The organism is Streptomyces sp. NPDC005784 (assembly GCF_042871525.1).
GTDB lineage: Bacteria > Actinomycetota > Actinomycetes > Streptomycetales > Streptomycetaceae > Streptomyces.
Genome location: NZ_JBIAIQ010000003.1, coordinates 228,862 through 284,808, shown reverse-complemented (window position 1 = coordinate 284,808; position 55,947 = coordinate 228,862). Strand labels below are relative to the sequence as shown.

At 71.5% G+C, this 55,947-nt stretch carries 49 protein-coding genes (1 of these 49 only partly in view); 23 read left to right on the top strand and 26 right to left on the bottom strand.

Going from position 1 to position 55,947, the window contains the following annotated elements; all coding sequences use genetic code 11:
• Positions 1-183 precede the first annotated feature (183 nt).
• From ACFYR3_RS06715 to ACFYR3_RS06690, 6 genes are all read left to right on the top strand, one after another.
• The gene (locus ACFYR3_RS06715) at positions 184-1,530 is read left to right on the top strand and encodes a PLP-dependent aminotransferase family protein (protein WP_389281820.1); all 1,347 of its coding nucleotides are present in this window, start codon (positions 184-186) and stop codon (positions 1,528-1,530) included.
• Between the two features lie 842 nt (positions 1,531-2,372).
• Positions 2,373-3,221: a LuxR C-terminal-related transcriptional regulator gene (locus tag ACFYR3_RS06710; protein WP_389282027.1), complete on the top strand. Its 849-nt coding sequence runs from the start codon at positions 2,373-2,375 to the stop codon at positions 3,219-3,221.
• A 450-nt stretch (positions 3,222-3,671) separates the two neighbouring features.
• Positions 3,672-5,495, top strand: coding sequence for a gamma-glutamyltransferase (locus ACFYR3_RS06705; protein ID WP_355840231.1), 1,824 nt, complete (start codon positions 3,672-3,674; stop codon positions 5,493-5,495).
• A gap of 814 nt (positions 5,496-6,309) precedes the next feature.
• Positions 6,310-7,176 carry an inositol monophosphatase family protein gene (locus ACFYR3_RS06700; protein ID WP_355840232.1) on the top strand — a complete coding sequence of 289 codons (867 nt, stop codon included), beginning with the start codon at positions 6,310-6,312 and terminating at the stop codon, positions 7,174-7,176.
• A 165-nt stretch (positions 7,177-7,341) separates the two neighbouring features.
• Entirely contained in the window at positions 7,342-8,751 is a 1,410-nt protein-coding gene (locus tag ACFYR3_RS06695) for an NAD(P)/FAD-dependent oxidoreductase (protein WP_355840233.1), read from the top strand.
• Positions 8,748-9,260, top strand: coding sequence for an O-acetyl-ADP-ribose deacetylase (locus tag ACFYR3_RS06690; protein WP_389281817.1), 513 nt, complete (start codon positions 8,748-8,750; stop codon positions 9,258-9,260). The genes ACFYR3_RS06695 and ACFYR3_RS06690 overlap by 4 nt, the downstream gene beginning before the upstream one ends.
• Before the next feature lie 302 nt (positions 9,261-9,562).
• Here the strand turns inward: ACFYR3_RS06690 and ACFYR3_RS06685 are convergent, their stop codons facing one another.
• From ACFYR3_RS06685 to ACFYR3_RS06675, 3 genes are read right to left on the bottom strand one after another with little or no spacing between them, the layout of a single operon-like run.
• A complete protein-coding gene (locus ACFYR3_RS06685; protein ID WP_389281815.1) occupies positions 9,563-10,513 on the bottom strand; it encodes an endonuclease/exonuclease/phosphatase family protein in 951 nt (316 codons plus the stop codon).
• A gap of 46 nt (positions 10,514-10,559) precedes the next feature.
• Positions 10,560-11,459, bottom strand: coding sequence for a M48 family metalloprotease (locus ACFYR3_RS06680; protein WP_355840236.1), 900 nt, complete (start codon positions 11,457-11,459; stop codon positions 10,560-10,562).
• On the bottom strand, positions 11,456-11,839 hold the full coding sequence (locus ACFYR3_RS06675) for a BlaI/MecI/CopY family transcriptional regulator (protein ID WP_355840237.1): 384 nt from the start codon (positions 11,837-11,839) through the stop codon (positions 11,456-11,458). Before ACFYR3_RS06675 ends, ACFYR3_RS06680 begins: the two co-directional genes overlap by 4 nt.
• 228 nt (positions 11,840-12,067) lie before the next feature.
• Between ACFYR3_RS06675 and ACFYR3_RS06670 the strand changes: the two genes are divergently transcribed.
• The 3 genes from ACFYR3_RS06670 to ACFYR3_RS06660 all read left to right on the top strand — a co-directional run bounded on the left by ACFYR3_RS06670 (position 12,068) and on the right by ACFYR3_RS06660 (position 15,818).
• Positions 12,068-13,573: a hypothetical protein gene (locus ACFYR3_RS06670; protein ID WP_389281812.1), complete on the top strand. Its 1,506-nt coding sequence runs from the start codon at positions 12,068-12,070 to the stop codon at positions 13,571-13,573.
• Between the two features lie 350 nt (positions 13,574-13,923).
• Complete coding sequence (locus ACFYR3_RS06665; protein ID WP_389281810.1) at positions 13,924-14,886, top strand: lysylphosphatidylglycerol synthase domain-containing protein; 963 nt, start codon at positions 13,924-13,926, stop codon at positions 14,884-14,886.
• Between the two features lie 86 nt (positions 14,887-14,972).
• Complete coding sequence (locus ACFYR3_RS06660; protein ID WP_355840239.1) at positions 14,973-15,818, top strand: hypothetical protein; 846 nt, start codon at positions 14,973-14,975, stop codon at positions 15,816-15,818.
• Between the two features lie 78 nt (positions 15,819-15,896).
• Here the strand turns inward: ACFYR3_RS06660 and ACFYR3_RS06655 are convergent, their stop codons facing one another.
• The 4 genes from ACFYR3_RS06655 to ACFYR3_RS06640 all read right to left on the bottom strand — a co-directional run bounded on the left by ACFYR3_RS06655 (position 15,897) and on the right by ACFYR3_RS06640 (position 19,289).
• On the bottom strand, positions 15,897-17,261 hold the full coding sequence (locus tag ACFYR3_RS06655) for a HAMP domain-containing sensor histidine kinase (RefSeq protein WP_355840240.1): 1,365 nt from the start codon (positions 17,259-17,261) through the stop codon (positions 15,897-15,899).
• 64 nt (positions 17,262-17,325) lie between these two features.
• Complete coding sequence (locus tag ACFYR3_RS06650) at positions 17,326-17,988, bottom strand: response regulator transcription factor (RefSeq protein WP_355840241.1); 663 nt, start codon at positions 17,986-17,988, stop codon at positions 17,326-17,328.
• A 9-nt stretch (positions 17,989-17,997) separates the two neighbouring features.
• A complete protein-coding gene (locus tag ACFYR3_RS06645) occupies positions 17,998-18,621 on the bottom strand; it encodes a phosphatase PAP2 family protein (protein ID WP_355840242.1) in 624 nt (207 codons plus the stop codon).
• Positions 18,618-19,289 (bottom strand): DedA family protein, encoded by a 672-nt coding sequence (locus ACFYR3_RS06640; RefSeq protein ID WP_355840243.1) that lies wholly within the window; start codon positions 19,287-19,289, stop codon positions 18,618-18,620. Before ACFYR3_RS06640 ends, ACFYR3_RS06645 begins: the two co-directional genes overlap by 4 nt.
• A 117-nt stretch (positions 19,290-19,406) precedes the next feature.
• Here ACFYR3_RS06640 and ACFYR3_RS06635 point away from each other — a divergent pair, with 117 nt between their 5' ends.
• The 4 genes from ACFYR3_RS06635 (at position 19,407) to ACFYR3_RS06620 (ending at position 23,053) form a co-directional block, all read left to right on the top strand.
• Positions 19,407-19,802 carry a BlaI/MecI/CopY family transcriptional regulator gene (locus tag ACFYR3_RS06635; protein WP_355840244.1) on the top strand — a complete coding sequence of 132 codons (396 nt, stop codon included), beginning with the start codon at positions 19,407-19,409 and terminating at the stop codon, positions 19,800-19,802.
• Positions 19,799-20,728 carry a M48 family metalloprotease gene (locus ACFYR3_RS06630; RefSeq protein ID WP_355840245.1) on the top strand — a complete coding sequence of 310 codons (930 nt, stop codon included), beginning with the start codon at positions 19,799-19,801 and terminating at the stop codon, positions 20,726-20,728. The genes ACFYR3_RS06635 and ACFYR3_RS06630 overlap by 4 nt, the downstream gene beginning before the upstream one ends.
• 247 nt (positions 20,729-20,975) lie before the next feature.
• Positions 20,976-22,571 carry an AlkA N-terminal domain-containing protein gene (locus ACFYR3_RS06625; RefSeq protein WP_355840246.1) on the top strand — a complete coding sequence of 532 codons (1,596 nt, stop codon included), beginning with the start codon at positions 20,976-20,978 and terminating at the stop codon, positions 22,569-22,571.
• Positions 22,568-23,053: a methylated-DNA--[protein]-cysteine S-methyltransferase gene (locus tag ACFYR3_RS06620; protein ID WP_355840247.1), complete on the top strand. Its 486-nt coding sequence runs from the start codon at positions 22,568-22,570 to the stop codon at positions 23,051-23,053. The genes ACFYR3_RS06625 and ACFYR3_RS06620 overlap by 4 nt, the downstream gene beginning before the upstream one ends.
• Before the next feature lie 9 nt (positions 23,054-23,062).
• On the opposite strand, the gene ACFYR3_RS06615 is transcribed toward ACFYR3_RS06620, so the two are convergent.
• Positions 23,063-23,800, bottom strand: a complete 738-nt coding sequence (locus tag ACFYR3_RS06615; protein ID WP_356786263.1) for a Sir2 family NAD-dependent protein deacetylase — start codon at positions 23,798-23,800, stop codon at positions 23,063-23,065.
• A gap of 580 nt (positions 23,801-24,380) precedes the next feature.
• Positions 24,381-25,526: an MFS transporter gene (locus ACFYR3_RS06610; protein ID WP_355840352.1), complete on the bottom strand. Its 1,146-nt coding sequence runs from the start codon at positions 25,524-25,526 to the stop codon at positions 24,381-24,383.
• A 466-nt stretch (positions 25,527-25,992) separates the two neighbouring features.
• On the opposite strand from ACFYR3_RS06610, the gene ACFYR3_RS06605 reads away from it, so the two are divergent.
• Complete coding sequence (locus tag ACFYR3_RS06605) at positions 25,993-27,297, top strand: chloride channel protein (RefSeq protein ID WP_355840263.1); 1,305 nt, start codon at positions 25,993-25,995, stop codon at positions 27,295-27,297.
• Here ACFYR3_RS06605 and ACFYR3_RS06600 read toward each other — a convergent pair.
• The 4 genes from ACFYR3_RS06600 to ACFYR3_RS06585 all read right to left on the bottom strand — a co-directional run bounded on the left by ACFYR3_RS06600 (position 27,248) and on the right by ACFYR3_RS06585 (position 33,125).
• Positions 27,248-29,065 carry a glycoside hydrolase family 15 protein gene (locus ACFYR3_RS06600; protein ID WP_389281805.1) on the bottom strand — a complete coding sequence of 606 codons (1,818 nt, stop codon included), beginning with the start codon at positions 29,063-29,065 and terminating at the stop codon, positions 27,248-27,250. The genes ACFYR3_RS06605 and ACFYR3_RS06600 overlap by 50 nt on opposite strands.
• Before the next feature lie 22 nt (positions 29,066-29,087).
• The gene (locus tag ACFYR3_RS06595; protein ID WP_355840265.1) at positions 29,088-30,506 is read right to left on the bottom strand and encodes a DUF2252 domain-containing protein; all 1,419 of its coding nucleotides are present in this window, start codon (positions 30,504-30,506) and stop codon (positions 29,088-29,090) included.
• On the bottom strand, positions 30,503-32,131 hold the full coding sequence (locus ACFYR3_RS06590) for a GMC family oxidoreductase (RefSeq protein ID WP_355840266.1): 1,629 nt from the start codon (positions 32,129-32,131) through the stop codon (positions 30,503-30,505). The genes ACFYR3_RS06595 and ACFYR3_RS06590 overlap by 4 nt, the downstream gene beginning before the upstream one ends.
• Positions 32,132-32,231: 100 nt before the next feature.
• Positions 32,232-33,125 carry a YhjD/YihY/BrkB family envelope integrity protein gene (locus ACFYR3_RS06585; protein WP_355840267.1) on the bottom strand — a complete coding sequence of 298 codons (894 nt, stop codon included), beginning with the start codon at positions 33,123-33,125 and terminating at the stop codon, positions 32,232-32,234.
• A 237-nt stretch (positions 33,126-33,362) separates the two neighbouring features.
• Here ACFYR3_RS06585 and ACFYR3_RS06580 point away from each other — a divergent pair, with 237 nt between their 5' ends.
• The gene (locus ACFYR3_RS06580) at positions 33,363-34,007 is read left to right on the top strand and encodes a GAP family protein (protein WP_355840268.1); all 645 of its coding nucleotides are present in this window, start codon (positions 33,363-33,365) and stop codon (positions 34,005-34,007) included.
• Between the two features lie 165 nt (positions 34,008-34,172).
• Complete coding sequence (locus tag ACFYR3_RS06575; RefSeq protein WP_355840353.1) at positions 34,173-34,592, top strand: DUF6325 family protein; 420 nt, start codon at positions 34,173-34,175, stop codon at positions 34,590-34,592.
• Positions 34,593-34,921: 329 nt separating this feature from the next.
• Here ACFYR3_RS06575 and ACFYR3_RS06570 read toward each other — a convergent pair whose 3' ends face one another.
• Positions 34,922-35,350 (bottom strand): hypothetical protein, encoded by a 429-nt coding sequence (locus ACFYR3_RS06570; RefSeq protein ID WP_355840269.1) that lies wholly within the window; start codon positions 35,348-35,350, stop codon positions 34,922-34,924.
• 251 nt (positions 35,351-35,601) lie between these two features.
• On the opposite strand from ACFYR3_RS06570, the gene ACFYR3_RS06565 reads away from it, so the two are divergent.
• Positions 35,602-35,877: an SHOCT domain-containing protein gene (locus tag ACFYR3_RS06565; RefSeq protein WP_355840270.1), complete on the top strand. Its 276-nt coding sequence runs from the start codon at positions 35,602-35,604 to the stop codon at positions 35,875-35,877.
• Positions 35,878-36,062: 185 nt separating this feature from the next.
• Here the strand turns inward: ACFYR3_RS06565 and ACFYR3_RS06560 are convergent, their stop codons facing one another.
• On the bottom strand, positions 36,063-36,554 hold the full coding sequence (locus ACFYR3_RS06560) for an NUDIX hydrolase (protein WP_355840271.1): 492 nt from the start codon (positions 36,552-36,554) through the stop codon (positions 36,063-36,065).
• 303 nt (positions 36,555-36,857) lie between these two features.
• On the bottom strand, positions 36,858-37,937 hold the full coding sequence (locus tag ACFYR3_RS06555; protein WP_389281801.1) for an ADP-ribosylglycohydrolase family protein: 1,080 nt from the start codon (positions 37,935-37,937) through the stop codon (positions 36,858-36,860).
• Between the two features lie 280 nt (positions 37,938-38,217).
• Between ACFYR3_RS06555 and ACFYR3_RS06550 the strand changes: the two genes are divergently transcribed.
• Positions 38,218-39,369, top strand: a complete 1,152-nt coding sequence (locus ACFYR3_RS06550; protein ID WP_389281799.1) for a glycerate kinase — start codon at positions 38,218-38,220, stop codon at positions 39,367-39,369.
• Between the two features lie 126 nt (positions 39,370-39,495).
• On the opposite strand, the gene ACFYR3_RS06545 is transcribed toward ACFYR3_RS06550, so the two are convergent.
• Positions 39,496-40,749 carry a helix-turn-helix domain-containing protein gene (locus ACFYR3_RS06545; RefSeq protein ID WP_355840274.1) on the bottom strand — a complete coding sequence of 418 codons (1,254 nt, stop codon included), beginning with the start codon at positions 40,747-40,749 and terminating at the stop codon, positions 39,496-39,498.
• A gap of 180 nt (positions 40,750-40,929) precedes the next feature.
• Here ACFYR3_RS06545 and ACFYR3_RS06540 point away from each other — a divergent pair, with 180 nt between their 5' ends.
• From ACFYR3_RS06540 to ACFYR3_RS06520, 5 genes are read left to right on the top strand one after another with little or no spacing between them, the layout of a single operon-like run.
• Positions 40,930-41,736 carry an ABC transporter ATP-binding protein gene (locus tag ACFYR3_RS06540; protein WP_389281797.1) on the top strand — a complete coding sequence of 269 codons (807 nt, stop codon included), beginning with the start codon at positions 40,930-40,932 and terminating at the stop codon, positions 41,734-41,736.
• 7 nt (positions 41,737-41,743) lie between these two features.
• The gene (locus ACFYR3_RS06535; RefSeq protein ID WP_389281795.1) at positions 41,744-42,607 is read left to right on the top strand and encodes an ABC transporter ATP-binding protein; all 864 of its coding nucleotides are present in this window, start codon (positions 41,744-41,746) and stop codon (positions 42,605-42,607) included.
• On the top strand, positions 42,604-43,494 hold the full coding sequence (locus ACFYR3_RS06530; protein WP_355840276.1) for a branched-chain amino acid ABC transporter permease: 891 nt from the start codon (positions 42,604-42,606) through the stop codon (positions 43,492-43,494). Before ACFYR3_RS06535 ends, ACFYR3_RS06530 begins: the two co-directional genes overlap by 4 nt.
• A complete protein-coding gene (locus tag ACFYR3_RS06525; RefSeq protein WP_389281793.1) occupies positions 43,487-44,620 on the top strand; it encodes a branched-chain amino acid ABC transporter permease in 1,134 nt (377 codons plus the stop codon). The genes ACFYR3_RS06530 and ACFYR3_RS06525 overlap by 8 nt, the downstream gene beginning before the upstream one ends.
• On the top strand, positions 44,617-45,879 hold the full coding sequence (locus ACFYR3_RS06520; RefSeq protein ID WP_355840277.1) for an ABC transporter substrate-binding protein: 1,263 nt from the start codon (positions 44,617-44,619) through the stop codon (positions 45,877-45,879). Before ACFYR3_RS06525 ends, ACFYR3_RS06520 begins: the two co-directional genes overlap by 4 nt.
• Positions 45,880-45,969: 90 nt before the next feature.
• Here the strand turns inward: ACFYR3_RS06520 and pssA are convergent, their stop codons facing one another.
• From pssA to ACFYR3_RS06475, 9 genes are all read right to left on the bottom strand, one after another.
• Positions 45,970-46,788, bottom strand: coding sequence for a CDP-diacylglycerol--serine O-phosphatidyltransferase (gene pssA, locus ACFYR3_RS06515; RefSeq protein WP_355840356.1), 819 nt, complete (start codon positions 46,786-46,788; stop codon positions 45,970-45,972).
• 22 nt (positions 46,789-46,810) lie between these two features.
• Entirely contained in the window at positions 46,811-47,458 is a 648-nt protein-coding gene (locus ACFYR3_RS06510; protein ID WP_355840278.1) for a phosphatidylserine decarboxylase, read from the bottom strand.
• Between the two features lie 170 nt (positions 47,459-47,628).
• A complete protein-coding gene (locus tag ACFYR3_RS06505; protein ID WP_389281791.1) occupies positions 47,629-48,834 on the bottom strand; it encodes an acyl-CoA dehydrogenase family protein in 1,206 nt (401 codons plus the stop codon).
• 2 nt (positions 48,835-48,836) lie between these two features.
• Complete coding sequence (locus ACFYR3_RS06500) at positions 48,837-49,364, bottom strand: MaoC family dehydratase (RefSeq protein ID WP_261705053.1); 528 nt, start codon at positions 49,362-49,364, stop codon at positions 48,837-48,839.
• A 5-nt stretch (positions 49,365-49,369) separates the two neighbouring features.
• Complete coding sequence (locus ACFYR3_RS06495) at positions 49,370-50,335, bottom strand: CoA ester lyase (protein ID WP_356781998.1); 966 nt, start codon at positions 50,333-50,335, stop codon at positions 49,370-49,372.
• Positions 50,332-52,380 (bottom strand): protein meaA, encoded by a 2,049-nt coding sequence (locus ACFYR3_RS06490; protein WP_355840281.1) that lies wholly within the window; start codon positions 52,378-52,380, stop codon positions 50,332-50,334. Before ACFYR3_RS06490 ends, ACFYR3_RS06495 begins: the two co-directional genes overlap by 4 nt.
• A gap of 9 nt (positions 52,381-52,389) precedes the next feature.
• Complete coding sequence (gene ccrA, locus ACFYR3_RS06485; protein WP_355840282.1) at positions 52,390-53,727, bottom strand: crotonyl-CoA carboxylase/reductase; 1,338 nt, start codon at positions 53,725-53,727, stop codon at positions 52,390-52,392.
• A 428-nt stretch (positions 53,728-54,155) separates the two neighbouring features.
• A complete protein-coding gene (locus ACFYR3_RS06480; protein WP_266763821.1) occupies positions 54,156-54,968 on the bottom strand; it encodes a TetR family transcriptional regulator in 813 nt (270 codons plus the stop codon).
• A gap of 136 nt (positions 54,969-55,104) precedes the next feature.
• A protein-coding gene (locus ACFYR3_RS06475; protein ID WP_355840284.1) for a 3-hydroxyacyl-CoA dehydrogenase family protein crosses the window boundary here: on the bottom strand, positions 55,105-55,947 show its end. 963 nt of this gene lie beyond the right edge of the window; the window shows 843 of its 1,806 coding nt (coding positions 964-1,806); the start codon falls outside the window, past its right edge; the stop codon is at positions 55,105-55,107.

Here is a 55,947-nt window from a genome sequence, read left to right as displayed (position 1 = left end):
AGCGGAGTCCGGCCGAGTGGTGACCGGGATCTCGTGGTCATGTTCACTGCGTCCAGCAATCCTTTCCGGGCTCGACGTAATGCCCGGAGCTTATGGCAGTGCAATAGCTCGATGCAATATCTATATTGCTCTCAGTGCAATGTTGTGATTGGATTGGGGTCATCCGACGAGGGAGAGCGCGCCGTGAAGGACTACCGGAGTGTCGCCGACGCCGTGGCCGAGGAGATCAGAGCCGACACCCTTAGGCCGGGTGACCAGCTCCCCCCGCAGCGCGAGTTCGCGCGGCAGCACGGCATCGCCAACTCCACGGCCACGCGCGTGTATCAGGAACTCGCCCGCCGAGGTCTCACGGTCGGTGAGGTCGGCCGGGGCACCTTCGTCCGGGCGGTGTCGGCGGCGTCCGGGGCGCCTGTCCTCGCGCTCACCGAACCCGCCCGCAGCCGGATCGATCTGGAGCTCAACTACCCGGTCGTACCGGGCCAGAGCGCGCTCCTTGCCGAAGGGCTCGGCGGGCTCCTGCGACCCGACGCGCTCGGCCACGCCCTGCGCCCGGTCGGCGCGTCCGGCCTCCCGGCCGTCCAGGAGTCCGCCGCCGACATCCTCGCCCGCGGCGGCTGGCGCCCCGCCCCCTCGCGGATCCTGTTCGCGGGTAACGGGCGGCAGGCCATCTCGGCCGTCATCACCGCGCTGGTGCCGCCCGGCGCGCGACTCGGCGTCGAAGAGCTGACGTACCCGGTCGTCAAGGCCGTCGCCGCCCGGCTCGGCATCACCCTCGTGCCCCTGGCCATGGACGGCGCCGGCCTGATCCCGGAGGCTGTCGAGGAGGCGCACGCCGACGCGCCGCTGCACGCCGTCTACGTACAGCCCAGGCTGCACAACCCGCTCTCGCTCACCATGCCCACCCAGCGCGTCGAGCGGCTGGCCGAGGTGCTGCTGCGGCTCGGGATCCCCGCGATCGAGGACGCCGTCTGGGCCTTCCTGCGCGACGAACTACCACCGCTCGCCGCCTACGCCCCCGAGCTGACCGTGCTGATCGACAGTCTGAGCAAGCGCATCGCGCCCGGACTGACACTCGGCTTCGTGGTGGCGCCCGCCGGTCTGGCGAGCGAGATCGCGGCCACTCTGCGGGCGGGCGGCTGGACCCCCATGCGGTTCGCCCTGGAGGCCGCCCATCGTTGGCAGCAGGACGGCATCGTGAAGAAGCTGGTCGAGGCCAAGCAGCGGGAAGCGACCGTACGGCAGGAGATCGCGGCCCGGCACCTCGCCGGTTTCGCCGTGCAGAGCGATGCGCACTCCTACCACTGCTGGTGGCAGTTGCCCCGCCCGTGGCGCGCGGACACGTTCGTGGCCGCCGCGGCGCGGCATGGCATCGGGGTCGTGCCTGCTGCCGCGTTCACCATCGGCGGCAACCACGCCCCCAACGCCATCCGCCTGGGCCTCGCCTCGCCCCAGCCGGAGGTCCTGTCCCAGGCGCTCGGCACGCTGGTCGAACTCACCCGGTCGGCGCCGGAGGACCTCGTCACCGACTGAGGCACGGGCGGCCGAATACGGCGCTGTACCCGTCGCGGACCTTGTGGGTCGCGCAGGCCGGACAGTCGGGCCGGCATGCCGGGGAAACCGTCCAGCGGCCGTGCCGGCGGGAGTGTCCACCGGCAGTCACAAATCCTTCGTCACCGACGACTTGGGGTACCGGGTCCATAACGGTGGCTTCGAACCGACCGCGAGAACGACGTCCCTGCCTCCCCGGGACGGCTGCACATTGAAATTTTTTACTCCGCGGTGATTCTGCCGATGTAATTGCGGGGGAAAACCTGATCCCTCGAAAGAATGGCAGACATCCTCCCGCGCGGCGCCCACGCGACGCGGGAAAGCCGGGTTGGCGAAATTCCGTTTAAGTGGCCGAAGTCGACCCCAGGCCGAGTCGTTGCACGCGGACGCGGTGGTCGCTACAAGGGCGTTGCAGATGCGGCCGTACCGAACGGTCTGGGACATCTTCGATACCTCGCCAGTGTGAGTAGTTGCACGTTTAGCAATATCTCGCCGGGTGGGCGGCAATGATCATCAGCGGCCCTGAGTCAGGCCGAAACGCCTGGCAGGAGCTGTTCGACCGCTCGTCCCGCCTACGTGATCCATCTTGCTGACATGTGGTTGCGTACGCGAGGCCGAACGGCGTCGAGATCACGCAACGCAGCAACACGAGGGGGGAGCATATGTGCTTAGAAAAGGGCATTGAGGAAAAGGGTAACCGCGGTCCTTCGTCCGTCGTATGCTTTTGCACCGACGGCCTGGAGCGTTATCGCGAAGCTCTCAATGAGGGCATGATATCGGGTGAGGTACCCGAGTGCCTGATCTCATACGGGCTACTGCGCCCGATGGCGGGCGTGGCAGGATTCTTCATCCCCATCCCCCCGAGGGTCGCCGAGGCGGAACTCTCCCGCTCGGTGGTACGAGAGATTGAACATCAGGAGAAAACCCTGGCGACGCTGCGCTCGTCCTTCGTGGTCGCAGACAGCCTCTACCACAAGGCGCAGCGCGACACGAGAGCCCCCATCGAATCCCTGCGCGGCGCGGACGTGATCAGCCAGTCGCTGCGCCTGGCCGTCGAGGCGTGCGAGGAGGAACTCCTCACGGCACAGCCCGGCGGCGGCCGCTCCCCGGCCCTCCTGGCCGAGGCGCTGCCCCGCGACCTGGCCCTGGTCCGTCGTGGTGTGGGCCAGCGCACCCTGTACCAGCACAGCGTCCGCTCCCACCAACCGACCCTCGCCTATATAGAGCGCGTGACGGCGGAGGGCGCCGAAGTCCGCACCCTGGACGAGATATTCGAGCGCGTCATCATCTGCGACCGCGCGGTCGCCTTCATCCCCGGCCTGCCGGAACGCAAGACAGCCGCCTTCGCTGTCCGCCACCCCGGTGCCGTCGCCTTTCTGGTCAAGCTCTTCGACCACATGTGGGAACGGGCCCGCGCGGTTTCCATCGTTCCCGAACAGCACCGCCCGGCCCTGATGAACGACTCGGTCCGCGCCACCATGCTCCGCATGGTCGTCACCGGCCACACCGACGAGACCATCGCCGCCCGCCTCGGCGTGAGTTCCCGCACGGTCTCCGGCCACATCAAGAAGGTCTCCGACCTCCTCGGCAGCCGCAGCCGAGCCGAACTCGGCTACCTCATCTCCCAACGCCGCCTGCTCGAACAGGAGGAGCCGATCGGTTCTGGGCACTGATGGCCCTGCGACCCGGACCGGACGGATTCATCCCGTTGCCCTCCAGCGGCGTGCTGGGCGTCGAGGGAGCGAACAGTGGACTCCGCGGCCGGTGCGCCGGGCATTTTCGTGTGCGTCCGGTGATGAATCCGGGATCGACGCCCATCCACGAGTGGAGCCGGCGCCCCAGGACCTGTCTGACAATTCCCGCCGGGCCCGCGGCGCCCGGCAGCGCACTCCCCAAGCTCTTCGAGCAGGGGGACCCCACGCCGCGTTGTCGGGCACGCCCAAGTACGCCCAGTGCGAGGGCGACCCTCCGCCTTGCGATGCACGGCACCGGACGCCGCGGCCTGATCCGACGCGAATTGTCAGACAGGCCCTGGCGGAGGAGATGGCCTCGCGCTCATTCTCCCCACGACCCGCTTTGATGTTCGATGGGCCGACCGACGCACGCAATCACCGGGGTGACTGATGCTTTTCACGACTCGTCCGACGCTGCAAGGTTCCTTCGGCATGGTGTCCTCCACGCACTGGCTCGCCTCGCAGTCCGCGATGGCCGTCCTGGAGGACGGCGGCAACGCCTACGACGCCGCGGTCGCGGCCGGATTCGTCCTCCACGTCGTCGAACCCCACCTCAACGGACCCGCGGGCGAGGTCCCGATCATCCTCGCCCCCGCGGACGGTGCCGTGCGGGTGCTGTGCGGACAGGGCGTCGCACCCGCCGGAGCGACGATCACCCACTACAGGGGACTCGGTCTGGATCTCGTACCCGGTACCGGCCCGCTCGCCGCCGCCGTGCCGGGCGCGTTCGACGCATGGATGCTGCTGCTGCGCGACCACGGCACCAAGCCGCTCGCCGACGTCCTGAAGTACGCCATCGGATACGCCGAGGACGGGCACGCGCCCGTGGAGCGCGTCGGCGAGACGGTGGACGCCGTACGGGTGCTGTTCGAGACGGAGTGGACCTCGTCGGCCCAGGTCTATCTGGCGGACGGCAAGTCACCGCGCCCCGGCGAGCTGTTCCGCAATCCGGCTCTCGCCGCGACCTGGCGGCGGCTCCTCGACGAGGTCGCCGGCGCGGGGGACCGGGAGGCCGAGATCGACGCGGCACGGGAGGTGTGGCGCTCCGGGTTCATCGCCGAGGCCCTGGTCCGGCAGGCCCGGCGGCCCACCATGGACACCAGCGGCGAGCGCCACACCGGCACCCTGACGGCCGCCGACCTGGCCGGCTGGTCCGCGACCTACGAGGCCCCGGCGACGTACGACTGGCGGGGCTGGACCCTGTGCAAGGCGGGCCCCTGGAGCCAGGGCCCCGTCCTCCTCCAGCAACTGGCGCTGCTCCCGCCCGAACTGCCCCGCTACGGCTCCGCCGACTATGTCCACCTGCTCGTCGAGGGCTGCAAGCTCGCCATGGCCGACCGGGAGGCCTGGTACGGCGACGCGGCCGAGGTGCCGCTCGACGAACTGCTGTCGGAGCCCTACAACGCCGCCCGGCGGGCGCTCGTAGGGGACAAGGCCTCGTACGAACTGCGTCCCGGCAGTCCGGGCGGCCGTGATCCGCTACTCAGCGGGCACGCGCGCGTGGTGGCCGTCGGGGAGCCCGGCTTCGACGCGCTCGCGGTGCCGGGCGCCGGTGAGCCCACCATGGCCCGAGCGGCGGCCGAACCCGAGGTGGCACCCGACGGCGGCACCCGGGGCGACACCTGCCACCTGGACGTCGTCGACCGCTGGGGCAACATGGTCGCCGCCACCCCCAGCGGCGGCTGGCTCCAGTCCAACCCGGTCGTCCCCGAACTGGGCTTCCCGCTCGGCACCCGGCTCCAGATGGCCTGGCTGGAGGAGGGACTGCCCAACTCCCTTACCCCGGGCCGCCGTCCGCGCACCACGCTGACGCCCTCCGTGGCGCTGCGCGACGGCGTACCGGTCATGGCGTTCGGCACCCCCGGCGGCGACCAGCAGGACCAGTGGCAGACGCACTTCTTCCTGTCCGTGGCGCTGCGCCCGCAGGTGCGCGGCGGACTCGACCTCCAGGGCGCGATCGACGCCCCGAACTGGCACAACGACAGCTTCCCCGGCTCCTTCTACCCGCGTGGCATGCGCCCCGGCAGCCTGACGATCGAGTCCCGCACGGACGAGGCGGTCGTCGAGGAACTGCGCCGCCGGGGCCACGACGTCACGGTCGCCGAGTCCTGGTCCGAGGGGCGGCTCTGCGCGGTGGCCCGCAATCCCGCGACGGGCGTCCTGTCGGCGGGGGCCAACCCGCGCGGAATGCAGGGATACGCAGTCGGACGCTGAGACCCACCCCGACCCCGACCCCGACCCCGGTCCCGCCCCGGTCGCCCCCGCGCCGGGCTCTGCACCGGGCCGCCGGACCGGCCTCGCACTGGTCGCCCGCGCCCGGCTGCGGCACCGGCCCCGCACCGGTCGCCCGCGCCGGGCCTCCGCACCAGTCGCCGGTGCCGGGTCCTGCACCGGGCCTCCGGACCGGCCTCGCGCTGGTCGCCTGTGCCGGGTCCCCGCGCCGGGCCTCTGCACCGGTCGCCGGTGCCGGGTCCTGCACCGGGCCGCTGGACCGGCCTCGCACTGGTCGCCCGCGCCCGGCCCGGCACCGGCCCCGCACCGGTCGCCCGGGCCGGGCCGCGGGCCGCGCAGGTTCCCCGCACCGGTCGCCCGCGCAGGGCCCGGCACCCGGCGCCTGCGCCGGGCGCTGCACCGGGCCCCCGCGCCGGCCCCGCACCGGTCGCCCGCGCAGGGCCCGGCACCCGGCGCCCGTGCCGGGCGCTGCACCGGGCCCCCGCGCCGGCCTCGCACTGGTCGCCTGTGGCACCGGCCCCGCACCGGTCGCCCGCGGCCCCCGCAGCGGGCGGCCCGCCCGGTCCTCTCCCCTTGGTCTGGTCGTCTCCCGGCCGGTCTGCCCCCATCCCGCGGCCCGCTCGACGGGCTCCCGCCGGGCCGGCCGCGGTGGGCCCTACTGCCGTCCGGCGGTCTCGCCGTGGTCGTGATCGCGGCCCGGTGCCGGTGATCGTCCCGCCCCGGGAATTCATGGTGATTCCACCCTGAGTACCCCGGAGGGGTGGGGATTGTCAGTGGCGCGTGCTGTCATGGAGCCATGATCGAAGAAATCGAAACCATCGACGAGTTTCTCGCGCACCGCGCGTCCGATGTGGAACAGACCATCCGCAAGGCCGCCGCCGCCGAGATCATGCCCCGGTTCCGGCAGCTCGGCGCGCACGAGATCGACCAGAAGTCCGGCCCGCACGACCTCGTGACGGACGCCGACCGCCTGGCCGAGAGGTACCTCACCGAGGCCCTCACCGCGCTACTGCCCGGCTCGGTCGTGGTCGGCGAGGAGGCGGTGCACGCCGACCCGGCGACGTACGAGGCGATCCGCGGCACGGCGCCGGTCTGGATCGTCGACCCCGTCGACGGCACCCGGCAGTTCGTGCACGGCGACTCCGGGTTCTGCACGCTGGTCGCGCTCGTGCTGGACGGCGTGGTGCACGCCTCGTGGACGTACGCGCCCGCGCGCGACGAGTTCGCCACCGCGATCCGGGGCCGGGGCGCCGTGCTCGACGGCGTGCCGCTGCGCTCCGGTTCGCCCGAGCCCGGCCGCGACCTCGACATCGCGACCTCCCACCCGGACTACACCACGGACGAGCAGAAGCGCGCGCTCCTCGGCCTGCGGGTCGACGGCGTCGTCCCGCGCCCCTGCGGCTCGGCCGGCCTGGAATATCTGGCCGTCGCCCGAGGCGAGTTGGATGCCACCGCATTCAGTTGGGAGGCGGCTTGGGACCATGCGGCGGGACTGCTGCTGGTCGAGGAGGCGGGCGGCGCCCATCTGACACTCGGCGGCGAGCCGTTCCGTGTCACGGGGGGCAACGCGCTGCCGTTCACGGCGGCCCGTGACGAGGCCACGGCCCGCCGGGTGACGGCCCTGCTGGCGGCACAGCCCGAACAGGTGGCGGCCGTGGCCTGAGCGGGAGCTCCGCGGCCCGCGAGGGTTCCGGTCCTGTCCGGCTGCCGACAGGCGGTTCCGGGGGCGTTGTCTTCCAACGCCCCGTGCCGCCAAGGCTGTCAGTCCTCCGGCATATCCTGATCCTCAGTGGCCGTCGGCTGACAAAGGAGTCCGAAGGTGCCGTCGATGCTCGATACGGTCGTGGTGGGTGCGGGGCCGAACGGACTGACGGCTGCCGTGGAGCTGGCCCGCCGGGGCTTCTCCGTCGCTGTGTTCGAGGCCCGCGACACGGTGGGCGGGGGAGCGCGCACCGAAGAGCTGACCCTGCCCGGTTTCCGGCACGACCCGTGTGCGGCGGCGCATCCGCTGGGCATCAACTCGCCCGCCTTCCGGGCGATGCCCCTGGAGCGGTTCGGCCTGGAATGGCTGCACGCCGAGCTTCCGATGGCGCACCCGTTCCCGGACGGCTCGGCGGCGGTGCTCTCGCGGTCGGTGGCCGAGACGGCGGCATCCTTCGGGCCGCGCGACGCGGGCGCGTACCGCAGGCTCGTCGCGCCGTTCCTGAGCAAGTGGGACACCCTGGCGCACGACTTCATGTCGTTGCCGCTGACCGCACTGCCGCGGGACCCGGTCACCCTCGCCCGTTTCGGTCTGGCCGGGCTGCCGCCGTCGACCTGGCTGATGCGCCGCTTCCGCGACGAGCGGGCCAAGGCCCTGTTCGCGGGTCTGGTGGCGCACGTCATCGCGCCGCTGGAGGGCGTCGGCACGGGCGCCGTCGGCCTGGTCTTCGCACTGGCCGCGCACGCCCGGGGCTGGCCCGTGGCGCGCGGCGGCTCCCAGTCCATTTCGGACGCGCTCACCGCGTATCTCAAGGACCTCGGCGGCACCGTCCACACCGACTACGAGGTGAAGCGCCTCGACGATCTGCCTCCCGCGCGCGCGTACGTCTTCGACACCTCGCCCAAGGCGCTGGCCCGTATCGCGGGGTTCGGGCGGTACTACGAGGGATACCGGTACGGAGCGGCCGCCTTCAAGATCGACTACGCGCTGGACGGGCCCGTGCCCTGGACCGCCGAGAAGGCCCGCGTCGCCGGGACGGTGCAGGTGGGGGCGAGCAGAGCGGAGATCGGCAGCGCGCTGCGGGCGGCCTCGCGCGAGGGCCGGGCACCCGACGCGCCGTTCCTGATCACGGTGCAGCCGAGCGTCATGGATCCGTCCCGGGCACCCGAGGGCAAACAGGTCTTCTGGGCGTACGGCCATGTCCCGAACGGCTGGACCGGAGACCTCACCGACGCGATCGAGCGCCAGCTGGAGCGGTTCGCGCCTGGCTTCCGCGACCGCGTACTGGCCCGCGCGACCGCCGGACCGCCCGAACTCGCCGCCCGGAACGCCAACTACGTGGGCGGTGACATCGCCTGCGGTGCCGCCTCCGGACTCCAGCTCATGCTCCGCCCCAAGCTGTCCCTGTTCCCGTACAGCACCCCGCACCCCGCCGTCTTCCTCTGCTCCTCGGCCACCCCGCCCGGTCCCGGTGTGCACGGCATGTCGGGGCACAACGCGGCGAAGGCCGTCTGGAGGAGGCTGAGAGAGTCATGACCACGATCACGCTGGTGCAGGGCGACATCACCCGGCAGAGCGTCGACGCCGTCGTCAACGCGGCGAACTCCTCACTGCTCGGCGGCGGAGGTGTCGACGGGGCCATCCACCGCCGCGGCGGCCCGGCCATCCTCGCCGAGTGCCGTGAGCTGCGTGCCGGTCACTACGGCAAGGGGTTGCCGACCGGCCGGGCGATCGCCACGACGGCGGGCGACCTCGACGCCCGCTGGGTGATCCACACCGTGGGTCCTCGCTATGCCCAGGAGGAGGACCGGTCGCAGCTATTGGCGTCCTGCTACCGGGAATCACTGCGGGTCGCCGACGAGCTGGGCGCCCGTACCGTCGCCTTCCCCGCCGTCTCCGCGGGCATCTACGGCTGGCCGATGGACGACGCGGCGCGCATCGCGGTGGAGACCGTCCGGGCCGCGAAGACCGACGTCGAGGAGGTCCGCTTCGTGCTCTTCGACGAACGGGCGTACGACGCGTTCGCCGGGCAGCTGAGCAGCTGAGCTGACGGGCCGGGCGCCGGACACGGCCGCCTGAGTGAACCGGGTCGGGCGGGGCGTGCGGCCACACCTTCCCGGGGTTGCCGGGGCGCAGCGGCGGAGCGGGCGGCCCGGCGCGTCTCTGACTCACATGGACTCACATGGGCTCACATGGCCGGGCGGACAACGGCCTTCGGGCACCGGCTGAGCGGACCGCCGCGCTCTCGGCACGTGGGAGCCGAGTCGGCGTATGCGGCCGGGGCGGAGTGTGCGGGTGGCCCGCCGGGGCCGTCCGGGCCCAGGGGTGCATCGGCCGTGCGGCGCGGTCACCGGATCAGTTCGACCACCAGCGGCCGGTGATCCGAGATCGCGGTGCTCGGCGTGTGCACCCCACGGACCGCGTCCGCCTCGATTCCGGTGGCCAGCACATGGTCCAGCTGGACGAGGGGACGGTGCGCCGGATAGGTGGGCGTACGGGCCAGATCCCGCCAGCCGCGCGGCACCGCCGGGGTGCTTTCCCGCCGGGTCCGGCGGAGCCCGCCGCCGAACGGTCCGGCCGGGTCGAGGACCGCCCGCGGAAGCGCGCCGGGCAGGTTGAAGTCGCCGAGAAGCACCTGGGGCCGGGGCAGGTCGGCGATCCAGGCGCGGACGGTGAGCAACTGGCGGATGTTCCAGCCGGGCACGAACGACAGGTGCAGCGCCACGACGGTGAACGGCCCGCGGTTCCCTTCCACGACGGCGGCCAGTGCCGCCCGCGGCTGGTCCCTGGACACCGTGAGTCCGCGGCGTCCGGGCGTCCGCAGCGGCATGGGGATCGGCGCCGGGGCCAGCCGCCGTGCTCTCCAGTGCCGTACGGGCAGCCGGGACAGCAGGGCGATGCCGTGCGAGGGAACACCGCCGCCCGCTTCGGTCTCGAGCGGGCCGTACACCCGCAACCCCGGTTCGGACAGGGCCGGGATCCAGCCGCCGCCCGTCTGCGCGGCGCCGTGGAACGCGGACGCGTAGCGCCAGTGGCGCGCGCCGGACCCCGCGGCGGCGGCCGCCGCCTGGTCCACCCCGCCCGAGCGTTCCTGCAGCCGGTCCAGCTCCTGAAGCGCCAGGACGTCGGCGTCCAGCGACGCGACGGCCCGGACGAGCGGCGCCTCGGAGCCGCTCGTGGCCGGGACGGAGACGGGCCCGCCGTCCACCATCGGCTGGCCGTGCAGCACGTTGAACGTCGCGAACCGCACCCGCCCGGAGCGCGAGGGGTCGGGGTGAGCCGTCTCGGAAGGTGTCATGAGCGCGACCGTACCGAGCGGGAGCCGTGAGCGGTGGTCCGGTCTCCTACACCCAGGGCAGCGTCTGGCCCAGCAGCCGCAGCAGATCGCCCGTGGCGTCGGCCGCACCCAGCGCGGGCAGGGCACCGAGCGCGAGAACGGCCGCACCCACGGACCGCATGACGGGCGGCGGAGCGGTCTGCAGGGCCGCGATCCGGCGGGTGACGGCGTGCTCGGAGAAGTGCAGGGCGCATCCCGGGCGGGCGCGCTGGGAGACGAGGGCGGCACGCGCCAGGGCGCGGGCGGTCGTGTGCCGGTCCCCGACCGTGCTCGCGGCCTCCTCGTCGGCCCAGCGCTCCAGCAGGAAGGCGACTGTGTCGCGGACGGGCGCGAGCAGGGGGTTCGCCGCCGCGGCCAGGGCGACGGCGGTCGAGAGTGCCGCGTGCCGGTGGGTGAGATGGGCGCGTTCGTGGGCGAGCAGAACACGCCGTTCGGCGGGCTCCAGCGCACCGAGCATCGCGGCCGTGACCAGGATCCGGCCCGGCCTGCCGGGGATGGCGAAGGCGTGCGGGGTCGGCGAGGCGGCGACGACGAGTTCGCTGTCCGGCGGGTGCCCCTCGCAGAGTCTGAGCAGGACGCGGCGGGTCGCGATGCGCGCTCGTACGACACGAAGGAGCCGGTGGGCGATCACGGCGAGGGCGGCCACCGCCAGGACGGCCACGGCCTCCGGGACGGGCTCGGGCAGCGCCCGGCCCTCCTCACCGGCCTCGGCGATCACCGCCGGTGACTGGTCGATCAGGGTGGCCCCGAGCAGCAGCAGCGCCCAGGTCGAGGCGGCCGCGGTCAGCACGGCGGCCGCCGTGAGGACGCGGGCCGCCAGCGCAGGCGACACCCGCCTGCCGACCTGCGGGGCGATTCCGGTGAGGAGCAGCGCCAGTACGAGCGGAACGTAGACGTCGATCCTCATGGCCCGTTCCCTCCGAGGAGGTCGCGCAGGGCTTTCTCCTCCTGGCGGCTGAGCCCGGTGACGAACTGCTGGAGCGCCGCGATCGGGTCGGGTCCGCGGTCGAGTGCCTCGTGCATGGCCTCGGCGGTCAGCTGGGCCGCGTTCTTGGCGGGCCGGTACGCTCCCCGCCGGCCGTCAACGTCACGGAGCACAAGGCCCTTGTCGTACAGACGTTTGAGGATGGTGTGCACAGTGTTGTAGGCGAGTCCGCCGCCGATCTCGGCCTGGATCTCGGCGGGAGTGAGTGCGTCGTCGGTGGCCCACAGGGCGGCGAGGACTTCGCTCTCCAGCTCGCCCGCGCTGCGCCGTTCCACCCTTCCAAGGGGACCTGTGCCAGCCATGCCCGTCACCTTACAGCGCGTAGGGGAGCCGGAAACGGTGCCTATGCCGGGCGTACGCCCTGGGTGCGCGGGGTCGCGTACCGCCCCAGGGCCCTTCCTCGGATGCCCGTCCCGTACGGCGCCTTCTTCCGGTGGGCGATAGTTTGTCCATGACTCCCCGGCTCCGCCCTCACCCTACGTCTTATAGGGTGAGGAAACCCTACAGCGTGTAGGGCTGAAGGGTGGACGATGGCCAAGACCCTGAACGTCCCGCTCATCGGCGCCCGGCGGCCCAAACCGCCGGACGGGGCGGCCCGCGTGTCCAGGCGCCCTGGTGGCCTGGGCCTGCTCGCCCTGGTCGCGGCCGCCTTCACCCTGGCCCAACTGATCCTCGTGCACCCCGGGATGGGCCTCGGCTGGGACGAGACGGTGTACGTCAGTCAGGTCTCCCCGCATGCCCCCGCGGCCTTCTTCAGCGCGCCACGGGCCCGCGGCGTCTCCCTGCTCGTGGCGCCGATCGCCTCCTGGTCGTCGTCCACCACCCTGCTGCGGGTCTACCTCGCCCTGCTCTCCGGACTCGGCCTGTTCGTGGCCCTGCGCGTCTGGCGCGGACTGTTCCCGGTGCGGGTCCTCGCCCTGGCGGGCGCCCTGTTCGCGACGCTGTGGGTGACCCTCTTCTACGGCCCGCAGGCCATGCCCAACTACTGGGTCGCGATCGGCGCCCTCGTCTGCGTCGGGTGTTTTCTGCGAGCCCAGGCGGACGGCCACGACCGGGCGGCCCTGTGGGGGATCGGGCTGAGCGCCGCGCTGATGGCGTGGATGCGGCCCCCCGACGCGGTCTGGGTGACCCTGCCGCTCCTCGTCGTCGCCGTGGCCGTCCCCCGATGGCGGCGGGCCGGGCCGCTGCTCGCCCTCGTCGCGGGTCTGCTGGCCGGGGCGGCCGAGTGGATCATCGAGGCCTATGTCAGTTACGGCGGCCTGGGGCAACGGCTCTCGGACGGTTCGCGCATCCAGGGCGGCCTCGGCTGGAACATCGCCGTCGGCGACCAGATGCGCAGCCTCGGCGGACGCGTGCTGTGCAGGCCCTGCACCGGCGCGATGCCGAACCCCGTGGTGATGGCGTGGTGGTTCGTCCTGCCGCTGATCGCCGTCCTCGGCCTGGTGATCGCCTTCAGGGCCCGTCGCACGGCACCCACCCTGCTGCTTCTGGCCTGCGCCACGACAGCCGGAATCCCGTACCTCTTCATGATCGGATACGCGGCGCCGCGCTTCCTGCTGCCCCTCTACGCCCTCGTCGCGATCCCCGTCGCCGACGCCCTCGTCCACGTGGTCACCGTCCCCGGCCGACGCCGACGGCCCGTGATCGTGACCCTGGTGGCCATCGGTCTCGCCGGGCATCTGGCCGTGCAGTTCGCGGTCCTGCAGGCCACGGTGCGGCGCACCACCGACAGTCACCACGGCTGGGCGGTGACGGCGGCGGAACTGCACCGGCTCGGTGTGCGGCCGCCCTGCGCGCTCGCCGGCCATCAGTCCGTCCCCATCGCCTTCTACACCGGCTGTTCCTCCTGGGCGGTCGGCGGACACAACGCCAACGCCACCCCGGAGAGCATCACGCGTTCCGCCCGGCGCATGCCGGTCGCCGTCGTCACCATTCCGGGGAGCAAGCCGCCCGGATACGCCCGCACCTGGGCATCCCATCGCGTCGGTGACCTGAGCGTCTACGTCTCTCCGGGAGCGGGGAGCCCTACGCCGTGACCCTTCCGCCGGAGACGCCTTCGCCGGCGGAGAGTGGGCAGGCCGCCCGCAGCGGTCGGGCGGTCGGCCTCGGCCGGCCTCCCGGCAGCGAACCGGCGGGCGTTCCGGTGGGCGCTCCGACGCGAGGACCGGCAGGGAACGGGCCGGTCGGCCGCGCACCGGTGTCCGTCGCCGGCCGTGGCCCGGTCGCCGGGCCGACGAGCGACGGCCGTGGGATGCCGCCGCCCGAGCCGGTGTCCGGGCCGGGCGACCCGGTGTCCGGACCGGGCGGGCCGTCGTGCGGATCGGGCGGGCCGTCGTGCGGATCGGGCGGGCCGTCGTGCGGACCGGGCGGGCCGTCGGCGCCCGCGGTGTCCGACGGCAGGTGGACGACCGTCGGCCGGCGACTGTCCGTGGGCGACGGACGAGTGGGCTGGCACGCCGGGGTTTCACTGCTCGTGCTGGTCTGCGCCGGGTTTCTCGCCCACCGGCACTGGCCGGTGATCGAGGCGGGAGCCGGCCGGCTCACCCACGCCGACCGGGGCTGGCTCCTGGTGGCGACCGCCGCCACCCTGGCGACCTGGGCCTGCTCGGCCCTCGCCCAACAGGGCGCGGTGACGGAGCCGCTGCCCGCCGGGCGCCTGGTGGCGGTGCAGTTCGCGGCCGCCTCGGCCAACCACGTACTGCCCTCGGGACTCGGCGCGGGCGCCGTCAATCTGCGCTTCCTGACCCGGTGCGGACTGCCCGTCGCCCGCTCCGCGACCGCGCTCGCGGTCAAGGCGTGCGCCGGAACCGTCGTGCGCGGCTGTCTGATCGGCGGGCTCGCTCTGGCCTGCCCCGGCGCGCTCCGTCTTCCCCGGGTGCCGGCGAACGCCTGGACCGTGACCGCCTGGACGACGGCCGTCGTGGTGGCCGCCGTCGCCGCGGTGCTGCTGGCGGGCCCGCTGCGGCGCGCGCTGCGTTCCGTACTGCTGGACGTCCGCGCCGTACACGAACTCCCCGCGCGGGCCGCCGCGCTGTGGGGCGGTTCGCTCGCCTTCGCCGCGCTGCACGCCACCGTGGTCATCGCCGTCGCGCAGGCCATCGACCTGCCACTGTCCCCGGCCCGGGTGGCGCTCGCGTACCTCGCGGCGAGCAGCGCCGCCGTCCTGCTGCCCACCCCTGGCGGCCTCGGCTCCCTGGACGCCGCCCTCGCGCTGGCCCTCACGCTCGCCGGGGCGCCCGGCGGAGCGGCGGCGTCGACGGTTCTCGGCTACCGGCTGCTCACCGTGTGGCTTCCGCTGCTGCCGGGGCTGGTGGCGCTGGGGGTGCTGATCCGCCGCCGAGTGCTGTGAAACCGAGCGCTGTGAACGGGGGGGCGTGTTCGGGGGCGTACGGCAGTCAGGATGCGTTCAGGCTTCCGCTGACACCCTCGGGCCTCATGACCTACGAGACAACAGAGACCTCCGGGACTCCTGAGGCGTACGGCCGCACCGGCGCCCCGGCCGCCGGGCAGCGCCTGCGCTGGAACAAGGTGCCCGAAGTCACCGCGTACTTCTGGATCATCAAGGTGCTGTGCACGACGGTCGGCGAGACCGCCGCCGACCTCCTGAACGAGAACCTGGGCATGGGCCTGACCGGTGTGTCGCTGCTCATGAGCGGGCTGCTGGCGATCGTCCTGGTGGTCCAGTTCCGTACGAAGACCTACCAGCCGGGCGTGTACTGGCTCGCCGTGGCGCTGATCAGCGTCGTGGGGACGCTGATCAGCGACAACCTCACCGACAACCTGGGCGTGCCGCTGGAGACCAGCACCGCCGTGTTCGCGGTCGCCCTCGCCGTGACCTTCTTCGTCTGGTACCGCCGCGAGGGGACGCTGTCCATCCACAGCGTCGACACGCTCTCCCGCGAGGCCTACTACTGGCTGGCGGTGCTGTTCACCTTCGCGCTCGGCACCGCGGCCGGTGACCTGGTCGCCGAGCGCATGGCCCTCGGGTACTGGGTCTCCGCCGTGCTGTTCGGACTCGCGATCGCCGCGGTCGCCGTCGCGCACTTCGCGCTCGGCCTGAACGCCGTGCTCAGCTTCTGGATCGCGTACATCCTGACCCGTCCGCTGGGCGCGTCGATCGGCGACTACCTCTCGCAGCCGACCGGCGACGGCGGCCTGGGCTTCGGCACCGTCGTCACCAGCGTGCTGTTCCTGACGGTCATCCTCGGCCTGGTCGTCTACCTCTCGATCACCCGCCGCGACGTCACGACCGCCGACCGGCCCACCCTTCAGGCGGGCTGACCACCGACGGGGTGAGCCTCGCAACCAGGCCGGCATCCAGAACTGTTCCTTCCGGAGGCCGGTCCGCCTGCGGGGGCCTCACCCCGACGGAAGGGCGACCACGAACGTCGCGCCCGTGGCGTGTGCCTCCTCGTGGTGCACCTCGCCGCCGGCGGAGCGGGCCAGGCGTCGCGCCAGCGGCAGACCGAGGCCCGCTCCGCCGTGTCCGTCCGCGGGATCGGCGCGGCGCCCCGGCTGGAAGAGCTGGGGCGCGAACGACGCGGGTACACCCGGTCCGTCGTCGGTGACCTCCACACGGACGCCACCGGGCCGCCCGCCGGCCCGCAGCTCGACCCGGGCGGACGCGTGCCGCAGCGCGTTGTCGAACAGGGGGCTGACGATGCGCTCCAGCAGGGCGTCCGGCACTCCGGCCGCCAGACCCGCTCCCGGGCCATTGACGACGATCTCCACCTCCGGCCGCGCCGTGCCGGCACGGTCCGCGAGCCGGTGCAGTACGGATACGACCTCGCTGGTGCCCGGCGCCGCGGACGCGCTGTCACGGGCGTCGTCGAGCAGCGTGTCGCAGATCGTGCGCATGGACCGGGCGGCGTCCGCTATGGCCTCCTGCGTGGTCCGGGTCTCCTCGGCTGAGCGCGGCCGGGACTGCCACCAGTCGAGCTCGGCGATGATCCGGGCGAGTGGATTGCGCAGCTCGTGCGACAGCTCCTGGGTGAGCTGACGCTCATGACGCAGCAGGGCCCGGATGCGGTCCAGGAGCGCGTCCAGCGACCCGCCCAGCCGGGCGAGTTCGACGGGCCGGGCGATGCTCCCGAAGCGTTCCTCGGAGGCCACGGCGCTCCACCGGGTGGCCTGGTCGGTCATGGTGCGCACGGGACGCAGGGCGCGCCCCACCGCGAGGCGGGTCAGCGCGTACGTGCAGGCGAGCATGGCGGCGTCGAGTGCGAGCGACGCGAAGAGCAGGGTGTCGGCCGAACTGCGGTACGGGGACAGGTCGAGGGCGGTGACGACGGTCGCGCCGGTGCTGTCGCCCGGCACCGGCCGCGCGCACAGCCGGACCGGGCCGTGGGCGCGGGCGGTGACGCAGTGCGTCCCGCCCCGTGCGGCGAGTGCGTCGGCCGCGCGGGTGAGCGGGCCGGCGGCGGTGGCCGCGGGCGGCTTCTCCAGGAGCCGGTCGCCCGCGTAGATCCACACGTTGGCGTCGAGCAGCTCCTCGCCCGGCATCTCCAGGACGCGCACCCGGGCGCCACTGGTGTCGACCGTCGCGGCGACGGCGGTGCCCCGGGTACGCAGCTCGTCGTCCGCCTGGTGCTGGAGGTGCTGTCGTACGACGGTGTTGAACGCCAACGTGAGGATCACCATGAGCAGGGTGGCGGTGGTCAGCGCGACGAGCGAGAGCCGGCCCCGCAGGGTCTGCGGCCGCCAACCGGACGCGAACGTTCTCATGGGCGCACGCCTCCGGTCGTGAAACCCGCCCCGGCGGTCGGCCGAGCGGGTGAGGGACCCGGTCTCATGACAGGCGGTGCCCGATACCGCGCGCCGTGGTGACCGTCAGCTCGCTGCCGCCGTCCCGCAGCTTGCGGCGCAGCCGGGTCAGATACTGGTCGAGCGTGTTGTCACTGACCTGGGCTCCCTCCGGCCAGCCGGCCCTGATCAGCTCCCGTCGGCTGACGATCGCCCCGGACGCCGCCATCAGCGCCGCCAGCAGGCGGAACTCCGTCGGAGTCAGGTCGACGCGACGGCCCCGCACGGTCAGGCTGTGGGCGACCGGGTCCAGCACCAGGTCACCGGCCGTACCGGCCGGACCCGGTCCGGCGCGCTTGAGGGCCGCCCGCAGCCGGGCCGCCAGCTCCGTCAGATGGAACGGCTTGGGCAGGTAGTCGTCGCCGCCGGCCGAGAAGCCGGCCAGCCGGTCGGTGAGGTGGTGGTGGGCCGTCAGGAAGATCACGGGGGAGAGGAAGCCGTTGGCCCGGATCGCCTGGCACACGTCCCGTCCGTCGGCGTCGGGCAGGCCGACGTCGAGGACGGCCGCGTCGATGTCGTCCCCGGCGAGCCGCAGCGCGGTCGCGCCGTCCTTGGCCGGCACGGTGTCGAAGCCCTCGTCCCGCAGCCCGCGCCGCAGGACGTCACGCAGCGCGTGGTCGTCCTCGACGACCAGGATCCGCCGGCGCATACTCCGCGCTCACCCGCTCTTCGCGAGCCGGGACGCGATGAGCAGGGCTCCGAGCCGCGAAGCGGCCAGCCGGTGCTCCGACACGTCGGGCAGCCTGTGGAGGACGGCCGTCATCGCCATCGCGACCAGTGTGCCGACGAGCACACCGGCCGCGACGTCGTGCGGATAGTGCACCCCGATCCAGACCCGGGAGGCCGCCATCGCGCCCGCGGCCACGATCGCGACGCTGCCGAGGAGGCGCGAGACGAAGAACAGCGCGACGGCCGCCGCGGCCGCGATCGCCGCGTGATTGCTGGGGAACGACCAGTCGCCCGGCGCCGGGCACGCCTCCAGCGTCGCCACCCGCAGGCTCTGACAGGGCCGGTCCTCGCGCACCAGCAGCTTCACGCCGAGATCCACCCCGTACGCCACGACCACGACGACCGGGACCGCGAGCGCGGCCAGCGCGGCCCGCGGGCTCTCGCGCCGCGCCCGCCACCAGCCCAGCACCATCAGCACGGCGAACAGTCCGAGCCCGTACGTCGACCACACCGACACCAGGCTGTCGACCCACGAGGGGGAGTCCTGAGCGAGATCGACTACATACCGGTAGGCGGAGCCGTCGATCGAGGAGCCGTCGAGAGCCAGGATCATCCCTGGGCCTCCTTGCTCGCGGCGCCCTGTCGGCGGGAGCGGTACAGCTCAGCGGCGAGCGGGGCCAGCGACACGAGGACGATGACCGCGATGATCGGGAGCAGATAGTGGTCGACGTTCGGGATGGAGGAACCCAGCGCGTACCCGCCGAGGGTGAGGCCGATGCTCCAGACGAGGCCGCCGACCACCTGCCACACGGTGAAGGTCCGCACGGGCACGCGCAAGGCGCCCGCCATGGGGTTCAGCACCGTACGCACCACGGGGACGAAGCGGGCCAGCACGATGGCCTTGGCGTAGCCGTACTTCTCCAGCAGCTCCTCGGCGCGGTGCGCGCCCGCTTGGAGCCGTGGGGCGGAATCGCGGGACAGGAGGGCGCCGCCCGCTTTCCGTCCGATCAGGTAGCCGGTCTGCGCGCCGACCAGCGCGCCCACGGTCGCGGCGATCAGCAGCGGGGGGAGCGACAGTTTCAGGCCGTTGTGCCCCGATCCCGTGCACAGCAGGCCCGCCGTGAACAGCAGTGAGTCTCCGGGCAGGAAGAAGCCGATCAGCAGGCCGGTCTCCGCGAACATCACCACGCCCACCCCCAGTACGCCGAAGGCGGCGAGCAGGGACTGGGCGCTGAGAATATTCACGGCGAGGTGTGACGCTGTGAACAAAGTTGCGGCCATGGTCGCGGGCCCTCTCATACTGGATGGGCGGGCACGGTCGTTACTCGTACCCGACTGACTACAATTCTGTAGACGGTCTACCGAACTGTAGACGATGGCGGGGTGAGGATCGTTCCGATGAGCAGTGACAAGGACGAACGCCGACCGGCGGGTGAGCTGGAGGCCAGCGTGATGGCGGCTCTCTGGGCCGCCGGCGTGCCGCTCACGCCGGGACGCGTGCAACGCGACCTGGACTCCGGTCTGGCCCGCACGACCGTGACGACGATCCTCTCCCGGCTGCACGAGAAGGGCATCGTCGGCCGCGAGCGGCTGGGCCGGGGCTACGCGTACTTCCCCGTCCAGGACCCGCACGGCCTCACCGCACGTCGCATGCACAGCGAGCTCGACCGGGACGACGACCGGGAGACCGCGCTGGCCCGGTTCGTCGCCCAGCTCAACCCGGACGACGAGCGGCTCCTGCGGGATCTGCTGGAACCGGGTCTCGACGCCCGTCCGGAACCGGGTGAAGGATGATCCTTCTGCTGCTGGTCCCCCTGCTGGTCCCCTTCGCGCTGGGCCCGCTGGCCCGCCGCTGCCTCGACCGGCTCAGCCCGGTGGCCGCGCTGTGGTCGGTGACCCTCGCGCTCGTCGTGCTGGCCGGCGCCTCCGTGGCCTCGCTGGGCGCGCTGGTCCTGACGGGGCTGCTCAAGCTGCCCCTGCTCGCGGGCCTCGGCGACCTCGTCCACCCCCTGCGCACGGCCTCGGACCTCGTCGTCCTGCCCGCGGCCGCCGCCGCGACCGGCACGCTCACCCTCGGCGCCTGGACCGTCGTCCGCTCGGTCCTGCGCCAGCTGCGCGCCTTCCGCTCCGCGCGCAGCCAGGCCGACCGCCGCCCCGCCGCGGGCGACCTGTGCGTCATCGAATCGCCGCACCCCGACGCCTACGCGCTCCCGGGCCGGCCGCACCGCATCGTCGTCACCACCGCGATGCTGCGCAGCCTCGGAGCCGACGAGCGCGAGGCCCTCTTCGCCCATGAGCGGGCCCACAACGCCGGCGGCCATCACCGCTTCCTCGTCGTGGCGGAACTCGCGGCCCACTGCCACCCGGGCCTGCGTCCGGTCCGCGCGACCGTGGCGCTCGCGGCGGAGCGCGCCGCGGACGAAGCCGCCGCGGTCACCGTGGGGGACCGCAGGCTCATCGCCCGAGCCATCGCCCGCGCCGCCCTGGCCGTCGGCGACGCCCACTCCGACCGTCCCGACTTCGCCCCCGCGGCCACCACGGGTCCCGTCCCCCAGCGGGTCGCGGCCCTCCTCTCCGCTCCCCAGCACCGCCCCCGCGCCGCCGTCTGGATCGCCCTCCTCCTCGCCGCCTGCGCCGCCGTCTCGGCCGGTGCGTCGGGGGCCGGTGTCGTCGCCTTCCACCACCAGGTGGAGGTCGCGCAGGGCGAGGCGGCTCGCTGAGGGCCTTGAGTACGCGGGTCGGCCCCGTGGGCGCGGGCCGGTGTCCCCGGCGGGAAGCGCCCCGGCCCCGCGGTTGCCCGGCACCGCACCGGGGAGCGCCGAGCCGGGGATCTGGCTCCGTAGGGGCGTGGGAGCCAGAGCTAGAGTTAGAGGGGTGCGGGAGAGGGTGCGGGCCGGTCGCAGGCAGGGCGAGGTAGATGTCGGATTCTCGCCAGCCCTGCCCTTCGGGGTGCCCGATGCTTGAGGCATGCAGAACGGGATGCACACGGACACGGAGCGCTGCGTACGTGCCGTCCAGTCGAAGGACGCGCGCTTCGACGGATGGTTCTTCACCGCGGTGACGACGACGAAGATCTACTGTCGGCCCAGCTGCCCGGTCGTGCCGCCGAAGCCGCAGAACATGACCTTCTACCCGAGCGCGGCCGCCTGTCAGCAGGCCGGATTCCGGGCCTGCAAGCGGTGCCGCCCGGACACCAGCCCCGGCTCACCCGAATGGAACCACCGCGCCGACCTGGTGGCCCGCGCGATGCGGCTGATCGGCGACGGCGTCGTCGACCGCGACGGCGTACCGGGCCTGGCCACCCGGCTCGGTTACAGCACCCGCCAGATCGAGCGGCAGCTCCTGGCCGAGCTGGGCGCGGGACCCCTGGCACTCGCCCGTGCCCAGCGGGCCCAGACGGCCCGGCTGCTCATCGAGACGACACCGCTCCCGATGGCCGAGATCGCCTTCGCCGCCGGCTTCTCCTCCATCCGCACCTTCAACGACACCGTCCGCGAGGTCTTCGCGCTGTCCCCGAGCGAGCTGCGCGCCCGCCTGCCCAAGCAACGGGCCGGCGCCGCGGCGGGAACCCCGGGCCTGCCCGGCGTACTGAACCTCCGGCTCCCCTTCCGTGCCCCGCTCAACCCGGACAACCTCTTCGGGCACCTCGCGGCGACCGCCGTACCCGGGGTGGAGGAGTGGCGCGACGGCGCGTACCGGCGGACCCTGCGGCTGCCGTACGGCCACGGGATCGCCGGCCTGACACCGATGCCGGACCACATCGCGTGCCGCCTGACCCTCAGCGACCTGCGCGACCTGTCCGTCGCGATCAGCCGTTGCCGCCGTCTGCTGGACCTTGATGCCGATCCGGTGGCGGTCGACGACCAGTTGCGTACGGATCCGCTGCTGGCACCGCTGGTCGACAAGGCCCCCGGCCGCCGGGTACCGCGCACGGTCGACGAGGCCGAGTTCGCCGTACGCGCGGTGCTGGGGCAGCAGGTCTCCACGGCCGCGGCGCGTACCCACGCCGCCCGCCTGGTCGCCGCGCACGGCGTTCCGGTGGACGACCCGGAAGGCGGCCTCACCCATCTCTTCCCCTCGCCGGAGGCGCTCGCCGCACTCGACCCCGAGTCGCTCGCGATGCCCCGCACCCGACGCACCACGTTCACCACACTGGTGGGCCAACTCGCCGAAGGAAAGCTCCACTTGGGGGTGGAGAACGATTGGGCGCAGGCCAGGGCCAGGCTTCTCGCGCTCCCCGGCCTCGGCCCCTGGACCGCCGACGTGATCGCGATGCGCGCCCTCGGCGACCCGGACGCCTTTCTCCCCACCGACCTCGGAATCCGGCGCGCGGCCCAGGGGTTGGGGCTCCCGTCCACACCCGCCGCCCTGACGGCCCGCGCCGCGGCCTGGCGTCCGTGGCGGGCCTACGCGGTCCAGTACTTGTGGGCGACGGACACCCACCCGATCAACTTCCTCCCGTCACAGGCCGGTACCCCAGACCCCCCGCACACCACGAAGCCCGCACCCCGCACTCCCACTCCACGCACTCCGCGGACTCCACGCATCAAGGACGCTCAGTGAAAAGGCACACGGTCATCGACAGCCCCTACGACCCACTCACTCTCGTCGCCGACGACGACGGTGTCCTGTGCGGCCTCCACATGGTCGGCCAGCGGCACCGCCCGGCGGAGGAGAGCTTCGGCGAGCGCGACGACGCGCTCTTCGACGAGGTGACGGAGCAGTTGCACGCCTACTTCGAGGGCGAGTTGAAAGAGTTCACCGTCGAACTGCGCATGGCAGGAACTCCCTTCCAGCGCGGCGTGTGGGACCAACTGCGGCAGATCCCCTACGGCGAGACCCGTTCGTACGGCGAACTCGCGGAAGCCCTCGGCAACATGGGCGCCTCCCGCGCGGTCGGTCTCGCCAACGGCAAGAACCCGATCGGCATCATCGTGCCCTGCCACCGCGTGATCGGCGCGAGCGGCAGCCTCACCGGCTACGGCGGCGGCCTGGACCGCAAGAGGCAACTCCTCGACTTCGAGAGCGGTTCGGCACTCTTCTGACCCGGCTACCTAGCCGTCGCGCTCGGTGCTCAGCTCGTGCAGTAGATCGGGCAGCGCGGTGCCGATCGGTTCGCGGATGACCTCGTCGGCACGGTCGTCGTACGGGGTCGGTTCGGCGTTGACGATGACGAGCCGGGCCCCGTGGTCGGCGGCGACGCCCGCGAGGCCCGCCGCCGGCTGAACCTGGAGGCTGCTGCCGACGGCGATGAAGACCTGGCAGGCCTTGGTGATGGCGGCGGCCTCGCCCAGGACCACCGGGTCGAGCCGCTGGCCGAACATGACGGTCGCCGATTTCAGGATCCCGCCGCATTTCAGGCAGGGCGGGTCCTCCTCACCGGCGTCGACCCGAGCCAGGGCGTCCTCCATGGGTGCCTTGGCGTGGCACTGGGTGCACACCACGGTCCGCGCCGTCCCGTGGAGTTCGAGGACCTTGCGGGCGGGCATGCCGGCGAGCTGGTGCAGTCCGTCGACGTTCTGCGTGATCACGCGCACCGGAACACCGGATCGCTCCAGCTCGGCCACCGCCCGGTGCGCCGCGTTCGGCTCGGCCTGGAGCGTCCGGTTCTTCCGCCGCATCTGCCAGGCCCGCCGCCTGATCTCGGGATCGCCCATGTAGTACTCGTACGTCACGAGCTTTTCGGCCTCCGGATCCCGCCGCCACAGGCCGTTGGGGCCGCGATAGTCGGGGATGCCGGAGTCGGTCGAGATGCCTGCGCCGCTGAGGATGGCGACGAGTGGCCTGTTCATGGGCCGAGAGTAGGACGCTTGGCTGCTCGGGAGCGAGCGGATAAGTGGGCGCCAAGAACCAGGCGGGCAGGTCCGCCTGCGCGGCCGCGCCCGGCCGTCTTCGCCGACCCGGGCGTCCCGCCCGGAGTCCGATCGGGGCGGGCCGGTGCGCGAAGGCTCTCAGCCGGGCTCGGCGTGGTGAGCGGACGGCAGGCTCTCGCGGCACCGCCACCGGCCTCCGCCGATCGTGACCATGCCGGCCCGGAGAAGGGGATTCGGGGCGGGCCGTGGTTCATGGCTGACTGGGCGGCGCAAAGGTGGGTCAGCCGCGGCGCAGCAGCATGACGACAGCGACGATGACGATGATGAGGACGACGGTACCCAGGCCTATGTACACAGGTTTCTCTTTCCCTCGGGTGAGCGGCACCCGTTGGTGCCGCAGGAAGCCGAGTGCCCCGATCGGGGCCTTTCACCCACCCGGGTGATTCTGTTGCCCCGCCGTGACCTGCACCCGTACCCACGCCCCACCGGCGGAGGCAGCCTCTCAGCCGGTGGAGCCCCTGACTGGGTGCCGCGTTTCAGGTCCCCCTGTTGAAGGCGGTCAGCGGGAGGTGCGCCATCCGGTGGCTCGGCGTACGAGAGCGGTCGCGGGGGCGATGGCGAGGAGTGCGGCCAGGGTCGCGTAGCCGTGGTCGAGGGTGGTGAGCGTGGCGACGGCGGCGACGAGCAACGGGCCGCCCGCGTCGCCGAGTTCGCGGCCGAGCTCGGCCGCGCCCATGGTCTGGCCGAGCCGCTCGGCGGGAGTCGAGGCGGCCAGGGCCGCGAAGCCCAGCGGGGTGATCAGGCCGGTTCCGGTGCCGATCAGGGCCGCGCCGGACAGCACCCCCGGCACGCCCGGCAGGGTCGCGCAGCCGAGGCCGGCGGCGGCGAGCAGGAGCCCCGCCATGATGCCGCCGCGCGCGGTGAGGCGCCCGGCGTCCAGGGCGCGTCCGGCCCGGGGCTGAACGACGGCGGCGCACGCCGCGAGCACCGACACGGCCGCACCGGTGGCGACCGTGTCCAGGCCGGCTGCCCGGCCGGAGACGGGCAGGAAGCCCACACCGACGGAGAGGGCGGCGGTCGCGGCGGCCAGCGCCGCGGTCGGCCGGAGGAAGTCCGGACGGCCCAGCCGCCTGGCCAGGTCCAGTACCGTCTGCCGGGCCCTGGGCAGCGGCGGCACCGCGGGAACGGCGAGCGCCGCCCACCCGGCGACCGCCGCGCCGAGCACCGCCAGGACCGCGAACAGCAGCCGAAGCCCGTCGGCCCACACGAGCACGCCGCCGAGCAGCGGGCCGAGGGTGTAGCCGATGGACTTGTAGAAGCCGTAGCTGCCGAAGGCCCTGCCGTGCTTCGCCGCCGGATTCAGCCGGGCGACCAGCGCGGAGGCCGAGGGCGAGAAGGCGGACGCGGCGGCGCCCTGGCCGAGACGCGCCGCCCACAGCAGGCCGGGGCTGTCCGCCAGCGCGTACACGGCGGAGGCGGCGGCGAACGCGACGAGCCCGCCGAGCAGGACCGGGCGGGCGCCGACACGGTCCGCCAGCGTGCCGAAGACCGGCTTTAGCAGCACCTCGGCGCCGTCGTACAGGGCGAGCAGACCGCCGAGCACCATCAGTGAGGTGACCGCGCCGCTCCCGTGCCCGCCGAGGTTCGCGGCGATGCCGTGGGCGCCGAACGCGGTGGTGAATCCGGCCGCGTACAACGGCGCCATCTGCCGGGCCGGGGCCACCCGGGCGACGGGGGCGCCAGGGGTGCCGTGGGTGTCGGTCATCGACTCCGCTCCCGGGTCTCGCGCGGGGCGCGGAAGACCTGCGCCGCGCGGTCTTCGCGGGGGGTCGCGCACTGCTTGAGGGGTTCGCCGGTCATGGCGCGAGGCTACGTCCGCAGGGGACCTGCCCGGCGGAGAAGCCTGCGCCTGCCCATGGGGGTGCGGGTGGCGCGTCCACCCGGAGGGTTTTTGCGGCTCGGTGCGCGGGCGGCGCGGGTGCGGCGGATGCCGTGGGTACGCTCGCGCTCCGACGGCAGAATCCCACGGCAGACTTCCTCCGAGCGGACCTAGGAGAAGACCCATCACCGAGCCGAAGCCCGAGGAGGCCGAGCCCGCTCCGGGTGACGAGTCCACCGGGGCCGAGTCCGCTCCGGGCAGCCAGCCCCCGGAGGCCGAGCAGCTCAGAGCCATGCTGATGCGGCCCGAGTACCGGCGGGCGCTGGTTTTCTGTGCTCTGATCGGTGTCCCGGTCTCGCTGGCCGCGTTCTGGTTCCTGGTGCTCCTCCACGAGCTGGAACATCTGATGTGGGTGCAGTGGCCGCACGATCTCGGGTGGGCCACTCCGCCGTGGTGGTGGCCGCTTCCGCCGATGTTCGTGTCGGGTCTGCTGGTGGCCCTGATCGTCCTGTGGCTTCCGGGCCGAGGCGGACACATCCCCGCCTCGGGCCTGCACGCCGGCGGGGTGGCGAAATCCGCGCTGCCCGGTGTCGCCCTCGCCGCTCTGGCCAGCCTTCCGTTGGGAGCCGTGCTCGGGCCCGAGTCGCCCCTGATCGCGCTGGGCGGCGGCCTGGCGCTGCTCTTCCGGGATCTCGTACGCGCTCCCGCGACCAGGGCGAGCACGGCGCTGCTCGGTGCCGCGGGCGCCGCGGCGGCCATCTCGGCGATCTTCGGAAGCCCTCTGGTCGCCGCAGTGCTGCTGATGGAAGTGGCCGGGGTCGGCGGGCCGCAGCTGTTCGCGGTGATGCTCCCCGCACTGCTCGCCAGCGGAGTCGGCGCCATCGTGTTCACCGGCTTCGGCGACTGGACCGGACTCCAGACCGGGAGCCTCCAGATCGGACTTCCCGCACCCGCGACCCTCGACGCCGGGGACGTGCTCTGGTCGGTGCTCATGGCATGCGCCATCGGGTTCGGTATCCACTGGGTGCTCGTGGGAGGCCGGTACGCGGCCCGCGCCGTGTCCGCGCACACACTGCGGACCACGGTGCTCTGCGCGCTCGGTGCGGGCGGCTGCGCGGCGCTCTACACGGCCGTCACCGGGCGCTCGTCGGCCGACGTGGCCCTGTCCGGCCAGATCACGCTGGGACAACTCGCCGCCCACCCGCACGCGTGGTCGGTCGGCAGTCTGGTGGCCGTGCTGCTGTTCAAGTCCATCGCGTACGCACTGTGTCTGGGCAGCCTTCGGGGCGGTCCGGTGTTCCCCGCGCTGTTCCTCGGCGGGGCGATGGGCGCCCTGCTGGCGCCGCTCCCGGGGTTCGGCGTCGTGCCGGCCATGGCGGCGGGCATGGCCGCCGCGTCCGCCGCGGCGCTCCGGCTGCCCGTCAGCTGTGTCGTGCTGGTCGTGCTCCTGGTGGGCAACTCGGGAACGGTACCGGTGATCGTGCTCGCCGCCGTGGTGTCCTTCGTGACCGTCGAACTGCTGCCGCAGGGTCCGGACATCCCCCCGTTCAGGGACGCAGCCGGTCGAGCGCCTCGTCCAGCGTCGTCGCGGCCATGATGAGCGAGAGATGGGTGAACGCCTGCGGGAAGTTGCCCAGTTGCTCTCCGCTGGGGCCGATCTCCTCGGCGAACAGGCCGACATGGTTGGCGTACGTCTGCATCTTCTCGAAGGTGTAGCGGGCTTGCGGGAGTCGTCCCGCCCGGGCGAGCGCGTCGACGTACAGGAACGTGCAGAGGCTGAACGTCCCCTCGGAGCCGCGCAGTCCGTCGGGCGAGGCTTCGGGGTCGTACCGGTAGACGAGGCTGTCGGAGACGAGGATGCGGTCCATGGCGTCCAGGGTGCTCAGCCAGCCGGGGCTGCGCGGGGAGACGAAGCCGACGCGGGGCGCCAGCAGCAGCGAAGCGTCCAGGACGTCGCCGTCGTAGTGCTGGACGATCGCCTGCTGCTTGTCGCTCCAGCCGCGCGCCATCACCTGTTCGAAGATAGCGTCCCGGGCCGCGGTCCAGCGGACGGTGTCGGCCGGTCTGCTGAACTCGGCGGCCAGTTTCAGGCCCCGGTCGAAGGCGGCCCAGCACATCACCCGGCTGTAGGTGAAGTCCTTGCGCCCGCCGCGGGTCTCCCAGATGCCCTCGTCGGGCCGGTCCCAGTTGTCCGCGAGCCAGTCGAGGATGCCGGCCAGCCCCTTCCAGCCGTGGTATCCGGCCCGCTCACCGACCGAGCGGCCCTCGGCCAGGGCGTAGAGGGCCTCGCCGTAGATGTCGAGCTGCAACTGGTCGGAGGCCGCGTTGCCGACGCGTACCGGGGACGAGCCGCGGTAGCCCTCGAAGTGCTCCAGGATCTCCTCCGTCAGATGCGGGTCGCCGTCGACCCGGTACATGATCTGGAGGACTTCGTCGTCCGGTCCTTCGCGCGCCTCCAGGCGGTCGCCGATCCAGCGGCTGAACTGGTGCGCCTCCTCCTCGTAACCGAGGTCGAGCAGCGCCCGCACCGACAGCGAGCCGTCCCGCACCCACGTGTACCGGTAGTCCCAGTTGCGCTCACCGCCGACCTGCTCCGGCAGGCCCATGGTGGCGGCGGCGACCGGCGCGCCCGTCGGGGCGTAGGTGAGGAGCTTCAGGGTGATCGCGGAGCGGTGCACCATCTCCGTCCAGCGGCCCCGGTAGTTCGAGGTGCGCACCCACTTCTGCCAGAAGTCGACGTTGTTCCACAGGTCCTCGCTGATCCCGTCGATCGTGGGGGGCGGCGGCGCTTCGCCGTCCGGCCCGCACACCGTGAACACCACGGCCGCCTGCTGGCCGTTGTCGAGGGTGATGCCGCCCCGGACGTCCTGCCCGTCGCGTTCGAAGGGGATGTTGCCCTGGAGGTGGGCGGTCGCGCCCGGGGACCGGAACGTCGCCGTGCCGGGGGTCAGTTCGAGTTCGTGGGTGGCCCGCGCGTAGTCGAACCGCGGCCGGCACTCCAGAGCGAAGTGCACGGTGCCGCGCACCGAGCGTACGACGCGCACCAGACTGTGCCGGTCGCTCGGCGTCGGGCCCGGCAGCACCGGCATGTAGTCGATGGTCTCGCCCACGCCGTCCGGGGACATGAAGCGGGTCACCACGACGGCCGTGTCCGGGTAGTAGAGCTGCCGCCAGGTTCCCTCGGGGTGGTCGGGCGCGAGGCGGAAGTGGCCGCCGCCGTCGTGGTCCAGCAGCGAGGCGAAGACACTGGGGGAGTCGAATCGTGGCGCCGGGAACCAGTTGACGACACCCTGGGACGACACCAGGGCCGCGGTCTGCAGGTCCCCGATCAGGCCGTGGTCGGCGATGGGCGGATAGCGATCCATGCTGGCCTCCTTGTCGGGCTCGTCAGGCCGCTTCGGCCTTGACGCGCCCCGAACGGACGGCGTCGACGAGTGCCCGGTGGTCCTTCTCGTTCTGGTCGGCGTAGCTCTCGGCGAACGGGACGAGCGCCCGGTCGAAGACGTCGCCCCCGCCCAGGTAGGAGGCGATGGCGATCCGGTCGCCCGACCTCGCGTGCGCGCGGGCCAGCGTGGCACCGCACAGTTCACCGAAGGCCCGCATACCGGACGGCACCATGACCTCGGGTTCGGCGATGCCCTTCCAGTCCCGCAACTGCCGTACATAGAAGTCCCGTCGGCGGCCGTCGATGCCGTCGGCCCGTTCCCAGCCCAGGAAGATGTCGCTGGTGGCCTGCATGAGCCGCTGGCCGGCCACCACACGCTCGCCCTGCGTCCGGTACTCGCTGCCGCCGGCGAACGGTGCCAGCACCGACTCGTCGGCCTCCTTGGCCTGCAGGAGCAGTGGATCCGAGTCGTCACGGCCGAGCAGGAGGATGATCCAACAGCGGGTGCCCACACTGCCGACACCGACCACCTTGCGGGCCACATCGGCGATTTGGTACTGCTCCAGCAGGAACCGCCGGTCCGTGTTCAGACTGCGGCCGTAGCGTTCGATCAGCCGGCGGATCTGCTTCTCCAGCGCGCCGCGTTCGACATCCGGAAGCAGGTCCTGCAGCGGCGTGATGAGCGGTGGATCCGGGGCGATGCGGGCCTTGCCGTCGACCAGGTGGGTGAGCTTGGCGAAGGCCTGGAGGCTGTCCCGGGTGCGCGCCTTGGCCGTCGTCCTGGACCAGCGCTCGCGCGCCCGCGCGCTCAACTCCCCGGCGATATGGGTCCGTACCCACTCCTCGTCGAAATGCGTGTACCACACGGGGAGATTGCCCAGCCCGGCGAAGCGCCTCATCCACTCGCGGTACGACCGCACCGCCGCCCGGACGATGTCGGCGCGCTCCTTGGTGCTGAAGCCGTTCGCCCGGCCCGCGATGACGAAGCTGGTGGACAGCCGCTTCACGTCCCACTCCCAGGGGCCGGGCAGCGTCTCGTCGAAGTCGTTGATGTCGAACATCATGCGGCGCTCGGGCGAGGCCAGCAGCCGGAAGTTCAACAGGTGTGCGTCGCCGCACAGTTGGACCCTGATCCCGGACCGCGGGGTGTCGGCGAGGTCCCCGGCCATGATGGCGGCGGCCCCGCGGTAGAACCGGAACGGCGACTCGGTCATCCTGCCGTAGCGGATCGGTACGAGGTCGGGCACCCGGGTCGCCGACTGTCCCTCCACGACATCCACCGGGTCGGTCCGCTTCGGCGAGGGGACGAAGTCGGCATGGCTGGAACGGGGCACGGCGGACCGGGCGGCCTTGCCCAGCGCGGCTCGCTCCGCCGGGGTGTGGTGCGGTGGGTGGCCGTCGGCGGGGTGCTTGGGGGTCATTGCAGACGCTCCGCGATGTGGTCGCCGACACGGAGCGCGTTGGCGATGGCGGTCAGCGAGGGATTCACCGCGCCGATGCTCGGGAAGAAGCTCGTGTCGACGACGTAGAGGTTGTCGAGGTCGTGGGCCCTGCAGTTGATGTCGAGGGCCGAATCGGCGGGGTCGTGGCCGAAACGGACCGTCCCCGCCTGGTGCGCCGTCGCGCCGATGGGCATGCCCTTGTGCAGATAGATGCTGTGCGACAGGAGATGGTGCTCGCGCATGCCCAAGTGGCCGAGCATGCGCTGTAGTTCGTGCCGCAGGCGCTGGAGTCCGGCGACGTTGTTCTTCTCGTCGAGGGCGAGATGGATGTCGCCGTCCCCGTCCAGCGTGACGCGGTTGTCCGCGACGGGCAGGTCCTCTCCGCACAGCCAGAAGTCGACGGCATGGTGGGCGAGTACCTCGAAAGGCATGTCGGGCGCGACGGCTCCCGCCCAGCGGGGCGCCTCGCCGTGGATCTGCTCGGAGTCGGACTTGCCGAGCATCTGGATGCCGCCGAGGGGGTAGTCCCAGTCGTCGGACCCCAGGTACCAGTCGTGCAGCGCCAGCGTCTTCTGGAACTTGGTGTCGTTCGGTTCCTCGGATATGGCCATCAGGGCAAGGTTGTTGTGCCGCATGTAGTGACGGCCCACCACGTCCGAGCTGTTGGCGAGGCCTCGCGGATGCCGGTCGTTCGCCGAACGCAGCAGCAGGGCTGCCGAGTTGACGGCACCGCAGGCGACGATCACGATGTCGGCGCTGAACTCGACGGTCGAACCACCGGCTGAGGCGGCACCCCCTGCCTCACCGCCTCCGCCCCCGTCTCCCTCGCCCACCGTCGCGACGACGGAGGTGACGCTCCGGCCCGTGGGGTCGGTGTCGAGCCGTCGCACGTTCGCGTGGGTGACCATCTCCACGTTGGGGTGTTCGAGGGCGGGATCGACGCAGATGACCTGTGCGTCGGACTTCGCGCCGACCAGACAGGGGAAGCCGTCGACGCGGTCGCAGCGGATGCAGACGCTGGTGTGCACGGCCCGACCGTGCTCGTCCTGGGTGACGTTCACCCCGATCGGGAGGTGGAAGGGGTGCAGCCCCCGCTTCTCCAGGTCGTCGCTGAGCTGCTGGATACGCGGCTCGTGCTGGACCGGCGGGTAGGCGTACTGGGCGCTGCTGGGCCCTTCGGTCGGGTCCTCTCCGTGGCGGCCGTGCACGAGGTAGAGGTGTTCGGCCTGGGTGTAGTACGGCTCCAGGTCCTGGTAGCCGAGCGGCCAGGCGGGGGAGACGCCGTCGTGGTGGCGGAGTTCGCCGAAGTCCTCCGGGCGCAGCCGGAAGAGCGCGGCGCCGTAGAACTTGGTGTTGCCGCCCACGTAGTAGTTGACCTCGGGCGGGAACTGGTCGCCGTGCCGGTCGTACCAGAACTCCGGGGCTCGGTACTTGCCCTTTACGAACACCGCGGTGGAGTCCCAGTTGTCGCGTTCGCGCGGGAGGTAGCCACCGCGTTCGAGGAGGAGAATCCGTTTCCCGGTGGGAGCCAGCCGATGGGCGATGGTGCCGCCGCCCGCGCCGGTTCCGACAACGATGACGTCGTAGTGACGTGAGTCGGTCATGCCGGCCACCGTCCTTGGATCGCGGTCCGGGCCTGCCGTGGAAGGGGGCATCCGGCCCGATCACCAAGGTAGCTCTGGGCGATATGTCCGGCGAGTTGAGCTAATCGGGCGAGCCCAGGCGGCGGACCACGGCGGGTTCCCGCGCGATGACGGCACCGGCGGTGATGCCCACGGAGATGACGACGCACAGCCCGATCAGCCAGGACAGCACGGTGAAGACCGCGCCCAGCGACCCGTAGCGCTCCAGGCTGTGGTTGAGCGCGTCGGGTACGTACACCTTGGCGATCACCGACAGCACGGTCAGGGCCACCCCGGTCACAATCGCGCCGGGCAGCAGCGGCAGCCAGGGGACGCGCCCCGCGAGCAGCAGGTGCTGGGTCCACCACCAGACGCCGATCTCGGTGACCAGGAGCAGTGGGAGGCCGAGCCAGGACCCCACGCCGAAGCCGGTCCGCAGCGGTCCCTGCAGGGCGATGACGACCAGCAGGGTCACGATCCACACGAACCAGCGCCAGACCGCGATCCGCGCGCTCGCGGCCGGCAGCAGCCAGGCGCGCTGACAGAGCCGCTGCATCGCCCGGCTGCACGCGGTGGCGGACAGCAGCACCATCACCAGGCTGACCGCCCCGGTGCTCTGCCGAAGGCCCGCGGAGTCGGCCCCGTACACCTTCTTCAGCTGCTGGTCGGCGCTGCCGGTGATGCCGAGGATGTCGTGCACGGAGTCGACGATCTCCTTGCGTACCGACTGAGGGGCGAAGGAGGCGACCACGAAGAGCAGCGGAACGGCGGTCAGAAAGGCCTGGGCGGCGAGCCGGGTCGCGGAATCCAGCAGGTTCACCGCGATGAGATGGGAGGAGAGGCGGGTGATCACCGGGAACCGAGCCTCGGCGCCCGCCCGCATTCCCAGCAGCCGGGCAAGCAGCGCCGCCGCCCGCTCGCGCAGACGGCTCCGGCCGCCGCCGCTGTTCGAGCCCGGTCCTTCGCCTGCGCGCATTCCGCTCCCCGAGTCGGGCCTTGGCCGCGCACCCCGTCGGGGTGACCGCGCCACCAGGGTGCAGTCCGGCGTGGTCGCCGGGCTCGCGACGCGAGCGCCGTTGGGCCGTACGGGTGGCGGCGGGCCCGTGCCGTGCCGGGCGGAACCGTGGATTTGTGGAGGTCGGCGGGGGAGGTGACGATGAAGGCATGCGCGCTGCCGCGGCTCTGAGCCGAGCGAGACCACGCGGGGGCGGCGATGGTCCTTGACCTGGTCCTCATCGGTCTGGTGATCGCCCTGGACCCGCTGCCGGTCACCGGATTCGTGCTGGTGCTGTCGTCGCGCAACGGAATCTGGAAGGGCCTCGCCTTCATCCTCACATGGCTGGCCACTTTCGTCGGCATCATCGCCGCGGTGCTGCTCATGACCGGCGGTCAGCCACCGGCCGCGAAATCCGCGCCGTCCACGGCAGTGCTGGCCGCCAAAATGGCCATCGGTGTCGGAATGGTCTGCTACGCGGAGCGCACCCGCCGCAACATCGGCAAGGGGCACAGGTCCTCCGGCTTCATGTCGCGGATCGAGCGGATCTCCCCCTGGTCCGCGGCCGGACTGGCGCTGCTGCTCCAGCCGTGGGGGATGGTCGCGGCCGGAGCCGCCACCGTCGTGGAAGCCGACCTCTCGCACGCCGCGTCGTACGCGGCGCTGATGAGCTACGTCCTGCTGGCCACTTCCAGCATCCTCACGTTGGAGCTCTACGCGACGTTCGCGCCGCGATCGGCGCACGTCCGGCTGGAGAAGCTGCGTGCATGGCTGGAGGGGCACCAGGACCAGGCGCTGGTGTCGCTGGTGCTGTTCCTGGGGCTGTGGCTGGTGGGCAAGAGCATCTACCAGCTGACCGCGTGAACACCCGAACGGTCCCACCGGCTCCATTTGTTCACAGGGTACGGGGAGCCGTCGTACCGAAGTGCGGAGGCTTCCGTCCGGTGTTGCAATGACATTGACCGAGGGGCAGGGGGACCACCATGACCAAGCAGGGGTGAAGCCGTGAGCGAAGATGAATTCGTCGAGATGGGACCGATCGACTATGTGGTCGTGGAGTTTCCCGGTAACCGAATGACCGGCGAGGGATTTCCGATCCTGGTGGATCTGGTGGACCGCGGCGTCATTCGGATCCTCGACCTTTTGTTCGTGAGAAAGGACAAGGACGGATCCGTGGCCGGCATGGAGATCGCGGACTTCGACGGAGACGGGGCGCTCGACCTCGCCGTCTTCCAGGGCGCGTCCTCCGGCCTGCTGGGCGAGGACGACATCGAGGAGGCCGGGAGGGCCCTGGAGCCCGGCAACTCCGCCGGAATCCTGGTCTACGAGAACGTGTGGGCGGCGCCCTTCGCCACCGCCCTGCGCCGCAGCGGTGCCCAGATGGTCGCCTCCGGGCGCATCCCGGTGCCGGCGGTGCTGGCCGCGCTCGAAGACACGGATGCCGGATAGACGACACGGAAGCCGGACGGCCGCCGACGGCGGAGCGGTCCGGCCACGGCCGCGCCCCCGGACCCGCCGATCGGCGGAAGGTCCGGGGGTGCGGCCGTGCCCGTGCGGTCCGTCGGGCTGTGTCCGCCGTGTCTTGACAGGCCGTGTCCGTGCGGTCCGTCGGGCTGTGTCCGTGCCGTCCATCGGGTCGTTCCCGGGCCGCCCGCCCGACAGACCGGGGCCCCGTGCCCGCCGGGCGGAGCGCGAGGGATGGAACCGTCGAACCGGCAGCGGCCCCGCACCTCGGTGCGGGGCCGCTGCCGGCCGGAGAGTCCTGGGGGAGCGGTCGGTCACTCGGTACGTGCGTCCCGGCCGGGCCCGACGCACAGCGCCCAGATGACGAAGGCGTCGATGGCGATCAGCACGCTGGACCACACGGGGGAGTACGGCAGCCACATGAAGTTGGCGACCATGGCCAGGCCCGCCAGGGTGATGCCGACGATGCGGGCCCACAGCATGCCGCGGAACACGGCGATGCCGGCGAGGACGACCAGGACACCGAGGGTGAGGTGGATCCAGCCCCAACTCGTCAGGTTGAAGCTGTAGACGTAGTTGCTGGTCCTGACGAAGACGTCGTCCTTGGCGATGGCGGCGATGCCCTGGAATACGTTCATCGCACCGCCGAAGATCATCATGACCGCGGCGAAGGCGGTCCATCCGGACACCCACGCTCCCGTACTGCCGGCGGTTCCCTGCCGGTGCATTCCCGTCGTAGCCATTGCGAGCTCCTCCTGCGTAGACCTCGCCACTGACCGGGCTACGGTCGGTGGCCCACATTTCAGCTTGCCATGGGAATGACGGACCGGCAGATCGTCGGAAATCGCGCCGGGCGAGGCCGAGGCCGATGTGCGGAGGAATCCCTACGGTGCTCCAATGGACCTGTCATCTGCGCCGGGGAATTCGGCGCGCACCAGGGATCGGATCCCTTTCGGGTCATTCCCTGGGCTCCCGTTCCCGAAAGGAAAACACCGTGCCCGGTCTCCTTCGCGGGGTCGCCCGCACCGCCGTGGTGGCCGGTACGGCCACCGCCGTCTCGAACCGTGTGTCACGTCGCCAGCAGGGGCGCTGGGCCCAGCAGGAAGTCCAACAGGAGCCCCAGCAGCCCGCGCCGGCCGCTGCGCCCGCCCCGCCGGCCGACGACATGACCAGCAAGATCGATCAGCTGAAGCAACTGGGGGAGCTCAAGGCCCAGGGTGTGCTCAGCGAGGCCGAGTTCGAGGAGCAGAAGCGCAGGATCCTCGGCTGACCCGCGCACGATCCTCGACGAGAAACCCGCTACGAGACCACGACCAGAAGCCACGACTAGAAGCCACGACGAGAACACAGTCCCGGCGGCCGAGGGATCAGCCCTCGGCCGCCGAGGCGTGACGAGAGCCCAATGCTGGGCTGTGAGGCGGGCCCGGGTGCCCGTGGGTGGGCTGACCCCCGGGGTCAGCCCACCCGGTGGCCGTTCTCCAGTTCTGCCGTTCCCGAACTCTCCGCCAGGACGTCGAGTGCGGCGAGGACGCGACGGCCCGAGGCGCCCGGCAGATGCGCGGTCAGTTCTTCGCGCGGCACCAGCCGCCAGGACAGCAGTTCCTCCTCCTGCAGCCGGATCGCCTTGAGGTCCTTCTCGCCGAGTACGCCGCCGTCGTACAGATACGCCACCAGCGGTGGGCGCTCCGGCCACTGGACCCAGTCGACGGCCAGCAGTCGTCCGAGCTCCACGTCGAGGCCGATCTCCTCGGCCGTCTCGCGGCGCGCACCCTGCCGTGGGCTCTCCCCGTCGTCCGACTCCACCGTTCCGCCCGGCAGCGTCCACCCCTCGCGGTAGTTCGGCTCGACGAGGAGCACCCGCCCCTCGGCGTCGCGGAAGAGGGCGGCGGCCCCGACGAGAACACGGGGCAGGCCGGAGAGGTATGCGGCGAAGTCCGAAGTGGTCACTCAGGAAGGGTAACGAGCGGAACCCGGACGTTCCCGGTCTCCGGCACCGCCCGGCTTCCGGCGCCGCTACGGGCTCCCCGCACCGACCCGGGTTCCCCGCACCGACCCGGGTTCCGGCGCCGCCCCGGGCTCCCCATCGACCCGGGTTCCAGTACCGCTCCGGGTTCCAGTACCGCTCCGGGTTCCGGTACCGACCCGGGTTCCGGTACCGACCCGGGTTCCGGCGCCACCCTGGGCTCCCGCGCTGCCACTGATCGCGCCCCTGACCCCGACCCCGCCCCTGACCCCGACCCTGCCACCGGCTCAGGCTCTGGCCCCGGCCTCCGCCAACGCGACCGTGCGTGACGCGAGCTCGCTGATCCGTATCCCGTCGAAGCCGAACACCGCGCTGCGGACGGTGTCCTCCAGTGGGTCCTTCCACTGCGGGGGAATCGCCTCCGCCCCGCACAGGACGCCCGCGACGGAGCCCGCGGTCGCGCCGTTCGAGTCGGTGTCCAGACCGCCGCGGACGGTCAGCGTGATGGTGCGGGTGAAGTCGCCGTCGCCGTACAGGAGCCCGGCGGTCAGCACCGCCGCGTTCGGCACCGTGTGGATCCAGCCCATCCCGGCGGTTTCCTCGGACACCGTGGTGAGCGTGTCCTCCCAGGTCATCCGGGTCTCGTGGAGCGTGAGCACCCGGCGTACCGTGCGGGCCAGACGGCTGCTCGCGGGGATCACGGTGAGCGCCGTGTCGAGCGCGTCCCGGACGGACGGGGCGGTGAAGGCCGCGGCGATCAGCGCCGCCGCCCACATCGCGCCGTAGACGCCGTTGCCCGTGTGCGAGAGGACGGCGTCACGGCGGGCCAGGGAGGCGGCCCGCTGCGGCAGCCCCGGGGACGTCCAGCCGTAGACATCGGCGCGGATCAGCGCGCCGATCCACTCCTGGTACGGATTCTCGTACGTCGCCGTCACCGGAGGTTTCAGACCCTGGGCGAGATTGCGGTACGCGACCCGCTCCGCCGTGAACGTCTGGCGATACGGAAGGCGCAGCAGCCACAGGTCACCGACCTGCTCGGTGCTGAACGAGAAGCCGTGCGTCTCCAGGAGGTCGAGTCCGAGGATCGCGTAGTCCACGTCGTCGTCACGGCAACTGCCGTGGATGCGGCCGCGCACGCAGTCGCGCCACTCGGGCCGCAGCTCGAACTCACCACCGGCACCGTCGTCGGCCGGCCCGGGGAGGTAGTCGGTCAGGGGCAGGGCCGCGGCCTGCCGCAGATAGCGGTCGATCCGGTCCCGCGTCCAGTGGTCGCCCTGCTCGACCGGTTTGCCGAGCATGTTGCCCGCGATCCGGCCCAGCCAGCCCCCGAGGACGCGGTCGGCGATGTCGGTGCCCACAGGGGTCATGGCTCCGGTCTACCCAATTCCGGGCGGGCGTGCGCGCCGGGCGGCGCGGAATCGGGTGCTCCGGGAGCCACCGAGGCCGCCGATGCCCTGCGCCGGGCGCGTCGGCAGCGGCCGGTCCCCGAGCGGGGTCCCGGGCCGGTTCCGCAGGCCGGGCCGGCGGGTCCCGGGGCTCGTCCCGCAGGCTGGGCAGGGGCATGACGGCGGGGGCTCCCTCCGGTTAAGGTCGCAGCGGCGCGACTGCCTTGACGTGTGCAAGGCCCGGAAGCAAGGGGAATGCAAGGTGGCGGACGCTGCAGTGAATCGGACCCCGCGTGTGCTCATCGCCGCGGACAAGTTCAAGGGATCGCTGACGGCCGTACAGGTCGCGGAACGCGTGACGGCCGGACTGCGCCGGGTCGCGCCCCAGGTGATGGTCGAGTCGCTGCCCGTGGCCGACGGCGGCGACGGCACCGTCGACGCGGCGGTCGCGGCCGGATTCGAGCGCCGCGAGGTGCGCGTCGCCGGACCGCTGGGCAACGAGGTGACCGCCGCGTTCGCGCTGCGCGGGGACACCGCGGTCGTGGAGATGGCCGAGGCGAGCGGGTTGCAGCGGCTACCCAGAGGCGTCTTCGCACCGCTCTCGTCGTCGACGTACGGCTCCGGGGAACTGCTGCGCGCCGCGCTGGACGCCGGTGCGCGCACCATCGTCTTCGGAGTGGGCGGCAGCGCGACGACGGACGGCGGCGCGGGCATGCTGTCCGCGCTCGGCGCGCGCTTCCTCGACGCGGACGGTGAGCCGGTGGCTCCCGGCGGCGCCGCGCTGTCCGACGTGGAGACGGCCGATCTGTCCGGCCTGGACGACCGGCTCGCCGCGGTCGACCTCGTCCTCGCCAGCGACGTGGACAACCCGTTGACGGGACCCAAGGGCGCGCCCGCCGTCTACGGCCCCCAAAAGGGCGCGGGTCCCGACGACGTGGCGGTGCTGGACATCGCCCTCGCCCACTTCGCCGGCGTCCTGGAGAAGGAGATCGGGCCGAAGGCCGCCGGGTACGCCGCGGCGCCCGGCGCGGGCGCCGCGGGAGGGGTCGGTTACGGGGCTCTGGTCCTTGGCGCCCGCTTCCGGCCCGGCATCGAGGTCATGCTCGACGTGCTCGGCTTCGCGCCCGCGCTGGAGCGCGCCACGCTGGTGATCACCGGTGAGGGGTCCCTCGACGAGCAGACCCTGCACGGCAAGGCGCCCGCCGGGGTCGCGGCGGCCGCCCGAGCCGGGGGCAAGGAGGTCGTCGCGGTCTGCGGCCGCCTCGCGCTCCGGCCCGAGGCGCTCGGCAGGGCCGGCATCCGGCGGGCGTACCCCCTCACCGAGGTCGAGCCCGACATCGCGAAGTGCATCTCCGACGCCGGACCGATCCTGGAACGGGTGGCGGAGAACATCGGTCGGGACTTCCTGCTCTGAGGCCCGAGGAGTTCATCGTTCCCTTGGCCCGAGGGCGGTCCATCGCTTCCTCGGTCCGAGGGCGGTCCAGCGCTCCCCCGGCCCGAGGAGTTCATCGCTCCCTCGGGCCAGGGCGGTCCGCCGCACTCACCGTGGTGGGCCGCTGTCGTCTCGCCGTCCCGGCCCCGCTCCCGTGACCCCCGTGGAGCCCGCCAACCGGTAGGCGTCCAGGGCCAAGGTCATCTCGATCAGGTCGCGGGGGCGGGCCAGTGAGCGCGAGGTCACCTGTTCCAGCCGGCGCAGGCGGTTGAAGACGGTGTTCCGGTGGCAGTACAGGCGTCCGGCCGCCCGTCCCGCGGAACCCTCGCACGCCAGCCACATGTCCAGCGTCTCGATCAGCACGGCCCGGTCGCCGGGTTCGAGCTCCAGCAACGTACCGAACACGTCCGACACCAGCCGGCCCGCCAGTTCCGGCTGGCTCACGACGAGCGCCGTCGGCATCCGCTGATCGAGGCGTACGACCCCCGTCGCGTCCGGCGGACAGGTACGCAGCGCCAGTTCGGCCCACCGCCGGGCGCGCCCCAGTTCGCCCAGACCCGAGACCACGGGACTGATACCGCCCGGACCCGAGCGCCGACCGTCCAGCAGCCGGGCGACCTCGTCCAGGTCCTGTTGGGCGCCCAGCGCCACGACCGCGATCTCGCAGTCGGCCCGCATCCGCCAGATGAACCGCAGCCCCGCCCCCACCATCGGCCGGACGCAGACGTCCCGTCCGTCGTGCCGCTCCGTCCGCAGCACGACGACGGCGTACGGGCCGTGCTCGGGCAGATCGAGCCCGGCCGCCGCCCGCGCCGCGAGCCCCGGTGCCTCCTGACCCTCAAGCAGCGCGTCCAGCAGCGCCTGCAACTGCTCGTCGGTGCGCCGCCGTAGCTCCCGTTCCGTGGCCAGGTAGGACTCCGACGCGGTCGCGGCCTGCGCGTCCACGGCCGACCACACCATCGTGGCGCACCGCATGAGCACCGCGAGCCGCTCGGGCTCCCGGCTCGCCGCGCTCTCCATCAGCGCGTCCCACACCAGATAGCCGGCGGCACGGTAGGCGTGCACCAGGAGTTCGAGCGGCAGCCCCTGCTGGGCCCGCCGCCGGCCCGCCTCCTCGGCGTGCTCCAGATCACGGCGCGGTGAGTCCCGCGGAGCGGAGATCGCCTTGATGCCGATGCGCATCGCGGTCTCCGCCTCCCGCCACTGCTGGTCGTGCGGCAGCACCTGCCCGTAGACGGGGGAGTACTCGGTGAGCTGCCTGACGTGCTCGTCGACGAGCTCGGGCAGCCGTTCCAGCAGAGCCACACACGACTCCGCGAGCAGCTTCCAGTCATGACCGGTCCGCGGTCTGCGCCCTCCCATGGCCGGAGGATCCCACCCGGACACGGGGTCGCACAGGCCCCTGACACGCGGTGTTGTGCGCATGCACAACGGGCGGGCGCCACCGGTGGGCTCCCGCCGCGTATCGGCCACAGCCCGTGGACGGGGGTGTCCACCGGTGCTGAGGTGAGCGCCACACCGAGCGAGGACAAGGGAGATGCCATGGGCGGTTCCGCTCTGCTCGTGCGGGAACTGTCGGTCGGATACGGCCCCGTGCGCGCACTGCGTCATGTGTCGTTGGAGGTGCCCGACGGAACCGTGGTGACGGTCCTCGGCAGCAACGGCGCGGGCAAGTCGACGCTGCTGCGGGCGGTGTGCCGGACCCTCTCCTTCCACGGGGGAGCGGTCACCGGCGGCACGGTCACGCTGGGCGGCCGGCCGTTGGACCGGCTGCCGCCGGACCGGGTGGTGGCCGCCGGGGTGTCCCAAGTCCCGGAAGGCCGACGGGTGTTCAGCCGGATGACGGTCGCGGACAATCTGCGCGCCGGAGCACTCGGCTCCACCGGCGGCCGCGTCGACCGGGCGCGCGCCCTGCGGCGCGTGCACGAGCTGTTCCCCGTCCTCGCCGACCGCGCCCAGCAGCGGGCGGGGCTGCTGTCCGGCGGGGAGCAGCAGATGCTCGCGGTCGGCCGGGCGCTCATGGGCGCCCCCAAGGTGCTGCTGCTCGACGAACCCTCGCTCGGGCTCGCCCCGTTGATGGCCGCGCGCATCGCCGACACCGTGCGGGAGATCAACGAACAGGGCACCTCCGTCCTGCTCGTCGAACAGAACGCCGCCCTCGCCCTGCGACTCGCCTCCAGCGCCTACGTCCTGGAGGTCGGCGAGGTGACCCTGTCCGGCCCCGCGGACGAACTCGCCGCCTCCGACGAGGTGCGCCGCCGGTACCTCGGTGTCGTCGACGAGGACGCCGCCGCCGACGGGGCTCCTGCGCGCGGCGCTCTCCCGTCCCTGTCCCGCTGGAAGGGGTGAGCCCACCATGACAGAACGCGACAGCGCGGCAACTCCCGCGCAGGGCAAGGCGTCGGCGACCGACCTGGCGCCCGCGCCCGCGGACATTCCCTCGCTCGACGTCAAGGACGTGACGGTCCGCTTCGCGGGGCTGACCGCGCTCGACGCGGTGAGTTTCACCGTGCGACCGGGCACCGTGCACGCCCTCATCGGCCCCAACGGGGCAGGAAAGTCAACCTGCTTCAACGTGCTGTCCGGTGTCTGCCGGCCCGCCGCCGGAAGCGTCCGCCTCGGCGAGCACGAACTCACCGGACTGCCACCCCACCGGATCGCCGGGCTGGGCGTGGCCCGCATCTTCCAGAACCTGGCCCTGCCACCGCACGCCACCGTCGAGGACTGCCTGCTGCTCGGCCGGCACCGGCTGACCCGCGCCGGATTCCTCGCCGCCGGGCTCCGGCTGCCCTCGGCGGCCCGCGAGGACCGGCGGCACCGCGAACGCGTCCGCGAGATCGCCGAGTTCGTGGGCCTGGAGGGACAGCTCGACCGGCCCGCCGGTTCGCTCCCGTACGGACAGCAGAAGCTCGCCGAGCTCGCCCGGGCCCTGTGCATGGAACCCCGGGTCCTGCTCCTGGACGAACCCGTCGCGGGCATGACCGCCGACGAACGCCGCCGTACCGCCGCGGTCGTCGCGGGAGTCCGCGACAGCCTCGGCATCTCGATCGTGCTGGTGGAACACGACATGGGAGTGGTGATGCGGCTCGCGGACGCGGTGACCGTACTGGACTTCGGGCGCCGCATCGCCGACGGCGCTCCCACAGACGTACAGAACGATCCGGCGGTGGTACGCGCCTATCTGGGCGAGAGCACCGGCCCAGAGGAGACCGCTTCATGAGCACCTTCGCCGAACTCCTGCTCAACGGCCTGTCGTTGGGCTCCGTCTACGCCCTCATCGCGCTCGGCTTCGTCGTCATCTTCCGGGCCACGGAGGTCGTCAACTTCGCGCACGCCTCCCTGCTGCTCGCGGGCGGCTATGTCACCGCGACCCTCCACGACGACATCGGCTTCTGGCCCGCGCTGCTCGCCGGGGTCGCGGGCGCCGCGCTGGTCGGGGCCGCCGTGGAGTTCCTGGTGATCCGCCGCTACCGGGGTACCGACCAGAGCGTCCTCGCCATCGTCACCATCGGCGTCGACATCCTGCTCACCACCGAGCTGACCCGCCGGATCGGCACGGACGTCCTGGCGATGGGCGACCCCTGGGGCAACGCCGTCCTCACCGTCGGGCCGGTCTCCATCGCGCACACCCGCATCGCGGCGTTCGTCACCGCGTCCCTGCTCATCACCGTCTTCCTGCTGGCCTTCCGCTACACGTCCTGGGGCGTGGCGATGCGCGCAGCCGCCGAGAGCCCGGAGACCGCGGCCCTGATGGGGGTCAGGCTCGGCCGGGTGTCGTTGGGGGCCTGGGCGGTGGCGGGCGGCCTCGCGGCCGTCGCCGCGCTGTTCCTGACCGTCTTCCCGACCCCCGGCCTCGAACGCGCCACCTCGCTGGCCGCGCTCAAGGCGTTCCCCGCGGCGATCCTCGGCGGCCTCGACTCGACGACCGGCGCGCTGGTCGGCGGCCTCCTCGTCGGCGTCACCGAATCCCTGGCCACCGGCTACCAGAGCGACCTCACCTTCCTCGGGCGCGGCCTCGGCGATCTCGCGCCCTACGTGGTGATGGTCGCGATCCTGCTCATCCGGCCCGCCGGGCTGTTCGGCACGAAGGAGCTCTCCCGTGTCTGAGGTCCTCACCCGCGACGAGGCGGGCAGCGCACCCCGGCCCGCCCGCCACCGCACGATCCGGCTGCCCGGCGCCCGGACCGCGATCGGGGCCGCAGGTTCCGTCCTGCTGCTCGCGCTGCCTTTCTACGTCGACCGCTTCTGGCTGGAGGCCGGTCTGTTCGCGATGGCCGCCGCGATCGGCGCGATCGGCCTCAACCTCCTCACCGGCGCCACCGGGCAGCTCTCCATGGGGCATGCCTTCTTCCTCGCGGTCGGTGCGTACGGCTACTGCGTGTTCGCCGCAGACGGAGGCGACGGGCTCACCGGTCTCGGCCTGCCGACCTGGCTCGCGGCCGTGCTCGCCGTGGCCGTCTCCGGGATCGCCGGAGGCCTGTTCAGCCCGATCGCGGGACGGCTGCGCGGCGCCTACCTCGGCATCGCCACGCTCGCCCTGATCTTCATCGGACAGCACGTCTTGTTCAACGCCCGGGATCTGACGGGCGGCTTCAACGGCCGCGACGTACCGCCGCTCAGCCTCTTCGGTCTCACCTTCGACGACCGTGAGCTCGTCGTCGCCGCCGTCCCGTTCGGCTCGGCCGAGAAGCTCTGGTACGTCGGTCTGGCAGTACTCCTCGGCTGCGGGCTCTTCGCCCGAGGGGTGCTCCGCGGCCGCCCCGGCCGGGCGATGAACGCCATCCGCGACCACCGGATCGCGGCCGGGGTGATCGGCGTGCCCGTCGCCCGGTACCGCGCCGCCGTCTTCGTCCTGTCCTCGATGTACGCGGGCCTGGCCGGGGTGCTGCTCGCCCTGGTCTTCCAGCGCACCGTGCCCGACTACTTCGGGATCACGCTCTCGCTCGACTACCTCGCCATGATCGTCATCGGCGGGCTCGGCTCGGTCGCCGGGGCGGTCGCCGGGGCCGCGTTCGTCTCGCTGCTGCCGCAGCTGCTGACCCGCTACAGCGACACCCTGCCCCTGGTCTCCGACCCGGGCATGGGCGGGATCGCGCCCGGCGAGGCGGCCCGGTACCTGTACGGCGCCGCCGTCGTGGCGGTGGTGCTCTTTCTTCCGGGCGGCCTGGTCAGGGTGGCCGCCCGGCGTCGCGTCAAGCCCCGTCCCGGGGCCACTCCAGGGGAGGAACGATGAGAACGACACACACCGCGCGGCTGGCCGCCGGGGCGCTGGCCGCCCTGCTCGTGCTGGCCGGATGCAGCTCCAAGGCCAAGGACGACAACTCCGACAAGCAGGCGGCCGGCGGGGTGAAGACCGGCGAGGGGATCTCCGGGAAGACGATCAGCCTCGGAGCGCTCACCGACATGAGCGGTGTCTACGCGACGCTCGGCAAGAGCGTCACCCAGGCCCAGCAGCTCTATGTGAAGCAGACCAACGACGCCGGCGGCGTCTGCGGCTACAAGCTGGCGCTGACGGTCCGCGACCACGGGTACGACCCGCAGAAGGCCGTCTCCGGCTACACGGAGCTGGCGCCGAAGGTACTGGGCTTCACCCAGTTCATCGGCTCGCCCTTCGTCGCGGCCGTCAAGCAGCGCATCGACGGCCAGGACAAGGGACTGGTCCTGCCGCAGGCCTGGTCGGCCACCCTGCTGGGCAGCTCGTACATCCGGCCCATCGGCTCCACGTACGACATCGAGACGATCAACGCGATCGACTTCCTGATGAAGGAGAAGGGCCTCAAGAAGGGCGACAGCATCGGCCATGTCTACTTCGAGGGGGACTACGGCGAGAACGCGCTGACGGGCTCCCGGTACATGGCGAAGCAGTCGGGGCTCAAGGTCGTCGAGCAGAAGATCAAGCCGACGGACAACGACATGACCGGCCAGGTCGTCGCGCTGAAGAAGGCCGGGGTGAAGGCCATCATGATCAGCGCGGGCCCGCGGCAGGCCGCCTCGCTCGTCGGGGTCGCCGCGGCCCTCAAGTTCGATGTGCCGGTCATCGGCAACAACTCGGCGTTCGCCCCGCAGCTCCTCGCCACCGCGGCGGCCCCGGCCCTGGAGGCGAACTACTACGTGGCCAACCCCTCGCTGCCGGTCGGGGCGGACACCCCGAAGGCGAAGAAGCTGGTCGCGGACTACAAGGCCGCCTATCCGAAGGACTCCCTGGACAACGGCGTGGTGGCGGGCTGGACGGCCGCGTCGGCGTTCGGCGAGGCGCTGAAGAAGGCCTGCGCGGCCAAGGACCTCACCCGCGAGGGCGTCGACAAGGCCCTGCTGACCATCGACGCGTTCGACCCGGGGTTCGGCATTCCCCAGAACTTCACCGACCCGAAGTCGGCGTCGTCGAAGGAGAGCGTCATCCTTCAGCCCGACAAGAACGCCGTCGGCGGGATGAAGGTCGTCCGTGAGGCCGAGGCCTCGTCCGTCGCCCAGGGATACACGCCCGCCGCCTGACCCCCTCGCTCCCGCGCCGGGCGAAAGGCTCCGCCCACGCACAAGGGCCCCGAACCGTGTGGTTCGGGGCCCTTCGTGTCGTACGGGGTGTTACGGGAGCTGTGCGGCTCGTGCCTCACGGCGGTTGCCCCGGAAGTTGTTCACCCGGCGGGCCGTGGCGAACAGCGGGATCACCGCGCCCATGACCAGCTGCAGCGCACAGCCGGTCTGGAGGAGCAGCTGGCCGCCGGGGGCGTCGAACGCCCACGCCGCCAGGAGACCCATCGAGAGCACGATCCAGGAGAGCATCGCGACCGCGAGGCGACCGCGCGGCTTGGGGTACTCGACCCGGCTCACCATCAGCCAGGCGGTGCCCATGATCGCCATGAGCGTGGCGACGAAGGGCAGCTCGAGCAGGATGATGGAGACCACCGTCAGGGCGCCGAAGGGGCTCGGCATGCCCTGGAACGTGCCGTCCTTCACGGTGACGCAGGAGAATCTCGCGAGCCTCAGCACCACGGCCAGGAGCACCACGATCGCTCCGACCGCGGCCACCTTCTGGTACGCGTCGTCCGCGACCATGCCGTACACGAGCACGAAGTACGCCGGCGCGAGACCGAAGCTGATCAGGTCGGACAGGTTGTCCAGCTCGGCGCCCATGGGGGAGGAGCGCAGCTTGCGGGCAACCAGACCGTCGAACAGGTCGAAGACCGCGGCGCACAGCATGAGGATCACGGCCGTGGCGGCGGAGTGACGGGCCATGCCCGACTCGTCGCTGCCCGTGAGGTGCGGGATCAGGATGCCGGTGGTGGTGAAGTACACCGCCATGAAGCCGCAGGTGGCGTTGCCGAGGGTGAGCGTGTCCGCTATCGAGAGGCGGAGCGAGAGGGGCATCTCCTCCTCGTCGTCCGCCTCATCGGCCTCGGGCACCCAGCCGGCCTGTGTCTCGGGATCAATCACGGTCAATTCGAGTCACCCCAGCCACGGTCTTCTGACCGACCTCCACGTCGACCTCGACACCCTCGGGGAGGTAGATGTCCACGCGCGAGCCGAAGCGGATCAGGCCGATCCGGTCACCCTGCTCGACCTTCGTGCCCTGAGGGATGTAGGGAACGATGCGGCGGGCGACCGCGCCGGCGATCTGGATCATCTCGATGTCACCGAGTTCGGTGTCGAAGTGCCAGACGACGCGCTCGTTGTTCTCGCTCTCCTTGTTGAACGCCGGAACGAACCCACCGGGGATGTGCTCGACCGACGTCACCGTGCCGGAGAGGGGCGCGCGGTTGACGTGGACGTTGAGCGGGCTCATGAAGATCGCGACGCGGGTGCGTCCGTCCTTCCACGGCATGATGCTCTGCACCACACCGTCGGCGGGCGAGATGACACGGCCCTGCGTGATCTCACGCTCGGGATCGCGGAAGAACCACAGCATCCCGGCCGCGAGCGCGGTGACGGGTACGGCCACGGCCTTGGCCGCGCCGGAACGGCGCGAACGAGCCAGGCTGATTGCTGCGGTGGCAACGGTCGGGAGAAGCCACGGCGATGCTCCGCGCGCGAGGCGGACCCGGCCGCGAGGTGCAGAGGTTTGGCTGTGGGGCATGGATGACCTTCGTAGCGGATGATGCCGCGCTCGAACGGGGGACGGCGGCTTTCACGCGATCGTACCGGTCGCAGACCGCAACTGGGCAAGCCAAGATGCGGAGTCGACGGCCGAAGAGTGCTGACGGGGTGTGATCTTCTTCGCGAAGAAAACACCCCGAACCCGGACACTTAGCCCTGGAGTCGATACTCTTCGAGCAGTCGGCGCCCGATGATCATTTTCTGGATTTCGGCGGTACCTTCGCCGATCAGCAGCATCGGCGCCTCACGGTAGAGGCGCTCGATCTCGTACTCCTTGGAGAAGCCGTAGCCGCCGTGGATCCGGAAAGCATCCTCCACTACCTCTTTGCAGTACTCGGAGGCGAGGTACTTCGCCATCCCTGCTTCGAGGTCGTTTCGTTCACCGGAGTCCTTTTTGCGAGCCGCGTTCACCATCATTGCATGGGCGGCCTCGACCTTGGTAGCCATTTCGGCCAGCTTGAACTGGATCGCCTGGTGCTGGGCGATGGCCTTGCCGAAAGTGTGACGTTGCTGGGCATATGAGACGCCGAGCTCGAATGCACGCTGTGCGACGCCGCAGCCACGAGCCGCGACATTGACGCGGCCGACCTCGACTCCGTCCATCATTTGGTAAAACCCTCGGCCGGTGGTTCCGCCGAGCACGCGATCGGCCGGAATGCGCAGTCCGTCCATGATGAGTTCGGTGGTATCGACCCCCTTGTAACCCATCTTGTCGATCTTCCCGGGAATGGTGAGGCCGGGGCGGACCTCTCCGAAGCCGGGCTCCTTCTCCACCAGGAAGGTCGTCATCGACTTGTGGGGCGCCGTGCCCTCGGGGTGTCCTTCGTCACTTCGGACCAGAACGGCCACCAGATTCGATGATCCACCGTTCGTCAGCCACATCTTCTGGCCGTTCAGGACGTACTCGTCGCCGTCCTTGACCGCCTTCGACGAGATCGCCGACACATCCGAGCCGAGCGCCGGCTCCGACATCGAGAAGGCGCCACGCGTCTCACCGAGCGCCATGCGGGGCAGGAAGTGGTCCTTCTGCTCCTGCGTGCCGTGCTGCTTGATCATGTACGCCACGATGAAGTGGGTGTTGATGATGCCGGAGACCGACATCCAGCCGCGGGCGATCTCCTCGACGCACAGCGCGTACGTCAGGAGGGACTCGCCCAGGCCGCCGTACTCCTCGGGGATCATCAGCCCGAAGAGGCCCAGCTCCTTGAGGCCGTCGACGATGTCTTGGGGGTACTCGTCGCGGTGCTCCAGCTCGGTCGCGACCGGGATGATCTCCTTGTCCACGAAGTCGCGGACGGTGGAGAGGATCTCCTGCTGGACGTCGGTCAGACCGGCGGTCTGGGCGAGTCGCGCCATGACTACTTCTCCGTCTTCTTTTCCGCGGGTGCGGTGAGTTCGGGCCGGCCGGGCTGCTCGCCGCCGCGCTCCTTGATGTACGTCTCGGTGGGAACCATCACCTTGCGGCGGAACACGCAGACCAGCGTGCCGTCCTGCTTGTAGCCCTTGGTCTCGACGTAGACGATCCCGCGGTCCGACTTGGACCGGGAGGGCGTCTTGTCGAGGACCGTGGTCTCGCCGTAGATGGTGTCGCCGTGGAAGGTCGGCGCCACGTGCTTCAGCGACTCGACCTCCAGGTTGGCGATCGCCTTGCCCGAGACGTCCGGCACGGACATCCCGAGGAGCAGCGAGTAGATGTAGTTCCCGACGACGACGTTCTTGCCGAAATCGGTCGTCTTCTCCGCATAGTTGCTGTCCATGTGGAGCGGGTGGTGGTTCATGGTCAGCAGACAGAAGAGGTGGTCGTCGTACTCCGTGACCGTCTTCCCGGGCCAGTGCTTGTAGACCGCCCCGACCTCGAACTCTTCGTAGGTGCGTCCGAACTGCATGGTGCTCAGGCCTCCGGGGCTTCGAACGTGGTCGTGCGCTGCATGCCGGCGGCCCGGCCCTTGCCCGAGATGACGAGCGCCATCTTGCGGCTGGCCTCGTCGATCATCTCGTCGCCGAGCATCGCGGAGCCCTTCTTGCCGCCCGCCTCCGACGTGTAGTAGTCGTACGCGTCCAGGATCAGCTCGGCGTGGTCGAAGTCCTCCTGCGACGGGGAGAAGATCTCGTTGGAGGCCTCCACCTGACCCGGGTGCAGCACCCACTTGCCGTCGAAGCCGAGGGCGGCGGCACGCTGGGCGACCGCGCGGTAGCCGTCGATGTTGCGGATCTGAAGGTAGGGGCCGTCGATCGCCTGGAGGTTGTTGGCGCGCGCCGCCATCAGGATCTTCATCAGGATGTAGTGGTAGGCGTCCGCCGGGTAGCCGGGCGGCTGCTCACCCACGACCAGCGACTTCATGTTGATCGACGCCATGAAGTCGGCCGGGCCGAAGATGATCGTCTCCACGCGCTGCGAGGCGGTGGCGATCTCGTTGACGTTGTTCAGACCCTGGGCGTTCTCGATCTGCGCCTCGATGCCGATCTTGCCGACCTCGAAGCCCATCGTCTTCTCGATCTGCGTCAGCAGCAGGTCAAGGGCTACGACCTGCTCGGCCGTCTGCACCTTCGGCAGCATGATGCAGTCGAGGTTCTGACCCGCGCCCTCGACGACCGTGACGACATCGCGGTACGTCCACTCGGTCGTCCAGTCGTTGACGCGCACGACCCGGGTCTTGCCGGTCCAGTCACCCTCGTTGAGGAACTTGACGATGGTGTGCCGGGCGTCGGGCTTGGCCAGCGGCGCGCACGCGTCCTCCAGGTCCAGGAAGACCTGGTCCGCGGGGAGCCCCTGGGCCTTCTCCAGGAAGCGCGGGTTCGAGCCGGGCACGGCCAGGCAGGATCGCCGCGGACGAAGGCGGTTGACGGGCGTGGTCATGCGGGGACCTCCAGGGGGTCGAGCTTGTTCGCTTTCCGGATCTCGTCGACGATACGGCCGATGATTCCGGTGATGTCGAAGTCCTTCGGTGTGAAGACCGCGGCCACTCCGGCGGCCCTCAGCTGTTCGGCGTCGGCGTTCGGGATGATCCCGCCCGCGATCACCGGAATGTCGCCCGCGCCGGCCGTGCGCATCTTCTCCAGGACGTCCGGCACCAGCTGGGCGTGCGAGCCGGACAGGATGGACAGGCCAACGGCGTGCACGTCCTCGGCCACGGCCGCGTCCACGATCTGCTCCGGGGTGAGCCGGATGCCCTGGTAGACCACCTCGAAGCCGGCGTCGCGGGCCCGCACGGCGATCTGCTCGGCGCCGTTGGAGTGCCCGTCCAGGCCCGGCTTGCCCACCAGGAACCGCAGGTTGCCGACGCCCAGGTCCTTCGCGGTCAGCTCCACCTTGCGGCGCACCAGGGCGAGCCCGGTGCCCTCCTCGGCGGTGACCGCCACGGGCGCCGACGAGACGCCGGTCGGGGCGCGGAACTCGCCGAACACCTCGCGCAGGGCCCCGGCCCACTCGCCGGTCGTGACACCGGCGCGGGCGCACTCCAGGGTGGCTTCCATGAGGTTGGCGGTGCCCTTCGCGGCCTCCTTCAGCCGCTCCAGCGCCTTGCACGGGCGCGGGTGGTTGAAGGGCGGCTGGTAGCGCGTGTCACGCCAGGTCCCCAGCGCGGAGATCACCCGGGCCTCGACCGCCGGGTCGACCGTCATGATCGCCGCGTCCAGGTCGGCCGTGAGCGGGTTCGGCTCGGTCGACTGGAAGATGTTGACGCCGACGATCTTGTCTGTGCCGCCCTCGATACGGGCCCGGCGCTCGGCGTGCGAGGACACGAGCTGCGACTTGAGGTAGCCGGACTCGACGGCGGCCATCGCGCCGCCCATCGCCTCGATGCGGTCGATCTCGGCCAGCGACTCCTCGACGAGGGACGCCACCTTGGCCTCGATGACGTGCGAGCCCTCGAAGATGTCCTCGTACTCCAGCAGGTCGCTCTCGTGCGCCAGCACCTGCTGGATGCGCAGCGACCACTGCTGGTCCCACGGACGCGGCAGGCCCAACGCCTCGTTCCAGGCGGGCAGTTGGACGGCACGCGCGCGGGCGTCCTTGGAGAGGGTGACGGCCAGCATCTCCAGCACGATCCGCTGGACGTTGTTCTCCGGCTGCGCCTCGGTCAGGCCCAGGGAGTTGACCTGGACGCCGTACCGGAAGCGGCGCTGCTTGGGGTCCTCGATGCCGTACCGCTCGCGCGTGATCTTGTCCCAGATCCGCCCGAACGCCCGCATCTTGCACATCTCCTCGATGAAGCGGACGCCCGCGTTCACGAAGAAGGAGATACGGGCCACGACCTCGCCCTTGCGGTCCTCGGCGATCTGCCCGGACGCGAACACCGCGTCCAGGACGGCGATCGCGGTGGACATCGCGTACGCGACCTCCTGGACCGGTGTGGCGCCCGCCTCCTGCAGGTGGTAGCTGCAGATGTTGATCGGGTTCCACTTGGGGATGTGGTTGACCGTGTACGTGATCATGTCCGTCGTGAGGCGGAGGGAGGGCACCGGCGGGAAGACGTGCGTCCCCCGCGAGAGGTACTCCTTCACGATGTCGTTCTGGGTCGTCCCCTGGAGCTGGGTGATGTCGGCGCCCTGCTCCTCGGCGACGACCTGATAGAGCGCCAGCAGCCACATGGCGGTGGCGTTGATGGTCATCGAGGTGTTCATCTGCTCCAGGGGGATGTCCTGGAACAGCCGGCGCATGTCACCGAGGTGCGAGACCGGCACGCCGACCCGGCCGACCTCGCCGCGGGCGAGGATGTGGTCGGGGTCGTAGCCGGTCTGCGTCGGCAGGTCGAAGGCCACGGAGAGCCCTGTCTGCCCCTTGGCGAGGTTGCGCCGGTACAACTCGTTGGACGCCTCGGCCGTGGAGTGGCCGGCATACGTGCGCATGAGCCACGGCCGGTCCTTCTCCCGCCGCTCATAGGCGGTCTGACGCTCTGTCATGGATGGACCTCAGACGTTCCGGAAGCGGTTGATGGCGTCGATGTGCTGGGCACGCTTCTCCTCGTCGCGCACGCCCAGGCCCTCCTGGGGCGCCAGCGCGAGCACGCCGACCTTGCCCTGGTGGAGGTTGCGGTGCACGTCGTAGGCGGCCTGCCCGGTCTCCTCCAGGGAGTAGACCTTGGAGAGCGTCGGGTGGATCTTGCCCTTGGCGACGAGCCGGTTGGCCTCCCAGGCCTCGCGGTAGTTCGCGAAGTGCGAGCCGATGATCCGCTTCAGGGACATCCACAGGTAGCGGTTGTCGTACTCGTGCATGTAGCCCGAGGTCGAGGCACAGGTGGTGATGGTGCCGCCCTTGCGGGTGACGTAGACCGAGGCGCCGAAGGTCTCGCGGCCCGGGTGCTCGAAGACGATGTCGATGTCCTCGCCGCCGGTGAACTCGCGGATGCGCTTGCCGAAGCGCTTCCACTCCTTCGGGTCCTGGGTGTGCTCGTCCTTCCAGAACTTGTAGCCCTCGGCGTTGCGGTCGATGATCGCCTCGGCGCCCATCGAGCGGCAGATGTCCGCCTTCTGCTCGCTGGAGACGACGCAGATCGGGTTGGCACCGCCGGCGAGCGCGAACTGCGTGGCGTACGAGCCGAGTCCACCGCTCGCGCCCCAGATCAGGACGTTGTCGCCCTGCTTCATGCCGGCGCCGTTGCGGGAGACGAGCTGCCGGTAGGCGGTGGAGTTCACCAGCCCGGGGGCGGCGGCCTCCTCCCAGCTCAGGTGGTCCGGCTTGGGCATCAGCTGGTTGGACTTGACGAGCGCGATCTCGGCGAGGCCGCCGAAGTTGGTCTCGAAGCCCCAGATGCGCTGCTCGGGGTCGAGCATCGTGTCGTTGTGGCCGTCGGAGGACTCCAGCTCGACGGACAGACAGTGCGCGACGACCTCGTCGCCGGGCTTCCAGGAGTTGACTCCCGGGCCGGTGCGCAGGACGACGCCCGCGAGGTCCGAACCGATGATGTGGTACGGCAGGTCGTGGCGCTTGCTGAGATCGCTGAGCCGCCCGTAGCGCTCCAGGAAGTTGAAGGTCGACACCGGCTCGAAGATCGACGTCCACACGGAGTTGTAGTTCACGGAGGACGCCATCACGGCGACCAGGGCCTCGCCCGGGCCGAGCTCCGGCACCGGCACGTCGTCCAGGTGGATCGACTTGCGGGGGTCCTTGTCGCGGCTGTTGAGCCCGGCGAACATCTCCGTCTCGTCCTTGTGCACGGTGATCGCGCGGTAGGAGTCGGGGAGCGGAATTGCGGCGAAGTCGGCGGACGTGGCCGTCTGCGACTGAATCGCGTCCAGGATTTCCTTCACGGTGTTGCCTCCGGCGATGCGCGTTCCGAGGGAAGAACGCTGAGGGTTACGTCGGTGCTGCTGAGGGGTGTGCCGTCGGTTCGGCGGAGGTGGTGCTGTGGCAGCGCTGTGGTTGGCGCGGGAGGTTGCCTGTGACGCAGGCGTCCGGGCGCGCAGGCCATGGGGCTTGCGGGGACAGCCGGCGTACGAAGGGTCTCTGCACGCCGGCCGCCCGGACTCCTTCAACGTATGGCACGCCGTGTCACCTGACAAGGCACGGAGTGCCAGAAGTTGCGCTCAGGTGAAATCTTTACGTAACACGTGAGCGATGATCGATCAGGCCGGGCCGCAAAGCACTCAAAACAGGGCACAAAAAACGCCGGACGCGCTCGAAGTGAGCGTGTCCGGCGCGTGGTCGGAGAAGTGGGCCGTCCATGGACGGCGGGTCGCTACGACCGTTCCTTGAGTGCCTGCTCGATGGTGCGCATCACCTGGTCGAGCGGAGCGTCGACGCGGGCCACGGTCACCAGCACGTCCCCCTCGGTGAAGGACGACGCCGGCGCCGGTCGCGGCGCGGTCTCCCGTCCCGCGCCGATCCCGGTGCCGAAGGTCTTGCGGACGATGGCGAAAGCGTGGTCCAACTGCGTCTCCACATCGCCCTGGCCGCCGGCCCGCAGCCAGCGCCGCAGCACGTGGTTGTGGGCCGTGACCACGGCCGACGCGGCGACCTCGGCGAGCAGCGGATCGTCGTTGGCGTCGTCGTCGTGCGCGTGCTCGTCGAAGTGGCCGAGCAGGTAGCGGGTGAAGAGCCGCTCGTAGCGGGCCACGGAGGCGATCTCGGCCTCGCGCAGCGTCGGTACCTCGCGCGTCAGCTTGTAGCGCGAGACGGAGATCTCCGGCTGAGCCGCGTACATCTTCATGACTTCCTTGATGCCGCGGCACACGGTGTCGAGCGGATGCTCGTGCGCGGGTGCCGCGTTGAGCACCGCCTCGGCCCGGATCAGGGTGTCGTCGTGATCGGGGAAGATCGCCTCTTCCTTGGAGCGGAAGTGGCGGAAGAAGGTGCGGCGGGCCACCCCGGCCTGGGCCGCGATCTCGTCGACGGTGGTCGCCTCGTACCCCTTGGCCGCGAACAGCTCCATGGCCGCTGCCGCCAGCTCACGGCGCATCTTGAGGCGTTGGGCTGCCGCGCGACTGCCCGCGGCACTCTCCGGCGCGTCGGGCGTGGCTGGCGTACGTGAGGACTTGGCGGGCTGGGGCATGCCCCGAACGTACTGCATGTGCGCAGGAGAGCGCGCATGTCCGGGGATCCCCCCGCCCTGGACGGGCGGGGGGTATCCGGCGGGGCCGAGGAGTCCGCCCCAGTCGGCGTCGTCCGCGAACGAGTCGCCCGGACGCTCAGCGGCGGGCATATTCGCGGAAGCCGCGGCCCGTCTTGCGGCCGAGGCAGCCCGCGGCCACCAGGTGCTCCAGGAGCGGGGCGGGGGCGAGTCCCGGGTCGCGGAACTCGCGGTGCAGGACCTTCTCGATGGCCAGCGAGACATCGAGCCCGACCACGTCGAGCAGTTCGAAGGGCCCCATCGGGTAGCCGCCGCCCAGCTTCATCGCCGCGTCGATGTCGTCGAGGGAGGCGTAGTGCTCCTGCACCATCTTGATCGCGTTGTTCAGGTACGGGAAGAGCAGCGCGTTCACGATGAAGCCGGCCCGGTCACCGCAGTCGACCGGGTGCTTGCGGATCTTCGAGCAGACCTCGCGCACGGTGGCGTGCACGTCGTCCGCGGTCAGCACGGTCCGCACGACCTCGACGAGCTTCATCGCCGGGGCCGGGTTGAAGAAGTGCATGCCGATCACGTCCTGCGGGCGCGAGGTGGCGCGGGCGCAGGCGACGACGGGCAGCGAGGAGGTGGTGGTGGCCAGGATCGCGCCGGGCTTGCAGACCTTGTCGAACGTGCTGAACAGCTGCTGCTTGATCTCCAGGTCCTCGGCGACCGCCTCCAGCGCCAGATCGACCTCGGCGAAGTCGTCGTAGCTGCCGGTCGGCGTGATCAGCTCCAGGGTCCGCGCCGCCGCCTCGGCCGTCATCCGGCCCTTGTCGACGGAACGGGAGAGCGACTTGCCGATACGGGCCTTGGCGGTCTGCGCCTTCTCCTCGGTACGGGCCGCGAGGACGACCTCGTACCCGGCCTTCGCGAAGACCTCCGCGATACCGGAGGCCATCGTGCCGGAGCCGGCGACCCCGAC

Bases quoted from the DNA above. Each gene is read 5' to 3' on its own strand.
- ACFYR3_RS06710 (WP_389282027.1), top strand. From the start codon at position 2,373: ATGGCGGGCGTGGCAGGATTCTTCATCCCCATCCCCCCGAGGGTCGCC.
- ACFYR3_RS06705 (WP_355840231.1), top strand. From the start codon at position 3,672: ATGCTTTTCACGACTCGTCCGACGCTGCAAGGTTCCTTCGGCATGGTG.
- ACFYR3_RS06700 (WP_355840232.1), top strand. From the start codon at position 6,310: ATGATCGAAGAAATCGAAACCATCGACGAGTTTCTCGCGCACCGCGCG.
- ACFYR3_RS06695 (WP_355840233.1), top strand. From the start codon at position 7,342: ATGCTCGATACGGTCGTGGTGGGTGCGGGGCCGAACGGACTGACGGCT.
- ACFYR3_RS06690 (WP_389281817.1), top strand. From the start codon at position 8,748: ATGACCACGATCACGCTGGTGCAGGGCGACATCACCCGGCAGAGCGTC.
- ACFYR3_RS06685 (WP_389281815.1), bottom strand. From the start codon at position 10,513: ATGACACCTTCCGAGACGGCTCACCCCGACCCCTCGCGCTCCGGGCGG.
- ACFYR3_RS06680 (WP_355840236.1), bottom strand. From the start codon at position 11,459: ATGAGGATCGACGTCTACGTTCCGCTCGTACTGGCGCTGCTCCTCACC.
- ACFYR3_RS06675 (WP_355840237.1), bottom strand. From the start codon at position 11,839: ATGGCTGGCACAGGTCCCCTTGGAAGGGTGGAACGGCGCAGCGCGGGC.
- ACFYR3_RS06670 (WP_389281812.1), top strand. From the start codon at position 12,068: ATGGCCAAGACCCTGAACGTCCCGCTCATCGGCGCCCGGCGGCCCAAA.
- ACFYR3_RS06660 (WP_355840239.1), top strand. From the start codon at position 14,973: ATGACCTACGAGACAACAGAGACCTCCGGGACTCCTGAGGCGTACGGC.
- ACFYR3_RS06655 (WP_355840240.1), bottom strand. From the start codon at position 17,261: ATGAGAACGTTCGCGTCCGGTTGGCGGCCGCAGACCCTGCGGGGCCGG.
- ACFYR3_RS06650 (WP_355840241.1), bottom strand. From the start codon at position 17,988: ATGCGCCGGCGGATCCTGGTCGTCGAGGACGACCACGCGCTGCGTGAC.
- ACFYR3_RS06645 (WP_355840242.1), bottom strand. From the start codon at position 18,621: ATGATCCTGGCTCTCGACGGCTCCTCGATCGACGGCTCCGCCTACCGG.
- ACFYR3_RS06640 (WP_355840243.1), bottom strand. From the start codon at position 19,289: ATGGCCGCAACTTTGTTCACAGCGTCACACCTCGCCGTGAATATTCTC.
- ACFYR3_RS06635 (WP_355840244.1), top strand. From the start codon at position 19,407: ATGAGCAGTGACAAGGACGAACGCCGACCGGCGGGTGAGCTGGAGGCC.
- ACFYR3_RS06630 (WP_355840245.1), top strand. From the start codon at position 19,799: ATGATCCTTCTGCTGCTGGTCCCCCTGCTGGTCCCCTTCGCGCTGGGC.
- ACFYR3_RS06625 (WP_355840246.1), top strand. From the start codon at position 20,976: ATGCAGAACGGGATGCACACGGACACGGAGCGCTGCGTACGTGCCGTC.
- ACFYR3_RS06615 (WP_356786263.1), bottom strand. From the start codon at position 23,800: ATGAACAGGCCACTCGTCGCCATCCTCAGCGGCGCAGGCATCTCGACC.
- ACFYR3_RS06610 (WP_355840352.1), bottom strand. From the start codon at position 25,526: ATGGCGCCGTTGTACGCGGCCGGATTCACCACCGCGTTCGGCGCCCAC.
- ACFYR3_RS06605 (WP_355840263.1), top strand. From the start codon at position 25,993: ATGCTGATGCGGCCCGAGTACCGGCGGGCGCTGGTTTTCTGTGCTCTG.
- ACFYR3_RS06600 (WP_389281805.1), bottom strand. From the start codon at position 29,065: ATGGATCGCTATCCGCCCATCGCCGACCACGGCCTGATCGGGGACCTG.
- ACFYR3_RS06595 (WP_355840265.1), bottom strand. From the start codon at position 30,506: ATGACCCCCAAGCACCCCGCCGACGGCCACCCACCGCACCACACCCCG.
- ACFYR3_RS06590 (WP_355840266.1), bottom strand. From the start codon at position 32,131: ATGACCGACTCACGTCACTACGACGTCATCGTTGTCGGAACCGGCGCG.
- ACFYR3_RS06585 (WP_355840267.1), bottom strand. From the start codon at position 33,125: ATGCGCGCAGGCGAAGGACCGGGCTCGAACAGCGGCGGCGGCCGGAGC.
- ACFYR3_RS06580 (WP_355840268.1), top strand. From the start codon at position 33,363: ATGGTCCTTGACCTGGTCCTCATCGGTCTGGTGATCGCCCTGGACCCG.
- ACFYR3_RS06575 (WP_355840353.1), top strand. From the start codon at position 34,173: ATGGGACCGATCGACTATGTGGTCGTGGAGTTTCCCGGTAACCGAATG.
- ACFYR3_RS06570 (WP_355840269.1), bottom strand. From the start codon at position 35,350: ATGGCTACGACGGGAATGCACCGGCAGGGAACCGCCGGCAGTACGGGA.
- ACFYR3_RS06555 (WP_389281801.1), bottom strand. From the start codon at position 37,937: ATGACCCCTGTGGGCACCGACATCGCCGACCGCGTCCTCGGGGGCTGG.
- ACFYR3_RS06545 (WP_355840274.1), bottom strand. From the start codon at position 40,749: ATGGGAGGGCGCAGACCGCGGACCGGTCATGACTGGAAGCTGCTCGCG.
- ACFYR3_RS06540 (WP_389281797.1), top strand. From the start codon at position 40,930: ATGGGCGGTTCCGCTCTGCTCGTGCGGGAACTGTCGGTCGGATACGGC.
- ACFYR3_RS06535 (WP_389281795.1), top strand. From the start codon at position 41,744: ATGACAGAACGCGACAGCGCGGCAACTCCCGCGCAGGGCAAGGCGTCG.
- ACFYR3_RS06530 (WP_355840276.1), top strand. From the start codon at position 42,604: ATGAGCACCTTCGCCGAACTCCTGCTCAACGGCCTGTCGTTGGGCTCC.
- ACFYR3_RS06520 (WP_355840277.1), top strand. From the start codon at position 44,617: ATGAGAACGACACACACCGCGCGGCTGGCCGCCGGGGCGCTGGCCGCC.
- ACFYR3_RS06510 (WP_355840278.1), bottom strand. From the start codon at position 47,458: ATGCCCCACAGCCAAACCTCTGCACCTCGCGGCCGGGTCCGCCTCGCG.
- ACFYR3_RS06505 (WP_389281791.1), bottom strand. From the start codon at position 48,834: ATGGCGCGACTCGCCCAGACCGCCGGTCTGACCGACGTCCAGCAGGAG.
- ACFYR3_RS06500 (WP_261705053.1), bottom strand. From the start codon at position 49,364: ATGCAGTTCGGACGCACCTACGAAGAGTTCGAGGTCGGGGCGGTCTAC.
- ACFYR3_RS06495 (WP_356781998.1), bottom strand. From the start codon at position 50,335: ATGACCACGCCCGTCAACCGCCTTCGTCCGCGGCGATCCTGCCTGGCC.
- ACFYR3_RS06490 (WP_355840281.1), bottom strand. From the start codon at position 52,380: ATGACAGAGCGTCAGACCGCCTATGAGCGGCGGGAGAAGGACCGGCCG.
- ACFYR3_RS06480 (WP_266763821.1), bottom strand. From the start codon at position 54,968: ATGCCCCAGCCCGCCAAGTCCTCACGTACGCCAGCCACGCCCGACGCG.